This window comes from Chromobacterium fluminis (assembly GCF_011602385.1).
GTDB classification, from domain to species: Bacteria; Pseudomonadota; Gammaproteobacteria; order Burkholderiales; family Chromobacteriaceae; genus Chromobacterium; species Chromobacterium fluminis.
Window position 1 is genome coordinate 56,940 of the sequence record NZ_JAAOMA010000006.1, and the last position, 56,585, is coordinate 113,524.

General features: G+C 61.3%; 55 protein-coding genes, 3 tRNA genes and 2 riboswitches (2 of these 60 cut by a window edge). Of the genes, 28 read left to right on the forward strand and 30 right to left on the reverse strand.

Annotated elements, in window-relative coordinates; all coding sequences use genetic code 11:
- The 4 genes from HA052_RS06210 to gcvT form a co-directional block, all read right to left on the reverse strand.
- Positions 1-1,740: the 5' portion of an EAL domain-containing protein gene (locus HA052_RS06210; RefSeq protein ID WP_166451249.1), read on the reverse strand. 1,686 nt of this gene lie to the left of the window's left edge; the window shows 1,740 of its 3,426 coding nt (coding positions 1-1,740); it begins with the start codon at positions 1,738-1,740; its stop codon lies off the left edge, out of view.
- 170 nt (positions 1,741-1,910) lie between these two features.
- Positions 1,911-4,763 (reverse strand): aminomethyl-transferring glycine dehydrogenase, encoded by a 2,853-nt coding sequence (gcvP, locus tag HA052_RS06215; RefSeq protein WP_166451250.1) that lies wholly within the window; start codon positions 4,761-4,763, stop codon positions 1,911-1,913.
- 123 nt (positions 4,764-4,886) lie between these two features.
- A complete protein-coding gene (gcvH, locus tag HA052_RS06220; RefSeq protein ID WP_166451251.1) occupies positions 4,887-5,273 on the reverse strand; it encodes a glycine cleavage system protein GcvH in 387 nt (128 codons plus the stop codon).
- A 73-nt stretch (positions 5,274-5,346) separates the two neighbouring features.
- Positions 5,347-6,435 carry a glycine cleavage system aminomethyltransferase GcvT gene (gcvT, locus tag HA052_RS06225; protein ID WP_081546118.1) on the reverse strand — a complete coding sequence of 363 codons (1,089 nt, stop codon included), beginning with the start codon at positions 6,433-6,435 and terminating at the stop codon, positions 5,347-5,349.
- Between the two features lie 41 nt (positions 6,436-6,476).
- A riboswitch (glycine riboswitch) is annotated at positions 6,477-6,573 on the reverse strand.
- Positions 6,574-6,587: 14 nt separating this feature from the next.
- Positions 6,588-6,679, reverse strand: a riboswitch (glycine riboswitch).
- A gap of 245 nt (positions 6,680-6,924) precedes the next feature.
- Here gcvT and HA052_RS06230 point away from each other — a divergent pair.
- Entirely contained in the window at positions 6,925-8,607 is a 1,683-nt protein-coding gene (locus HA052_RS06230) for a dihydroxyacetone kinase family protein (protein WP_166451252.1), read from the forward strand.
- A gap of 45 nt (positions 8,608-8,652) precedes the next feature.
- Here the strand turns inward: HA052_RS06230 and HA052_RS06235 are convergent, their stop codons facing one another.
- From HA052_RS06235 to gluQRS, 3 genes are all read right to left on the reverse strand, one after another.
- Complete coding sequence (locus tag HA052_RS06235) at positions 8,653-9,396, reverse strand: M15 family metallopeptidase (RefSeq protein ID WP_166451253.1); 744 nt, start codon at positions 9,394-9,396, stop codon at positions 8,653-8,655.
- Positions 9,397-9,537: 141 nt separating this feature from the next.
- Positions 9,538-10,878 carry an amino acid permease gene (locus tag HA052_RS06240; RefSeq protein ID WP_240937285.1) on the reverse strand — a complete coding sequence of 447 codons (1,341 nt, stop codon included), beginning with the start codon at positions 10,876-10,878 and terminating at the stop codon, positions 9,538-9,540.
- A 425-nt stretch (positions 10,879-11,303) separates the two neighbouring features.
- A complete protein-coding gene (gluQRS, locus tag HA052_RS06245; RefSeq protein WP_166451254.1) occupies positions 11,304-12,191 on the reverse strand; it encodes a tRNA glutamyl-Q(34) synthetase GluQRS in 888 nt (295 codons plus the stop codon).
- Positions 12,192-12,327: 136 nt separating this feature from the next.
- On the opposite strand from gluQRS, the gene fdxA reads away from it, so the two are divergent.
- Entirely contained in the window at positions 12,328-12,651 is a 324-nt protein-coding gene (fdxA, locus tag HA052_RS06250; RefSeq protein WP_081546107.1) for a ferredoxin FdxA, read from the forward strand.
- Positions 12,652-12,802: 151 nt separating this feature from the next.
- Here the strand turns inward: fdxA and cheD are convergent, their stop codons facing one another.
- The 10 genes from cheD to HA052_RS06300 form a co-directional block, all read right to left on the reverse strand.
- On the reverse strand, positions 12,803-13,411 hold the full coding sequence (gene cheD / locus HA052_RS06255; RefSeq protein WP_166451255.1) for a chemoreceptor glutamine deamidase CheD: 609 nt from the start codon (positions 13,409-13,411) through the stop codon (positions 12,803-12,805).
- Positions 13,408-14,484, reverse strand: coding sequence for a protein-glutamate methylesterase/protein-glutamine glutaminase (locus tag HA052_RS06260; protein ID WP_081546100.1), 1,077 nt, complete (start codon positions 14,482-14,484; stop codon positions 13,408-13,410). Before HA052_RS06260 ends, cheD begins: the two co-directional genes overlap by 4 nt.
- 37 nt (positions 14,485-14,521) lie before the next feature.
- Complete coding sequence (locus tag HA052_RS06265) at positions 14,522-15,349, reverse strand: CheR family methyltransferase (RefSeq protein ID WP_081546096.1); 828 nt, start codon at positions 15,347-15,349, stop codon at positions 14,522-14,524.
- A 40-nt stretch (positions 15,350-15,389) separates the two neighbouring features.
- On the reverse strand, positions 15,390-17,741 hold the full coding sequence (locus tag HA052_RS28135) for a methyl-accepting chemotaxis protein (RefSeq protein WP_206118786.1): 2,352 nt from the start codon (positions 17,739-17,741) through the stop codon (positions 15,390-15,392).
- A 34-nt stretch (positions 17,742-17,775) separates the two neighbouring features.
- On the reverse strand, positions 17,776-18,273 hold the full coding sequence (locus HA052_RS06275) for a chemotaxis protein CheW (RefSeq protein WP_166451256.1): 498 nt from the start codon (positions 18,271-18,273) through the stop codon (positions 17,776-17,778).
- Positions 18,274-18,291: 18 nt separating this feature from the next.
- On the reverse strand, positions 18,292-20,301 hold the full coding sequence (locus HA052_RS06280) for a chemotaxis protein CheW (protein WP_240937286.1): 2,010 nt from the start codon (positions 20,299-20,301) through the stop codon (positions 18,292-18,294).
- 38 nt (positions 20,302-20,339) lie between these two features.
- Positions 20,340-20,705 (reverse strand): response regulator, encoded by a 366-nt coding sequence (locus tag HA052_RS06285; protein WP_081546086.1) that lies wholly within the window; start codon positions 20,703-20,705, stop codon positions 20,340-20,342.
- Positions 20,706-20,964: 259 nt separating this feature from the next.
- Positions 20,965-22,023: a SpoIIE family protein phosphatase gene (locus HA052_RS28140; protein ID WP_166451257.1), complete on the reverse strand. Its 1,059-nt coding sequence runs from the start codon at positions 22,021-22,023 to the stop codon at positions 20,965-20,967.
- Positions 22,024-22,043: 20 nt separating this feature from the next.
- Positions 22,044-22,349: an STAS domain-containing protein gene (locus tag HA052_RS06295; RefSeq protein WP_039754785.1), complete on the reverse strand. Its 306-nt coding sequence runs from the start codon at positions 22,347-22,349 to the stop codon at positions 22,044-22,046.
- 40 nt (positions 22,350-22,389) lie between these two features.
- Entirely contained in the window at positions 22,390-23,442 is a 1,053-nt protein-coding gene (locus tag HA052_RS06300) for a sensor histidine kinase (protein ID WP_254894530.1), read from the reverse strand.
- Between the two features lie 284 nt (positions 23,443-23,726).
- Here HA052_RS06300 and HA052_RS06305 point away from each other — a divergent pair, with 284 nt between their 5' ends.
- The 9 genes from HA052_RS06305 to HA052_RS06345 all read left to right on the forward strand — a co-directional run bounded on the left by HA052_RS06305 (position 23,727) and on the right by HA052_RS06345 (position 32,056).
- Positions 23,727-24,680: a chemotaxis protein gene (locus tag HA052_RS06305; protein WP_081546080.1), complete on the forward strand. Its 954-nt coding sequence runs from the start codon at positions 23,727-23,729 to the stop codon at positions 24,678-24,680.
- A 38-nt stretch (positions 24,681-24,718) separates the two neighbouring features.
- Entirely contained in the window at positions 24,719-25,657 is a 939-nt protein-coding gene (locus tag HA052_RS06310) for a chemotaxis protein (RefSeq protein ID WP_019103158.1), read from the forward strand.
- Between the two features lie 51 nt (positions 25,658-25,708).
- Positions 25,709-26,104: a chemotaxis response regulator CheY gene (gene cheY / locus HA052_RS06315; RefSeq protein WP_019103157.1), complete on the forward strand. Its 396-nt coding sequence runs from the start codon at positions 25,709-25,711 to the stop codon at positions 26,102-26,104.
- 45 nt (positions 26,105-26,149) lie between these two features.
- On the forward strand, positions 26,150-26,914 hold the full coding sequence (gene cheZ / locus HA052_RS06320) for a protein phosphatase CheZ (RefSeq protein WP_166451258.1): 765 nt from the start codon (positions 26,150-26,152) through the stop codon (positions 26,912-26,914).
- A gap of 51 nt (positions 26,915-26,965) precedes the next feature.
- Positions 26,966-28,825: a chemotaxis protein CheA gene (locus HA052_RS06325; RefSeq protein WP_206118787.1), complete on the forward strand. Its 1,860-nt coding sequence runs from the start codon at positions 26,966-26,968 to the stop codon at positions 28,823-28,825.
- Positions 28,826-28,844: 19 nt separating this feature from the next.
- Positions 28,845-30,068, forward strand: coding sequence for an EAL and HDOD domain-containing protein (locus HA052_RS06330; protein ID WP_081546074.1), 1,224 nt, complete (start codon positions 28,845-28,847; stop codon positions 30,066-30,068).
- A 46-nt stretch (positions 30,069-30,114) separates the two neighbouring features.
- On the forward strand, positions 30,115-30,789 hold the full coding sequence (tsaB, locus tag HA052_RS06335; RefSeq protein ID WP_166451259.1) for a tRNA (adenosine(37)-N6)-threonylcarbamoyltransferase complex dimerization subunit type 1 TsaB: 675 nt from the start codon (positions 30,115-30,117) through the stop codon (positions 30,787-30,789).
- A complete protein-coding gene (gene rimI / locus HA052_RS06340) occupies positions 30,786-31,229 on the forward strand; it encodes a ribosomal protein S18-alanine N-acetyltransferase (RefSeq protein ID WP_166451260.1) in 444 nt (147 codons plus the stop codon). The genes tsaB and rimI overlap by 4 nt, the downstream gene beginning before the upstream one ends.
- A gap of 110 nt (positions 31,230-31,339) precedes the next feature.
- Positions 31,340-32,056: a uracil-DNA glycosylase gene (locus HA052_RS06345; protein ID WP_346774542.1), complete on the forward strand. Its 717-nt coding sequence runs from the start codon at positions 31,340-31,342 to the stop codon at positions 32,054-32,056.
- Positions 32,057-32,176: 120 nt separating this feature from the next.
- On the opposite strand, the gene rpmG is transcribed toward HA052_RS06345, so the two are convergent.
- Together rpmG and rpmB are read right to left on the reverse strand one after the other, a co-directional pair.
- Positions 32,177-32,332, reverse strand: coding sequence for a 50S ribosomal protein L33 (gene rpmG, locus HA052_RS06350; protein WP_017506994.1), 156 nt, complete (start codon positions 32,330-32,332; stop codon positions 32,177-32,179).
- A 36-nt stretch (positions 32,333-32,368) separates the two neighbouring features.
- Complete coding sequence (rpmB, locus tag HA052_RS06355) at positions 32,369-32,602, reverse strand: 50S ribosomal protein L28 (RefSeq protein WP_011137003.1); 234 nt, start codon at positions 32,600-32,602, stop codon at positions 32,369-32,371.
- Between the two features lie 292 nt (positions 32,603-32,894).
- Between rpmB and pyrG the strand changes: the two genes are divergently transcribed.
- The 5 genes from pyrG (at position 32,895) to HA052_RS06380 (ending at position 38,937) form a co-directional block, all read left to right on the forward strand.
- Positions 32,895-34,541 (forward strand): CTP synthase, encoded by a 1,647-nt coding sequence (gene pyrG / locus HA052_RS06360; RefSeq protein ID WP_166451262.1) that lies wholly within the window; start codon positions 32,895-32,897, stop codon positions 34,539-34,541.
- Positions 34,538-35,389, forward strand: a complete 852-nt coding sequence (kdsA, locus tag HA052_RS06365; protein WP_081546064.1) for a 3-deoxy-8-phosphooctulonate synthase — start codon at positions 34,538-34,540, stop codon at positions 35,387-35,389. Before pyrG ends, kdsA begins: the two co-directional genes overlap by 4 nt.
- Positions 35,390-35,470: 81 nt before the next feature.
- Positions 35,471-36,754, forward strand: coding sequence for a phosphopyruvate hydratase (eno, locus tag HA052_RS06370; RefSeq protein ID WP_081546062.1), 1,284 nt, complete (start codon positions 35,471-35,473; stop codon positions 36,752-36,754).
- 4 nt (positions 36,755-36,758) lie between these two features.
- Positions 36,759-37,049, forward strand: coding sequence for a cell division protein FtsB (gene ftsB / locus HA052_RS06375; RefSeq protein WP_019103546.1), 291 nt, complete (start codon positions 36,759-36,761; stop codon positions 37,047-37,049).
- 79 nt (positions 37,050-37,128) lie between these two features.
- Complete coding sequence (locus tag HA052_RS06380) at positions 37,129-38,937, forward strand: GGDEF domain-containing protein (protein ID WP_166451263.1); 1,809 nt, start codon at positions 37,129-37,131, stop codon at positions 38,935-38,937.
- A gap of 29 nt (positions 38,938-38,966) precedes the next feature.
- Here HA052_RS06380 and HA052_RS06385 read toward each other — a convergent pair whose 3' ends face one another.
- Both HA052_RS06385 and HA052_RS06390 read right to left on the reverse strand, forming a co-directional pair.
- Complete coding sequence (locus HA052_RS06385) at positions 38,967-39,275, reverse strand: RnfH family protein (protein WP_166451264.1); 309 nt, start codon at positions 39,273-39,275, stop codon at positions 38,967-38,969.
- Positions 39,268-39,705, reverse strand: coding sequence for a type II toxin-antitoxin system RatA family toxin (locus tag HA052_RS06390; RefSeq protein WP_081546056.1), 438 nt, complete (start codon positions 39,703-39,705; stop codon positions 39,268-39,270). Before HA052_RS06390 ends, HA052_RS06385 begins: the two co-directional genes overlap by 8 nt.
- Positions 39,706-39,910: 205 nt before the next feature.
- Between HA052_RS06390 and smpB the strand changes: the two genes are divergently transcribed.
- The 7 genes from smpB (at position 39,911) to HA052_RS06425 (ending at position 45,065) form a co-directional block, all read left to right on the forward strand.
- Complete coding sequence (gene smpB / locus HA052_RS06395) at positions 39,911-40,366, forward strand: SsrA-binding protein SmpB (RefSeq protein WP_081546054.1); 456 nt, start codon at positions 39,911-39,913, stop codon at positions 40,364-40,366.
- Positions 40,366-40,719 (forward strand): hypothetical protein, encoded by a 354-nt coding sequence (locus HA052_RS06400; protein WP_081546052.1) that lies wholly within the window; start codon positions 40,366-40,368, stop codon positions 40,717-40,719. The genes smpB and HA052_RS06400 overlap by 1 nt, the downstream gene beginning before the upstream one ends.
- Positions 40,720-40,805: 86 nt before the next feature.
- Positions 40,806-42,389, forward strand: coding sequence for a glutamine-hydrolyzing GMP synthase (gene guaA, locus HA052_RS06405; RefSeq protein WP_141111161.1), 1,584 nt, complete (start codon positions 40,806-40,808; stop codon positions 42,387-42,389).
- 242 nt (positions 42,390-42,631) lie between these two features.
- A complete protein-coding gene (locus HA052_RS06410; protein ID WP_166451265.1) occupies positions 42,632-43,939 on the forward strand; it encodes an MFS transporter in 1,308 nt (435 codons plus the stop codon).
- Positions 43,940-44,076: 137 nt separating this feature from the next.
- Positions 44,077-44,394 carry an ElaB/YgaM/YqjD family protein gene (locus HA052_RS06415; RefSeq protein WP_019103538.1) on the forward strand — a complete coding sequence of 106 codons (318 nt, stop codon included), beginning with the start codon at positions 44,077-44,079 and terminating at the stop codon, positions 44,392-44,394.
- A 3-nt stretch (positions 44,395-44,397) separates the two neighbouring features.
- The gene (locus HA052_RS06420; RefSeq protein WP_166451266.1) at positions 44,398-44,787 is read left to right on the forward strand and encodes a phage holin family protein; all 390 of its coding nucleotides are present in this window, start codon (positions 44,398-44,400) and stop codon (positions 44,785-44,787) included.
- Complete coding sequence (locus HA052_RS06425) at positions 44,784-45,065, forward strand: hypothetical protein (RefSeq protein ID WP_081546044.1); 282 nt, start codon at positions 44,784-44,786, stop codon at positions 45,063-45,065. The genes HA052_RS06420 and HA052_RS06425 overlap by 4 nt, the downstream gene beginning before the upstream one ends.
- On the opposite strand, the gene HA052_RS06430 is transcribed toward HA052_RS06425, so the two are convergent.
- A complete protein-coding gene (locus HA052_RS06430; protein WP_166451267.1) occupies positions 45,066-45,827 on the reverse strand; it encodes a hypothetical protein in 762 nt (253 codons plus the stop codon).
- A gap of 272 nt (positions 45,828-46,099) precedes the next feature.
- Here HA052_RS06430 and tadA point away from each other — a divergent pair, with 272 nt between their 5' ends.
- Genes tadA through HA052_RS06445 form a run of 3 tightly spaced genes read left to right on the forward strand, consistent with a single transcriptional unit; the run spans position 46,100 to position 47,941 of the window.
- A complete protein-coding gene (tadA, locus tag HA052_RS06435; protein ID WP_081546040.1) occupies positions 46,100-46,867 on the forward strand; it encodes a tRNA adenosine(34) deaminase TadA in 768 nt (255 codons plus the stop codon).
- A 4-nt stretch (positions 46,868-46,871) separates the two neighbouring features.
- Positions 46,872-47,528, forward strand: a complete 657-nt coding sequence (locus HA052_RS06440) for a L,D-transpeptidase (RefSeq protein WP_206118788.1) — start codon at positions 46,872-46,874, stop codon at positions 47,526-47,528.
- Positions 47,528-47,941 (forward strand): DUF2721 domain-containing protein, encoded by a 414-nt coding sequence (locus tag HA052_RS06445; protein WP_019104308.1) that lies wholly within the window; start codon positions 47,528-47,530, stop codon positions 47,939-47,941. Before HA052_RS06440 ends, HA052_RS06445 begins: the two co-directional genes overlap by 1 nt.
- A gap of 145 nt (positions 47,942-48,086) precedes the next feature.
- Here the strand turns inward: HA052_RS06445 and HA052_RS06450 are convergent, their stop codons facing one another.
- The 4 genes from HA052_RS06450 to HA052_RS06465 all read right to left on the reverse strand — a co-directional run bounded on the left by HA052_RS06450 (position 48,087) and on the right by HA052_RS06465 (position 49,640).
- Positions 48,087-48,839 (reverse strand): class I SAM-dependent methyltransferase, encoded by a 753-nt coding sequence (locus HA052_RS06450; protein WP_081546035.1) that lies wholly within the window; start codon positions 48,837-48,839, stop codon positions 48,087-48,089.
- Positions 48,840-49,177: 338 nt separating this feature from the next.
- A tRNA-Thr gene (locus HA052_RS06455) sits at positions 49,178-49,253 on the reverse strand.
- Positions 49,254-49,406: 153 nt separating this feature from the next.
- A tRNA-Pro gene (locus HA052_RS06460) sits at positions 49,407-49,483 on the reverse strand.
- Between the two features lie 80 nt (positions 49,484-49,563).
- Positions 49,564-49,640, reverse strand: a tRNA-Pro gene (locus tag HA052_RS06465).
- Between the two features lie 94 nt (positions 49,641-49,734).
- Between HA052_RS06465 and HA052_RS06470 the strand changes: the two genes are divergently transcribed.
- Positions 49,735-50,715: a recombination-associated protein RdgC gene (locus HA052_RS06470; RefSeq protein ID WP_166451268.1), complete on the forward strand. Its 981-nt coding sequence runs from the start codon at positions 49,735-49,737 to the stop codon at positions 50,713-50,715.
- A gap of 806 nt (positions 50,716-51,521) precedes the next feature.
- Entirely contained in the window at positions 51,522-52,301 is a 780-nt protein-coding gene (locus HA052_RS06475) for a DODA-type extradiol aromatic ring-opening family dioxygenase (protein ID WP_081551083.1), read from the forward strand.
- On the opposite strand, the gene HA052_RS06480 is transcribed toward HA052_RS06475, so the two are convergent.
- The 4 genes from HA052_RS06480 to dnaJ all read right to left on the reverse strand — a co-directional run.
- Positions 52,298-52,480, reverse strand: a complete 183-nt coding sequence (locus HA052_RS06480) for a hypothetical protein (protein WP_166451269.1) — start codon at positions 52,478-52,480, stop codon at positions 52,298-52,300. The two genes, HA052_RS06475 and HA052_RS06480, sit on opposite strands and share 4 nt — an antisense overlap.
- 61 nt (positions 52,481-52,541) lie before the next feature.
- Positions 52,542-53,546 carry a porphobilinogen synthase gene (gene hemB, locus HA052_RS06485; RefSeq protein WP_166451270.1) on the reverse strand — a complete coding sequence of 335 codons (1,005 nt, stop codon included), beginning with the start codon at positions 53,544-53,546 and terminating at the stop codon, positions 52,542-52,544.
- 147 nt (positions 53,547-53,693) lie between these two features.
- Positions 53,694-55,205 carry an alanine/glycine:cation symporter family protein gene (locus HA052_RS06490; protein WP_166451271.1) on the reverse strand — a complete coding sequence of 504 codons (1,512 nt, stop codon included), beginning with the start codon at positions 55,203-55,205 and terminating at the stop codon, positions 53,694-53,696.
- 274 nt (positions 55,206-55,479) lie between these two features.
- Positions 55,480-56,585, reverse strand: partial view of a molecular chaperone DnaJ gene (gene dnaJ, locus HA052_RS06495; RefSeq protein WP_081551089.1) — the 3' portion only. The gene runs 22 nt beyond the window's last position; 1,106 of the gene's 1,128 nt are visible here — the last part of the coding sequence; its start codon lies off the right edge, out of view; its stop codon occupies positions 55,480-55,482.

Sequence of the window (56,585 nt, forward strand, 5' to 3'; positions counted from 1 at the left end):
GATCAATCTCCCCACCCGCGCCAGCAGCTCCGCCACTGAAAACGGCTTGAACAAGAACTCCTGTACGCTGTTCTGCAGCATTCGCAGCCGCAACGAATCGTCGGCCCGCGCCGACAGCATCACCACCGGAATGTCCTCGGTCTGCCGGTTGCCGCGCAGCGCCGACACCAGCTCTTCGCCACCCATGCCCGGCATCATGAGGTCGCTAATGATCAAGTCCGGCTGCTCGCTCAAGGCCAATTGCAAACCGCGGCCGCCCTCCGGCGCCGTCATGACTCGATAGTGTTTGCCCAGCGCGCCGGCGATGAAGGCGCTCATATCGCTGTTGTCTTCCACCAACAGCACCAACGCCTGGCCGCCCTTGTCCGGCAAGGCCGTGGTCTTGCCCACTTGCGGCGCCGGTAAGGGCACCGCGCCGCCGGCCAGCAGATCATCCAGCCGCAAATATTCCGACACCACCGGCGTTCCCGCCGGCGCCTCCAAGGGCAGGGTCAGTCGGAACAAGGCGCCGCCGCCCTCCGCCGCGGACAAACGCACGTCGCCATGGTGCAGTTCGATGAACTCCTTGACGATGGCCAGGCCCAGCCCAGTGCCGCCATGGCGGCCGTAATCGCCGTCCTCCACTTGCACGAAGCGCTCAAAAACCTTGTCGCGCATCTCGGCCGGCACCCCCGGCCCATTGTCCCGCACCCGAATGTCGGCCTGCCGCCCTCGCAGTTCCAACGCGATCTGAATATGACCGCCGTCCGGCGTAAATTTGAAGGCATTGGACAATAGGTTCAATAAAACCCGTTGCAGCTTGATCGCATCCACCTGAGCCGGCGCCGTTGTCGGCGCGGCCACTTGGTAATCGATGTGTCGGTCGCTGGCCAGAGAACCGAAATAAGAAGCCACGTGGCGCACTAACTCGGCCAGATCCAGCTGCACATAACGCAGCTTCAACTCCCCCGCGTCCAGCTTGGCCACGTCCAACAAATCGTTCACCTGCTGCAACAACATGCGAGCCTGCCTCTGGATCAGCGATAGATTGGGAGCCTCGCCCGGCTCGGCTTGCCCGGACAAAAAACGTTCGACCTGCCCCAGAATCAGCGTCAGCGGCGTGCGCAGCTCATGACTGACGTTGGCGAAAAATCGCGTCTTCATCTGGTCCAGCTCCCGCATCTGCTGATTCAAGCGGGCCAATTCGCTATTCGACTCCTTCAAATCGGTGTTGGCACGAGCGATCTGCGCGTGCTGATTCACCATTTCGGCTTCTAGCGCCGCCGCGTCCATTGCCCGCCATTCCGCCGGCTGACTCTGCTGCGGCTGGCTCCGTTTCAGGCGCACGAACTCGCTGACGTCCTGCGCGCTGTGAATGATGCAGGCCACGCTGCCGTCTGCGCGCTTCACCGGCCAATTGGTCGGACTCCAATAGCGCTCTTCGAAACTGCCATCCGGCCGCGGGATATCGTATTTCTGCATCGCCATGCTGTCCTCGACGCCGGTGGCCAGCACGCGCTGCAAAGAAATGCGCAGATTACGCGAGCCCTCGCCTTCCGGCTCGGCGGGATTGACCGGAAAGATGTCGAACAGATTGCGCCCCAGGATGGACTCGCGCCGGGTCAAGGTCGTCTGCAGGTAAATATCGCTGGCGGCGATAACGTTGAAATCGGTATCCAGCACTAAATACAGGCCGGGCGCCCGTTCGAACAGCAGCTGAAAATCCGGTGCGGCAATCGCAACCTGCGCGTTCAACGCCAACGCAGCCTCCTATCGGTGGGGTTTGCGGATCAAGGGTGGCAAGCCTGCCGTCATATTCCTCATTAAATATGATAGTCGTATATCCATTCAACTCCAGTGCCGTATCGACGCGTCGACGCGTAAAAAAACCCCGGCCTGGGCCGGGGTGGTTTGGCGTCCGCCTGCGCGGATCAGGCGTAGCTGTCGGTGGACGGGCAGCTGCACACCAGATTGCGGTCGCCGTACACATCGTCGATGCGGTTGACGCTGGGCCAGAACTTGTTTTCCAGCACATAGGGCAGCGGGAACAAACCGGTTTCGCGGCTGTACGGACGTTGCCAGTCGCTGGCGATGTCGGCCTTGCTGTGCGGCGCGTTGCACAAGGGATTGTCGTCCGCCGGCCACACGCCGTTCTGCACCTGGTCGATTTCCCGACGGATAGCCGCCATCGCCGCGATGAATCGATCCAACTCCGCCTTGGGCTCGGACTCGGTCGGCTCAATCATCAGCGTGCCCGGCACCGGGAAGCTCATGGTCGGCGCGTGGAAGCCGTAATCCATCAGCCGCTTGGCCACGTCCACTTCGGTCACGCCGCTGGAGGCCTTGAGCGGACGCAGATCGATGATGCACTCATGAGCTACCCGGCCGTTGGCGCCGGTGTACAGCACCGGGAAATGCTCGGCCAGCCGCGTCGCCACGTAGTTGGCGGACAGCAAGGCGTTCTCCGTGGCCTGCTTCATGCCTTCCGCGCCCATCATCGCGATATACATATAGGAGATGGGCAGGATGGAGGCGGAGCCGAAAGGCGCCGCCGACACCGCGGTCTGGCCCGGCTGGGCGGTGGGCACCGAGGCCACCACGTGGTTGGCGATGAAGGGCGCCAGATGCGCTTTCAGGCCAATGGGGCCCATGCCCGGGCCGCCGCCGCCATGCGGGATGCAGAAGGTCTTGTGCAAGTTCATGTGCGACACGTCGGCGCCGATGTCCGCCGGACGGCACAAACCCACTTGGGCGTTGAGGTTGGCGCCGTCCATATACACTTGGCCGCCGTGCTGATGGATGATCGCGCAGATTTCGCGGATAGGCTGCTCGAACACGCCATGGGTGGACGGATAGGTGATCATCAGCGCCGCCAGCTGAGCCGAATGCTGCTCAGCCTTGGCTTTCAGATCCGCGACGTCGACGTTGCCGGCCTCGTCGCAATCCACCACCACCACCTGCATATTCATCATCTGCGCGGTGGCCGGGTTGGTGCCGTGGGCGGAGCGCGGAATCAGGCAGATATTGCGCTGGCCGTCGCCGCGCGACTCATGGTAACGGCTGATCGCCAGCAGGCCGGCGTACTCGCCCTGGGCGCCGGAATTGGGCTGCATAGAGATGATGTCGAAACCGGTGATCGCGCGCAGCTGCGTTTCCAGGCCGGCGATCATTTCCAGATAGCCCACCGTCTGTTCGCGCGGGGCGAACGGATGCATATTGGCGAACTCCGGCCAGGTGATCGGGATCATTTCACTGGTGGCGTTGAGCTTCATTGTGCAGCTGCCCAGCGAGATCATCGAATGATTCATCGCCAGGTCGCGGCTTTCCAGCTTCTTCATATAGCGCAGCATCTCGTGCTCGCTATGATGGGTGTTGAACACCGGGTGGCTCATGAAAGCGGATTCGCGCTTCAGCCCGGCCGGAATCGCGTCGGCTGCCGCGGCGTCCAAGGCCGCGATGTCGGCGCTCTTGCCAGTGAAGATTTCGATCAGGCGCGCCAGATCGGCCTCGCTGGCCGCTTCGTGGAAGGCCACGCCCAGCACATTGCCGCCTGCGCGGCGCAAATTGTAGCCGGCGGCCAAGGCCGCCTGATACACCGCGTCGGCCTTGGGCGCGTCAACTTGCACCGTGTCGAAGAAACGATCGAACACCAGCTTGCCGCCGGCGGCCTTGACCGCGTGCGCGAAGATGGCGGCCAGACGGTGGATGCGGGCTGCGATGCGCTTGACGCCCTCCGGACCGTGGTACACCGCATACATGCCGGCGATATTGGCCAGCAGCACCTGGCTGGTGCAGATATTGGAGTTGGCTTTTTCGCGGCGGATGTGCTGCTCACGGGTCTGCAGCGCCATACGCAGCGCGGTCTTGCCCTTGGCGTCCACCGACACGCCGATGATGCGGCCCGGCGCCGAGCGCTTCATCTCGTCCTTGAACGCGAAATAGGCGGCGTGCGGGCCGCCGAAGCCCATCGGCACGCCAAAGCGCTGAGTGTTGCCGATGGCGACGTCCGCGCCCATCTCGCCCGGCGATTTCAACGCCACCAAGGCCATGATATCGGCGGCCACCACCGCCACCGCGCCCTTGGCCTTGACCGCGGCGATGTGCGGGGTCAGGTCGATCAGGTCGCCGGCTTCGCCCGGATATTGGAACAAGGCGCCGAAGTATTCGCCCTTGCCCGCTTCTTCCGGGTGGCCCAGCACCAGTTCGAAGCCAAAGTACTTGGCGCGGGTCCGCATCACGTCCAGGGTTTGCGGCAGCACGCGGCTGTCCACGAAGAATTGGCCGGACTTGGCCTTGGACACCCGGCGCGTCATCGCCATCGCCTCGGCGGCGGCGGTAGCCTCGTCCAGCAAGGATGCGTTAGCCAGTTCCAGACCGGTCAGGTCGATCACCATTTGCTGGAAATTCAGCAAGGCTTCGAGACGGCCTTGAGCGATCTCGGCCTGATACGGCGTATAAGCCGTGTACCAGCCCGGGTTTTCCAGCAGATTGCGCAGAATCACCGTTGGCGTCAGCACCGGGTAATAACCCTGGCCGATGAAGGATTTGTTGACCACGTTCTTGGCGGCAACGGCCTTTAGCGCGGCCAGCGCCTCGGCTTCCGGCATGGGATCCGGCAGCTCCAGCTTGCGGTTCAGGCGGATGTCGGCCGGCAGCGTCTGCGCCACCAGCTCGTCGATGGAGGCCAGGCCGATGGCGGCCAGCATTTGCTCGCGCTCTGCGTCGGACGGGCCGATGTGGCGGGAGATGAATTCTTTGCGGTTGAAAAGTTCGGAGAGAGACATGAGTACGAGACCTTCTGTGCTTGCCGTCCGCGCCGCGACTTTCGCGGCCAATCGGGTGTTGCTGGATATCCGGGCGAAAAAAACGCCTCGCGACCGATTAGGACTGCGAGGCGGTTTTCACCATCAGGCGCCAATTTCCTTGGCGTAGGCGGCGGCGTCCATCAGGGCGTCCAAGTCCGCCGGATCCGCCGGCTTGATCTTGAAGAACCAACCCGCCCCGTAGGGTTCGCTATTGGCCAGTTCCGGTTCGGCTTCCAGTTCCTCGTTGATGGCCAGCACTTCGCCGGCAACCGGACAGTAGATGTCGGAAGCGGCCTTCACCGATTCCACCACGCCGGCCTGCTCTTCCTTGGCCAGCTTGGCGCCCACTTTCGGCAGCTCGACGAAAACGATGTCGCCCAGCAGTTCCTGCGCGTGCTCGGTAATGCCCACGGTCACGGAGCCGTCGGCTTCCAGGCGCAGCCATTCGTGGCTTTCAACGTATTTGAGTTCGGCGGGGATGTTGCTCATGAGTGTCTCCAGTCAAATCCAGGTCTTAAACGATATTCCCGGCCGCGTCTCGCGGCCTGCCCAAGCACGCCGCTCAGGCGAAAACTTTTTTGCCGTTGCGCACGAACGGCATCTTGACCACGCGCACCTCGGTCAAAGTGCCGCGCAGGTCCACCAGCGCCTTGTCTCCGGTGGCGGCCGGCACGCGCGCGATTGCGATGGAATGCTTGAGGGTGGGCGAGAAGGTGCCGCTGGTGATCACGCCTTCGCCAACCCCTTCCACCACCACTTTCAGGCCTTCGCGCAACACGCCGCGGCCTTCCAGCACCAGGCCCACCTGCTTGGTCTTCACGCCGGCGGCTTTCAGCGCTTCCAGCGCCTTGCGGCCGATGAAGTCGCGCTCAGCCGGTTCCCAGGCGATGGTCCAGCCCATGCCGGCTTCCAGCGGGGAAACGGTTTCGTCCATATCGTGGCCGTACAGATTCATGCCGGCCTCCAGGCGCAGGGTGTCGCGCGCGCCCAAGCCTATCGGCGCCACGCCGGCGGCCTGCAGTTGCTGGAAAAAGGCCGCGGCCTCGACGCCGGGCAGCATCACTTCCAGGCCGTCTTCCCCGGTGTAGCCGGTGCGGGCGTAGAACCAATCGCCGGCGGGCTGGCCTTGGAAGGGCTTCAAGGCCTGGATGACGTCGGCAAGCTCGGGCTTGACCGCGCAGACCTTGGCGATGGCCTGCGGGCCCTGCACCGCCAGGATGGACAGATCGCGGCGCACCTTGATGTCCACGTCGAAATCCGCCTTGCGCCCTTCCATCCAGGCCAGGTCTTTGTCAGTGGTGCCGGCGTTGATCACCATGCGGTAACCGTAGGAAGTCAGGTAGACGATCAGATCGTCCACCACGGTGCCGTCGGGGGTAAGCATGCCGGAATACAGCGCCTTGCCTTCGAAGCCGAGCTTGGCCACGTCGTTGGCGATCAAGCGCTGCAGCCAGGCCTTGGCGTCCGGCCCGCTGATGTCCAGCACCGTCATATGAGAAACGTCGAACATGCCGGCGTCGCTACGCACGATTTCATGTTCTTTTAGTTGGGAGCCGTAATGGATGGGCATTTCCCAGCCGGCGAAATCGACCATCTTGGCGCCGGCGGCGATATGGGATTCAAACAGGGGCGTGCGTTTCGGGGCCGTCATGGGTGCGTCCTTAGCAAAAGCGTGTAGTGTTGCTCTGTTCCCTACACCCCTCTGTCCCTGCACCTGAGATTTTCCGGCCTTGCGGCCGTTAGCCCCTTCGGTGGGCATCCGTGGATGCCGCTCTCCAGATTCGGCGAACTGGCTGCGGCCAGTCCGATGATGCAGTCCTTTTGCCTGAGCGATTGCGGGTGCGCTTGCGCCTTCGGCGGTGGCGCGGACGGCCACTCTCTCCTGCATGACGTGCCAGATTATGGTTGCTGAGCCGGGCCTTGGCAAGCCGCGTTTATCTTCAACTTAAACAATGGCTTAAAATATTCGAAACCGCAAAACATTGAACCAGCATTGCTTCGTTTAAGATTGATTGCGAACATATTTCACTTCGTTATCGATCACGTAATCGACAAACTCCCCCTCCAAGCAAAGCTGATCGTAAGATGACATCCATCTTTACCCAGCACGATCTCTATCCAATTTGGAAAGGAAACCGCGATGCGAAAACTAATCAACGATCCGCGCCATGTGGCGCGGGAGATGCTGGAAGGCCTGGCCGACACCCTGCCCGGGCTGGCGCTGCTCGAAGAGGAAAACGTCTTGCTGCGCGCGGACCTTCCCGCCCCCGGCCTGCTCGACAAAGTGGCGCTGATCTCCGGCGGCGGCAGCGGTCACGAACCCGCCCACGCCGGCTACATCGGCCACGGCATGCTGGACGCCGCCGCGGTGGGCGACGTCTTCACCTCCCCCAGCGTTGACACCGTGCTGGCGGCGATCCATGCCGTCGCCGGCCCCAAAGGCGTGCTGCTGATCATCAAGAACTACACCGGCGATCGGCTGAACTTTGGCCTGGCTGCGGAGCTTGCCCGCGCCGAGGGTATTGCCGTCGACAGCGTGGTGGTGGCCGACGATGTAGCGCTGCGCGACACCGTGGAGCCGGCGCGTCGACGCGGCATCGCCGGTACCGTTCTGGTGCACAAGATCGCCGGCGCGGCCGCCGCCAACGGCGCCAGCCTGGCCGAGGTCGCCGCCGCGGCGCGACAGGCGGCGGAACAAGTGGCCACCATGGGCGTGGCGCTGGGCGCCTGCACCGTGCCGGCCACCGGCCGCCCCTGCTTTCACCTAGGCGACGACGAAGTGGAACTGGGCCTGGGCATCCACGGCGAAGCCGGCGTGCGCCGCGTGCCGCGCCAATCCGCCGACGCCTTATGCGCGACGCTGCTCGACGCCATTGTCCGCGACAAGGATTGGCAAGCCGGCCAGCGGGTGGCGATGTTGGTCAACGGCCTGGGCGGCACTCCGCCGATGGAGCTCGCCATCGTGGCGCGCAGCGCGCTGGCCTCGGCGCGACAGCGCGGCTTGCGAGTGGAACGGCTGTGGAGCGGCAACTTCATGACCGCGCTGGAAATGCCGGGCTGCTCGCTGTCGCTGCTGGCGCTGGACGAACAGCGCCTCAACTGGCTGGATCAAACCGCCCTGGCCCCGGCCTGGCCCGGCTCCGGCCTTCTGCCGGCGCGACGCCAGCTGCGTCCGGCGCCCCCGCGCTCGACAACGCCGCTCTCCGTCGCCGAAGCCGACCCCAAATTGCGCGCCGCGGTCTGGGCCGCGGCCAACGCGCTGGACGCCGCCGAACCGCTGTTGACCGAACTGGACGGCGCGGCCGGCGACGGCGATCTGGGCGTCAGCATGCAGCGCGGCGCGGCGGCGATCCGTGCCTTGCCGGACAGCGCCTGGAGCGATCCGGCCACGGCGCTGCGCACAGTCGGCCAGGCCTTGCGCCAAGCCATCGCCGGCAGCTCCGGCCCGTTCTACTCCACCGCTCTGCTGCGTGCGGCGCGGCGGCTGGACACGGCGAACGCGCCCGGCCCGCTCGACTGGGCCGCCGCGTTCAAGGACGGCGTCGCCGCTATCGCGGAACTGGGCGGCGCGCAGCTAGGCGATCGCACCATGCTGGATGCCTTAACGCCGGCCGCAAACGCTTTCGAGACCGCTCTGAACACTGGCCAGGGTCCAAACGAGGCCTGGCGTTCCGCGCTGGAGGCGGCGGAACGCGGCTGCGCGGCCACCGCCGCCATGCGGCCGCGCTTGGGACGGGCCAGCTATCTGGGCGAGCGAGCGCTAGGCGTGCCCGACGCGGGCGCCAGCGCCGCGCTGGTCTGGTTGAAAGCGCTGGCCGGCTAGCGCTTGACGATGTGGCCGCCTCGACCCCGCGGCGGCCGCGTCGAATCAGGCCGATGCCGGCTCCATGGACGGGTAAACCCAGTCCACGCCCAGAGCCTGTCCCCACAGACAGTCGCCCAAGTCGTAATGCCACCATTCCTCGGCATAGTTGCTGAAGCCGGACTGCTTCATCAGGTTGAACAAGACGCGGCGATTGTCACGCACCGCCAGCCAGCGTTCGGACGAAAAGCCCTGTGCCGGATCATGCGGCGCTTCGAAGAAATCGGTGCGCGACGCCGGCTCCGCCGCGTCGAAGGCCGTGCCGAAATCGCAGATCTCGCCGGTGTCCCGCCGGCAGATCGCCAGATCGATCGCTCCGCCTGAATTGTGCGGCAGCACCGCAAAACGGGCGGTATCGTCGGGATGGGCGGCAAACAAGCGCGCCTGCCGCTCCACCGCCGCCGCGTCCCAATCCGGATGCGCGGCGCGCACATCGTCCAACACCATCTGAAACAGATCGGCCTGGGTCTCGCGGCTGCGGTAAGCGTCGAACAATAACAGGCCGTACTCCGGAGCCAGCCGCGCCGCTGCCTCGCGCAAGCGGCGCGCCACGAAGGTCCGCGCCGACATCCGCTCGGCGCAGCCTTTGCGGCCGGCGTGGTAATAGCTGTTTTCCGGAAACAAACCATCCGCGCGCTCCAGCGCGCAAGGCTCGTTTTCCTCCCGCATCCGTGCCAGCGTTAACGCGTCCGGCGTCGGGTAAGCGAAATCGATGGCGACAAGCAGGCTATCGACGGCGGCTATCCTCATTGCAACTCCCAGTCTGAAACCAAAGCGCCCTAGTAGGCCACCGGCCAGCGGCATAGGCAAGCCCATTCCGCCATGACGATAGCCTTTCGCCCAAAGAAAACGCGGCCAAGGCCGCGTGTTGGATCCAGCGTCGCCGCTCACTCACGAAGGGTCGGCGTAACGTTCCTTCACCTGCCAGACATAGACCGGCAGGCCCAAGAGCAGCAGGATCATGCCCCACATCACGATGTCGGCGCCGGAACCGTACAAAGCCCACACCGAATAGGCGAAGCCCACCCCGGCGAAGCACAGCGGCGCCAGGTAGTCCTTGCGCTGGAACTGCTGAGGACGCATCAACATGATGGCCAGCAAGGCCATCGAGCAAAAGGCGTAAGGCAGTAAGGTCGTGGCGGTGGCCAGCAGAATGATGAACTCGAAAATTTTGACGCCGCCGTCGCCGCCGGCGTATTTCATCGCCATCAGCACCGTCACCAAGCCGCTGGACAGCACCAGGCCGAAAATAGGCACGCCTTGGCGGTTCATCTGAGCGAAGCGACGGGGAAACAGGCCGTCGTGCGCGGCAGCTGCCGGCACGTGCGCTTGCATCAAGCTCCAGCCGTTAAGCGCGCCGAAGCAGGAAACAATGGCGCCGAACCCCACCAGATAATAGCCCCAATCGCCCCACATCAGCTTGGCTGCGTCGGCGAACGGCGCCTGCGAGGCGGCCAGCATCGCCGGCGGCATCAAGCCCATCAAGACCACCGTGGACAAGATGTAGAGCACCGTGGCGATCAGGGTGCCCAGCACCGTGGCGCGCGGAATGGTTTTTTCCGGCGCTATCACGTCGCCGGCCGGCACCGACGCCGACTCCAACCCCAGAAAAGCCCACAGGGTCAGCGCCATGGTGGCGGACACCGAACTGAGCAGGGGCTTGTCGTGGGGGTTGAACACGATGTTGTCCGGCTGCATATGGAAAAACCCGATGAAGGTGACAGCGGCCAAGGGCAACAGCTTCAGCAAGGTGGTCGTCACCGCCACCAAGCCGGAACTGCGCGCACCGCGGCTGTTGATCCAGGTGACGATCCAGATCAGGCTGATGGCGAACACGCCGGCCAGCAGATTATCGTGCCCCAACACCGGAAAGAACACCTGCATATAGCTGGTGGCGGCCACCGCCAGCGCCGCGTTGCCGGCCCACAGCGCAATCCAGTAACCCCAGGCTATCCAGAAGCCGGCAAAACCGCCGAAGGCTTCATGAATGTAGGCGTACGGCCCGCCTTCCTTGGGCAAGATGGCCGCCAGCCGCGCGAACACCAAAGCCAGGCAGATCGCGCCGGCGGCGGTGAGCAGCCAGCCTATCATCGACACGCCGCCGAACGGCGCGAGCGACGCCGGCAACAGGAACACGCCGGAACCGATCATATTGCCCACCACCAGGGCGGTGCACATCCACACGCCCAGCGCCCGGGTCTTGGTCTTGCTGTCTAAATTGGTATTGCTCAAGGCTTGGTCTCCATCGGGCCTGCCGATTGACGGGCGCGCCGCGCGCGCGTGTTTCTACGATCATGCGATGGCGCCGGCGGAACGGGTTTTGCCAGTTCCGTTCGCATTCAGACTGATACGGTTAAAAAAGCGCCCATGATAGAGGGCCGCGCCCGCAAGCTGGGCATGCTTTCTTTAAGCCGCTTGACCGGAGTCAACTGAAGCGGGACTTTGCGCCAGCGCGCGCGCATGAAAAAAAGGCGGCATTAGAACACAAATTCGACATAAAAACATGTCGCATTTTCCGTATATCAAGGAGAAGGCGATGGCGACCCGCTTGCCGCGGCCGATGATGCGCAACAAGCGCGTGCGCAGATGCCAATATAGGCCAGCCGGGATGGAAAAAAAGACGTCAAACGCATAATTTTGGCATAAAACGGCGCAATTCAGTCGGCAAGCACCGGTCCGACCGACACGTTCGCCAGCGACCAGTGGGCGCGCGCCCACTGCCACAACTCAGCCAGGCCGCCGCACTCCTCCGGCGGAACATGCCCCAGGCGGCTTAAGGCCAGGCGTAAGGTCGCGGCGGCGTCCTCCGCCGCCACCGCCGGCGCCAGCGTCTGCTTGGACAGTTTCTCCCCCGCAGCGTTGACCAGCACCGGCAGATGACAATAACCCGGCGTCGCCACGCCCAGCGCCTGCTGCACCGCCACCTGGCGCGGCGTGGACACCAGCAGATCGGCGCCGCGAACCACATCGTTCACCCCTTGCTCCGCGTCGTCCACCACCACCGCCAATTGATAAGCCCAATAGCCGTCAGCGCGCAGCAAGACGAAATCGCCGATATCGGCCGCCAAGTTCTGCCGGTACGGCCCCTGCAGGCGATCATCCACCACGGTCTCGCCGGGTTCCACCCGCAGGCGCCAGGCTCGCCCCCCCTCTTCCGGACGCCTCAGTCGGCAATGGCCGGGATAAACGTAACCGTCCAGGCCGCGCCGCGCGGTCTCGGCGATCTTCTTGCGCGTGCAATTGCACGGATAGGCGTGGCCGGAAGCGATCAATTGCTCCAACGCATGCCGGTACAACTCATGGCGGCGGCTTTGGTAAACCACTTCGCCGTCCCACTCGAAGCCATAGGCTTCCAAGGTGCGCAGGATGGCGTCGGCGGCGCCGGCCACCTCGCGCGGCGGATCCAGGTCCTCCATCCGCAGCAACCACTCACCTCCGCGCGCGCGCGCCTCCAGATAACTGCCGATGGCGGTGCACAGGGAGCCGGCGTGCAACAAACCGGTGGGGCTGGGGGCAAACCGCCCGCGATAGGGAGAAGCGTTCATGACGGATAGGAAATTTACGGCGGCAATGCGTTGTGAAGGGAATTTCTGGCTAATAATGTTGACTGATACGCTCAAATCATCGCCCCGCGGCCGCGCCAAACGGCGCCGCCGGCTTTCGACGACCAAGGAGCCGAACATGGCCTACGTTGTAACCGATGCCTGCATCAAATGCAAATACACCGATTGCGTCGATGTCTGCCCGGTGGACTGCTTTCACGAAGGCCCCAACTTCCTGGCGATCGACCCGGAGGAATGCATAGACTGCACGCTGTGCGTGGCGGAATGCCCAGTGAACGCGATCTACGCGGAAGACGACGTGCCGTCCGGACAAGAAGGCTTCGTCGCGCTCAACGCCGAGCTTTCCAAGCTCTGGCCCACGATCACCGAGAAGAAGGATCCGCTGCCGGACCACGAGGACTGGGCGGCGGTCGAAGGCAAGCTGCAACACCTGGAGCGCTAAGAACGTGTTTACGATCTCGCTAGCTAAAGCGAGACAAGGCGAAAACCGCTGAGAAAGCGGAGTGTACATAGGGTACATGAGCATTTCGAAACGGTTTTCAACGCCGTATCGCCGACGCGCAGCAGATCGTAAACAGGTTCTAAGAACCGGTTCAAATGAACAGTTCTATATCCCCGGACTTGCCGGCCACCTCCGGCTTCAACACCTGCTGACGATAGCGGTTTTCCTCGCTGATCAAGCTGCGGCTGCGCTTGAGCTTCTTGACCAACACCTTGCCGCTGTCAGTGAAGAAGTACACTTTGCGGGCGCAGTCGCCCAGCAGGTCTTCGGCCAGGATGGGAATCCTTTCCGCATCCAGATAAGCGTGGATGAAGCGGCGGTTGCGCTCGCCCACGTTCATCACCGACATGCCTTCCAGCACGCTGCCTCCGCCGAACACCTTGGCCTCCATCCGGTGTCGCATCGCGCCCAGCTTCTGCATCTCGGTGATCATCAACTCCATCGCGTGAACGCCGAAGCGCGCGGCGGACGCGCCTTCTCCCACCTCGATGCTGCCTTCGGGAAGCAGAAAATGGTTCATGCCAGCTACATTGGCCGCCCGGTCCAACATGCACACGGCCACGCACGAACCCAGCAGCGTCACCAACAACTGCGGCTGGCTGGTAACGTAGAAGCCGCCGGGAAATACTTTCACCGCCTGGCTTTGAAAATGCTTGTCGAAATAGGAATGGCTGCTGAAATGCACTGCGCCGTTCTTCATAACATCGCCTTTTCCGACCTGCCGTACAGGCAGGCCATGATTTTGGAGGCCAGCGCTTCCAGCGGCCACTCCTGTTGCACGCCGCCGGCCTTCATCGCCTCGCGCGGCATGCCGTACACCACGCAACTGGCCTCGTTCTGGCCGAAGGTGACCGCGCCGGCGTCGCGCATCTTGCGCAGGCCGTCCGCTCCGTCTCTCCCCATTCCTGTCAGGATCACGCCGATGGCGCGCTTGCCCAGGCCGCGCGCGGCGGAGTCGAACAGCACATCCACCGACGGCCGGTGCCGGTTCACCTTCTCGCTCTGATCCAATTCAATGCGGAAACCGCCCGCGGCGGCCTGTGCCCGCATATGCCAATTACCTGGCGCGATATAGGCGACGCCGGTTTTGATCTGCTCGCCGGCCTCCGCCTCCTTTACCCGCATCGGGCAGTAACTGTTCAGCCTTGCGGCGAAGCTGGCGGTGAAATACTCGGGCATGTGCTGAGCAATCAGAATCGGCGGACCATCGGCCGGCAAGCCGCTCAACAGGGTTCGGATCGCTTCCGTGCCGCCGGTGGAGGCTCCCACGAAAATCATCGCTTGCTGGATGCTGGCGCCCAAGAGAGGTGCCTGCGGCCCACAGGCCTCGACCCTGCGATGAAAGCGGTGCGGCGCACGCACCTTGGCGGCCGCCACCGCCCGGATTTTGTCTCGTATCTCATCGGCGTAATCGTTCATCCGCCTGGCGATATCGTGCGCCGGCTTGGACATAAAGTCGATGGCGCCCAATTCCAACGCCGTCAGCGTCGCCTCCGAACCTTGCTGCGTCAGCGAGGAGATCATTAGTACCGGCGTCGGCCGCAAGCGCATCAAGCGCCGCAGAAATTCCAAACCGTCCATGCGCGGCATTTCGACATCCAGCGTGATTACGTCGGGATCCAGTTCTCGAATGCGCTCGCGGGCGATCAACGGGTCGGAGGCAGTGGCCACCACCTCCATGTCCTGCGCCTCGTTGATGATGGAGGTCAGCAGATTGCGGATCAAGGCGGAGTCGTCCACCACCACCACGCGAATTTTCTTGTCGAACCCCATCCACGCTCCCGAATCGATAAAAGGGCGGACACGCCGGCTAGGCCAGCCGGTAGCTGGTTTTGCCGCAAGGCAGGAAGGCGTCGCTCAGGTGCAGGATATTTTCCGAATGCCCCAGCAACAGCAAACCGTCCGGGGCCAGATGCCGCGCCATATGATTGAGTATGGCCGCCTGTGTCGGCTTATCAAAATAGATCAACACATTGCGGCAAAAAATGACGTCGAACTCTCCCAGCGGCGGCCACTCTTCCGCCACCAGATTCATCTGGAAAAAAGTCACCGCCTCGCGCAAACGTTTCTTCAGGCGCACCTTGCCGTCGTTGGCGCCTACGCCCTTGTCGAAAAAACGGCGCAACTGCGGCTCCGGCAACTGGCTGACGCGCTCGCGCAGATAGACGCCGTGCATCGCCTGCTGCAATACATGGGTGTCAATATCGGACGCCAGCAATTCGCAGGGGAAAGGCCGTAAAGACTCAGCCAGTTCAGCCATGGTCATGGCGATGGAGTAAGGCTCCTCGCCCGTCGAAGACGCCGAGCTCCAGACCCGGTACGGCCGGCCGCGCTTCCGCCAGCGCTCGGCGTGCGCGCGCAGCATGCTGAAATGATGCGGCTCCCGAAAAAACGAAGTCAGATTAGTGGTCAGCGCATTGACGAAGTTCTGCCACTCCTCCGACAAGGCGTCCTGGTCCAATCGGTCCAAGTACTCGGCGAAGCTTTTCAAACCCAAACTCCGCACTCGCTTGGCCAGCCGCGCGTACGCCATATGGGTCTTGCTGTCGTTAAGAGCGATGCCGACTCGCCGGTACACCATGCCGCGGATGCGGCGAAAATCTTCTGGCGTGAACTTGATGTCCAGTTCCAGGCCCATCAACTCGGCCCTCGCGGCTCCGCGCTCAGCCTAGCCAGCGTCAAAACTCCTCCCACTCGCCGTCCGTCAGGTCCACTTGCGGGCGCAGTCGTTCCGGCACCACGATCTTGCCGGCGTGTTTGAGCGGCACAGTCTTGGCTCCGGCGACATGAGCGACGACATGCTCCGCCGTCTGCCCAACATGCGCCGCCATTGGCCGCAAACGCTGTCCCTGCTCCCCCAGCTTGAATACCTGGACCGCGTCGTCCAAATAGCGCGCTTGCTCTTCCAGCGACTCCGCGGCAGCCGCTGCCTGCTCCACCAGCGCGGCGTTCTTCTGAGTGTTTTCGTCCATCTGCGTCACCGCCAGATTGACCTGCTCTATGCCCGAGCTCTGCTCAATCGACGCGGCGGAGATATCGCTCATGATGTCGGCGACGCGGCGGATGGAAATCACAATCTCGTCCATGGTGCTGCCCGCCTCGTCCACCAGCTTGGAGCCGGACTCGACCTTGGCCACCGAGTTGCCTATCAAGCCCTTGATTTCCTTGGCGGCGGCGGCGGAGCGCTGCGCCAGGTTGCGCACCTCGCTGGCCACCACCGCGAAGCCCCTTCCCTGCTCGCCGGCCCGCGCAGCCTCCACCGCGGCGTTGAGCGCCAGGATATTGGTCTGGAAGGCAATGCCGTCGATCACGCTGATGATGTCGACGATCTTGCGCGCGCTGTCGTTGATCTCGTTCATGGTGGCCACCACGTCCCCCACCACTTTGCCGCCGCGCGCGGCAATGTCGGAAGCGCCGGTGGCCAGCGTGTTCGCCTTTTTGGCGTTCTCCGCGTTCTGCCGCACTGTGCTGGTGATTTCCTCCATGCTGGAAGCGGTTTCCTCCAGACTGGCCGCTTGTTGCTCGGTGCGGCTGGACAGATTAGCGTTGCCGGAGGCGATCTCGCGCGCGGCGGTGTTGATCGCGTCGGTGGACTCCTTGATGTTGGAGACGATTTCCTTCAAGCGCTCCACCGTGGTGTTGGTATCATTCTGCAACTGGCTGAACAGGCCCTGGTAGTCGCCCTTGATCGCATGGGTGAGATCGCCCTTGGCCAAAGCCGCCAGCACGGTGGCGATATCGCCCAGGCCCTGGCTGGTCACTGCCAGCAGTTGATTGACACTTTCGCCCAACTGTCGGAAAAAGCCGTCCTTGCCTTCCAGATTGATGCGCCGGTCGAAATCGCCTGCCGCGGCCGCGGAGATGATGCTGGCCACCTCTTTCTCGATCTCCACCTCCCCGGTGCGATCCTTCCACTCCACCACCGTGCCCAGCCGCAAACCGTCGGTGCCGAACACCGGATTGGCCACCAAGCCGAAAATACGCTCGCCAATATTGATCTGCGCGCGATAAGTGGAACGCAGGTTGGCCAGCAGGTCGCGCTGATGCGCCGGATTGCTGTGGAACACATCCATATTGGTGCCCAGCAAGGCGCGCGCGTCGAAATTGGGCAAGGCTTTGCGCATATCGGCCTCGGCGCGGCGCATCATCTCCAGCACACTGTGATTGGTGTAGATGATGTTGCGATCGTTGTCGGCAATCATCACATTGGTGGAGGCATTGTCCAGAGCGTTGCGTACTCTGATGTTTTCAACCGCCTTCTCGGCCAGCAAACTCATCGACGCGAACAGGCTATGCTTATCGCCCGACCTGACCTTGATCTCGGAGCGCACCTGGCCCTCGGTCAACTCCCGCATCACCTTGACCAGCTCCGCAGGCTCGCCGCCCAACTGTCGCATCAGCGAGCGGATAATGAAGATCCCAAAGCCGATGCCGATCGCCAACGCCAACAAAGTGAAGCCGAACAGCAACTTGTAAGCCTGTTGGGAATTGTCGCTGGCGTCCTGCCCCGCCTTGCGCATCAGTCCCTCCTCAAACGCGATGTAGCGGTCGATCGAGGTCATGTATTTGAGCTGGGTGTCGCGCAAGGTGACGAACAAGTAATCGCGTGCCTGCACATCCCGCCCCTGCGCCTGCATGCGTCGGAACACATTCAGTTCGGACCGGAAACTGGCTTCATCGGAACGCATCGCTTCAAACAGCGGCCGCCCGGCGCTGCCGACATTCGGTTCCAAGGCAGCCATGCGCTGCGTCAGATTGACCAGACTGTCGTCAATCTGCTGGTTGAGTTCCTTGATCAGTTGGGCATCCTTGGTCAACAGCAGATTGCGCACGTCCCGCGACGCCAGGTCGACATTGGCTGCAATCTTGTGCGCGGCGCTGACCTGCGGAATATGCACGCCGGAGATATTGACCAGATCGCCGGCCAGTCCCTGCAGCTGTCTGACCGCCAGCGTCATCGCCACCGCCAACAGCAGAATCAAGAGGCCAAAGCCCAACACCAGCCGATGGATCACTTTCATATTATTCATGCTTCGCCCCCTCAAAACAGGCTTGCGGCCGCGCTTATACGCGGCCCGCGGCGTCAGTCAACGCCATTTCCTCGCTGCCCATCAAACGCTCGATATCGACCACGATGATCATGCGCTCATCCAGCGTGCCCAGTCCTTCGATATAGGCGGTGTCCACCGCCGCGCCAAACTCCGGCGCGGCTCGCAGCGCTTCCCGCTCCAGTTGAATCACATCCGACACCCCGTCCACCACCGCGCCGATGACACGCCCGCACACATTCAGCACGACCACTACGGTGAACTCGTTGTACACCGGCTCTCCAATGCCGAACTTCAGACGCAAATCCACGATAGGCACGATATGGCCGCGCAGATTGACCACGCCCTTGATGAAGTCCGGCGCGTTGGCGATGCGGGTCACCGCGTCGTAGCCGCGGATTTCCTGCACCTTCAGAATATCAATGCCGTACTCTTCCGCCCCCAGCGTGAACACCAGCAGCTCATTGCCCGAGCGCCTCTGCGCCAACCCCGGGTCGTTCCATTCCGCCACCATTTTTTTTTCCTTCTTGTTTCATGTGTCCAGCACCATCCGCTGGTTGTGCCTCGCAATTGCGGCAATGTCCAGGATCATGGCCACCTGGCCGTCGCCCAGAATTGTGGCGCCGGAAATACCCTCCACCTTGCGGTAGTTCGTTTCAAGGTTTTTCACCACGAACTGCTGCTGGCCGATCAAATCGTCCACTAATAGCGCCAGCCTGCTGTTGCCGGCTTCCACAATCACCAGAATCGCCTCGCTCGGCGTATGTTTCGCTTCCGGAATGGAAAAAAATCGTCCCAACGGCACAATCGGCAGGTATTCGCCGCGAATTCCCACCACCTGTCCTCGCGCGGCCACCGTTTTGATTTCATTCGGCGCCGGCTGCAGCGACTCCAACACCGCTCCCAAGGGCATCACATAGGTTTCCGCGCCGATGCGCACCGACATGCCGTCCATGATCGCCAGGGTCAGCGGCAAATGAATGCTGATGGTGGTGCCGATGTCGGCCATGGAGTCAATCTCTACGCGGCCGCCCATGCTCTGGATATTGCGCTTGACCACATCCATGCCCACGCCGCGGCCGGACACCTCGGTCACCTCCGCTGCGGTGGAAAAGCCGGCCTCGAAAATCAGGTTCCACACTTCAACGTCGCTTAGCGAATCCGGCGCAGCCAAACCGCTTTGTCGCGCCTTGGCCAATATCCGCTCCCGGTTCAGCCCGGCGCCATCATCGCTGACTTCGATGACGATATTACTGCCCTGGTGGAAAGCCCGCAGCGTAAGGCGCCCGACCGGATCCTTGCCGCCCGCCTGCCGAGCTTCCGGGGATTCGATGCCATGATCCAGGCTGTTGCGCACCAGATGGGTCAGCGGGTCGGACAGTTTCTCGATGAAGCCTTTATCCAGCTCGGTGCTTTCGCCCATCATCGTGAGCTCCACCTTTTTACCCAATCGGCCGGCCAGGTCCCTCACCACGCGCGGAAAGCGGTTGAACACAAAGGCGATGGGCGTCATCCGGATCGACATCACCGCCTCCTGCAACTCCCTCGCGTTGCGTTGCAAAGCGCCGATACCGCTAAGCAGGCGCTCATGCGCCACCGGATCCAGGCCCGCTCCGGACTGCGTCAGCATGGACTGGGTGATCACCAGCTCGCCCACGAGGTTGAGCAGCAAATCCACCTTGTCGATGTTGACCCGGATCGAACTCTCGCTCGTCGCCCCGCCGCGCGCCGCCGGCTTGGCCGCGTCGAACTCCGACGCCAGCGGAACTTCGTCCCGCTTCGCCGCCTCGGCAAGCGGCGGCTCGAACAGACCGAATCCGTCTCCTTCCAGCCAGACCGAGGCGTCCGGCACTGGAGCCGCCTCAAGGAACAAGCCGAAACTGCCCTCCTCCTCCACGCCATGATCGACATTGATGCGGAAATGCTCCTGCGGCACGGCAAATGCCAGCGACTCCGCCACCTCCGCGGCGTCCAACGGCGAGGTGAACACGGCAACCCAGGGCAGCTTGTCAAGCTCCTCGCCGTGCTGCACCACACTCAAGTCGCCGTGCTCAGCCAGCGACTCCAGCAAGGCGTCGATGTCAACGCCGTCCACCACGTCGATTTCCAAGTACAGCGTCCAGTGTCGCGTTTCCTCCGGCGCCCGCCGCGCCGCGGTCTCCATTGGCGCGGCCGCCAACGCCTCCAACTGCGCCTTTAGCTCATTAGCTTGCGCTGCATCGACGTCGCCTTTGCCCTTGTGCGCCGCCAGCATCCCGTACAACACGTCTTTGGCTCTCAGCACCAAGTCCACCAGATCCGAACTCAAGACGCGCGCGCCGCGCCTCACCTCGTCCAGCAAGCCTTCCAGCACATGCGTCAAGTCCGCCATATCGGCGAAACCGAACGTGGCCGCGCCGCCCTTGATCGAATGCGCAGCGCGGAATACCGCATGCAAATCCTCTTGCTCCGGACAGGATTTATCCATGCCCAGCAGCAGGCTCTCCATGCTGGACAAATGCTCATCCGCTTCATCAAAAAACACCTGATGAAACTGCGACATGTCGATTGCCAAAAACTCGCTCCTCGTCGTGCCCGAAATCAGCCGATCACGCGCTTGACCACATCCAACAGCTTCTGCGGATCAAAAGGCTTGACCAACCAACCCGTGGCCCCAGCCGCGCGGCCAAGCGCCTTCATTTGATCGCTGGACTCCGTGGTCAGCATCAGGATGGGCGTCGTCGTATACTCCGGCAGTTTGCGCAAGGAGCGGATCAGGGTCAGGCCGTCCATGCCCGGCATGTTTTGGTCGGTCAGCACCAGATTGAACTGGCCTCCCTGCGCCTTGGCCAGGCCCGTGTTGCCGTCACCGGCCTCCACTACCTCGTAACCGGCGCTTTTCAAGGTGAACGACACCATCTGTCGAATCGAAGCGGAATCATCAACCGTCAGTATTTTTTTGTGCATAACATCCCCGTTTCAGAAAACCTTCCTGCGCCCGCTCGCCTGACTCGGCTCTTCGCTCATCGTCAGCTCGACACAAGCCGCGTCGGATCCGGTTTCCATTCTTTACCTTGCTCGCTCGTCGTCTCGTTCCCCAACGGCGAGACGACCGATTCGCCCAAGCGCGGAAATTCGCGCAGACATTAATGATTGATCAACTAAAAAGCCCGCCGATTCAAGCCTGAATCCGCGCTGCGCCTACGCATGCGACCAAGAAACGTCGTTAAGCCGGTCGCGGAGACGCCGCCGACGGCACGGCGAAAGCCAGCGACGACATGTCGTCATTGTATGGGCTGCTGAAGCCTAGCGGAATTGACGGCAAGGGGCCATAGCCGTACGCATCGGCCGAGGAAACACTGGACAAGCGCAGCAGACGCGACAATAGGTACGGCAGATCCGACTCCTCCATGCCATCGCTGTGCGCCAGGAAATGCTGGCCCTCCGCCCAGGGCAGCGCCAGCGGCTGCCGCAGCTCGACGTCGGCTCGCAACCCCAGCGGGCTACACATGGAGGAAAAACGCCGCTCAAGCCTGGTGGACAGAAACAGTAAGATATCCGGCATGCCGGCATTGACCAGTCGCACCTCGCAAGCGTCCCAGTCAATCTCCAGCAAAGCACTGCCAACGTAGCGCCCATCGGCCACATGGCGATACATGAAAGCATTGAGTTCGCTCAGAGCCGACAAGGATAAAGGCTGCCCCAACAGCACCCGCGACGCCCCCAACGCCAGCAGCGCGGCGTCCAACGCCGATCCCTGCCCATGACCGGACGCGTCCCCCAGGATCAGCAAGGTCCGTTCCGGCAAATCCGCGCGCAGCACCACGTCGCCGCCCACCGCCTCTACCGGCTTGACGGACACCTCCAAGGGAAACATACGGACCGTCGCCTGTTTCGACGGACGATATAGAGACATGGCGCCGTTGATGATGTCGAACGCCGCCGCGCCGAATAGACACGGGCAAAGCGCATGTTGCTGCCAATGCCAGGCCAGCAGCCGGTTGCGCAGCAAGTCCGCGTCGAAGTCCCCGCGCAGAAAGTGAATATTGGGCGTGGCCAACCAGGGCGCAGGACGCCCTGAGGAAAACACCCACAAGGGCTTGTCGCCCTCCCATTGCTCGAACAGCTCGGCGGGAGCGTCCGCCAGATTCGTCAGCCAAAGATCCTGCTTGCCGCCCACCGCAAAGTCGGCGCCACCGCAAAACCACCAATCCAGCGCCGACAACCAAGGATCGCCACGAACCCGTGCCTCGGCATCAGCGGACAACCAGGCCCGGATGCGCACAGACGCTCCAATGCTTGAACTTACTTAATGGTGAACATCTTGTTGAAGCAGGCGATTTCAAACACCTGCATCACCGCCTCGCGACAATTGATCAAGGTCATGCTCTTCTTCTGTCCAGCCGCGCGCTCCTTCAGCAACAGCAACATTCCCAGCGCGGAACTATCCAGAAACGGCACCTGATCGAAATCAATCTCAATCTCCTGTACTTCCGGATTGTCCAGCAGTTCCTGGCTGGCCTGACGGAATTCCCGGTGCAAGTTGAAATCGAACTGTCCGATCAGGATCATCTTCCCAACTCTGCCCTCTACTTTGACAATGGGTCTCATGCGGCGTCCTCGGCTTTCTTCTGAATAAACGGCACATCCATCACGATTGCATCATCGGAAGGCTGAGCTCGAAACAGGCCCCGCCCTCCCCCTTGTTGAAACAACGCACTTGCCCGCCCAGCTCGTCCACCACTTTCTTGACAATGGCCAAGCCCAAGCCGGTACCCCCGGGACGGGTTGTGAAGAACGGTTCGAACATCTTCTCCAACTCCTCCGGATTGAACCCGGGCCCCGAGTCCTCCACCCGAAACAGCAAAGCGGTCTCCCCCTCCTCCACCGATAAGCGCACCACATCGCCGCTTGCGGAGAAGTGCCAGGCATTCTCCAACAGATTCACCAAGGCTCCCTGCAAGGCTTTGCGGTCCACCAAGACCTTTATGGCAGATGACACCACCACATTGCAATCAAAAAGCACGCCTTTTTCATGACATTGTGGTTGCATGACCGCGCGCAAATCCTCCAGCAACCCCTCCAGATCCAAAGGCTCCAGCGTTGTCACCTGACCGCGGACAAAACTCAGCATGTTCTGGATCAGACTCTCCAACGCCCGCATCCGCGCCAAGCTCTTGTCGACGAAACGGGCGCGGTCCTCCGCCCGCGGGATATCCTGCTTCAGATTCGCCGTGTACAACATCGCCGTGGCCAACGGCGTGCGCAGCTGATGCGCCAATGCCGCCGCCATGCCTCCCATGGACGCCAACTTCTGCTGACGGGCCAATTCTCCGGTCAATTGATGCAAACGAGATACATCGTGAATAAGCACAATCTGCCCTCCGACAGATGGCAGGTCCTGGCATTGCATCGTCAACACCAAACCCGCCGCCCCATGCCGATGGCAATAGGTATCGTCCAGTTCCGAACGCGCCAGCCCCGTCAGCATGTCCCGCCATAAAGCGCCTACAGAACAACCGTTTAGCATCCGGCTGGCCGCAGGATTCACCGCCGTGACCACGCCTTCGGCCGAGACTTGCACCACGCCCGCGGGCAGCGCCTCCAGCAGCAAGCCCAAGCGCTCGGCCAGCATCGCATTCTCATCGCGCTGTTTGCGCAGCTGATTGTTGGCTTCGTCCAGTTGCGCATTGAGAACTGTCACTTGGCTCTCAAGTTGTCTATATGCATCAATAAGTTGGCCGGATACCGCATTGAATTGCTCGAACGCGGCTTCCAGTTGCTGCTGATCTTTGAGGCTTGAAACCATATGCCGAATCGCTTGCGAGTTATTTGTAAAAACCACTTAAACAGTATGATAATGAATGGGTATCGCTGAGCCAAGCTGTTATCTGGCATGAGGCTCAGCAAAAAAAACCGGGCAAAACCGATATCTGGCGTATAACGGGTAGTAGTACGCCACTTCAAAAGAATGCAGCGGAGGTTTCTGTGTCAGAGCTTCTCAAAAAAATCGACGCCAGGACGAAACTGGCCGGCACCAACAAGCTGGAAATCCTGCTGTTCTCGTTGGGCCAGGATCAGCGCACGGGGCGCAAGGAAATCTTCGGGATCAACGTATTCAAAGTGCGCGAGGTCATGCGCACGCCGGAAATCACCTCCGCGCCTGAAATGCCCTCCTCCGTGGAAGGCATGGTCAGCCTGCGCGGCGCGCTGGTGCCGGTCATCGACTTGGCCAAATACACCGGCGTCGTGACCAGCAACAAGCCGGAAATCATGATCGTCACCGAGTACAACGCCCACACCCAGGGCTTCCTGGTGGAAGCGGTGGACACCATCTTGCGTCTGGACTGGTCCGCAATGCGCGTGCCGCCGGAAATGATCACCAACCGCATGGCCGGCTTGGTGACCGCCGTCACCGAGCTGGACAACGGCACGCTGGTGATGATGATGGACGTGGAAAAAGTGCTGGCGGAAACCACCATCGTCGACGACGGCCATACCTTCCTCGGCATCGAGCCGGTCAAGGAACCGCGCCGGATCTTCTTCGCCGACGACTCCGCCGTAGCGCGCAAACAGATCGAACGCACGCTGGAAGTGATGAACATCCAGTACACCTCCGCCATCAACGGCATGCGCGGATGGGAAGAATTGCAGAAAATGGCCAATCAGGCCGATCTGGCCGGCAAGAAGCTGTCGGATTCGCTGCACTTGGTGCTGACCGACGTGGAAATGCCGGAAATGGACGGCTATATGCTGACCAAGATGATCAAGAGCGATCCACGTTTCAACGGTATTCCGGTGTTGATGCACTCCTCCCTTTCCGGTTCCTCGAATCAGAAACTGGGCGAATCCGTCGGCGTTGATTCCTACGTCGCCAAATTCGAACCGCAGAAGCTGTCGATGAAACTGCGCCAGATGCTGAATCTGGAACCCAAAGACTAAGATCAAGTAAGCAAAAGCATTAAGGGAGAGGGACAGATATGGCAGCCACAGACGCCTCCTTGCTTGCAACCGTTGACGCCAGGACCAAACTGGCGGGTTCCAACAAAATGGAGATTCTGCTGTTTTCGCTTGGAACGCGGGAAACCTTCGGCATCAACGTTTTCAAAGTGCGCGAGGTGTCGCAGACCCCCGCCATCACCAAAACGCCTAACATGCCGTTTGGCGTGGAAGGCGTGCTGTCGCTGCGCGGCAATATCATCCCGGTCATCTCGCTTGGCAAGTTCATCGGCGCTGATCAAACCCGCAGCTACGAAACCATGATCGTCACCGAGTTCAACAAGAGCACCCAGGCCTTCCTGGTCGACTCGGTGGACCGCATCATCCGCGTGGACTGGGACAAGGTGCGCGCGCCGGAAAACATGATGGCGGCCAGCGGCACTAACCAGAACCTGATCACCGCGATTACCGAACTGGAAAACGGCAAACTGGTGTCCATTCTGGATGTGGAACAGATCCTGGCCAGCGTGGTCGGCGAGCCGCGCTTGCCGGACGTGCCCACCGCCCAGTTGGAAAACGACCAGTACATCTTCTTCGTCGACGACTCGGTCGTAGCCCGCAAGGAAATCACCGGCGTGCTGGAAAAAATGGGCATCAAATTCCAGCAGGCCACCAACGGCCGCGAGGCATGGGACCGGCTGCAAACGCTGGCCAATCGCAACTTCGGCGAGGACGAGTGCCTGCACGACCACCTGAAGATCATCCTCGTAGACGCCGAAATGCCGGAAATGGACGGCTATGTGCTGACCAAGCTGATCAAATCCGATCAGCGCTTCCGCGGCATCCCGGTCGTGATGCACTCCTCGCTGTCCTCCAACGCCAACCGCGCGATGGGCTCCAGCGTGGGCGTGGACGCCTATGTCGCCAAGTTCGACCCCGGCGTGCTGGCCGAAACTTTGATTCCATTCCTGCAGAGGTAGTCGCTACAATATGCGGCTCGATGAATTTCAGATAAATCAGGACACACCTCAATGGCAGACAAGAATATTCGCTTCCTAGTCGTAGACGACTTCTCCACCATGCGGAGAATCGTGCGCAACCTTTTGAAAGAGCTAGGGTTCACCAATGTCGACGAAGCCGAAGACGGCATGGTTGCGCTGCACAAGTTGAAGACTCAGCATTTCGACTTCATCGTTTCCGACTGGAACATGCCCAATATGACCGGCATCGAGCTGCTCAAGGCAGTCCGCGCCGACGCCCAGCTCAAACACCTGCCCTTCATGATGATCACCGCGGAAGCCAAACGCGAGAACATCATCGAAGCGGCCATGGCCGGAGCCAGCGGTTACATCGTGAAGCCTTTCACTGCCGCCACCATGGAAGAGAAAATGAGCAAGATCTTCCAGAACATGAATAAACCAGCCTGAGTGCCGAAAAAAAACGGTCTGCGTCAGTATTGAGGAGGATTTACCGTGTCCAATCACATCATGGAAAGCGGGGACAACCCGGAGCTTGAGGCTCTGTTCGACAGCATCTCGATGCAGCAGAGCGAAGCCCCTCCGGTGTCAGAACCCGCCGCGCCCGAAGCCGCGGCAGCCGCTCCGCAGCCAGCCGGGACTGCCGGCAGTCCTACCTCGATGTACGAACAAATTGGTCAGTTAACCCGCAAAATGCATGATGCGCTACGCGATCTAGGCTACGACAAATCTCTGGAAAAAATGGCGGACGCGATTCCGGACGCCAAGGACAGGCTGACTTACATCGCCACCTTGACGGAAAATTCGGCCGAACGCGTACTCAACGCCACTGATCTGGCCAAACCGTATCAGGACCAGTTGGAAAGCAAGGCGCTGGAATTGTCCTCACGCTGGGAACGGCTGTACGCCAACCTGTTGACCGTGGAAGAGTTCCAGCAACTTGCGACCGACACGCGCAGCTACTTAAATGAAGTGCCGGCCCAGACTCAGGCCACCAGCACCCAGTTGCTGGAAATCGTCATGGCCCAGGACTTCCAGGATCTAACCGGCCAAGTCATCAAAAAGATGATGGGCATGGTCAAGCTGCTGGAAAGCGAGCTGGTCAATTTTCTGATCGAGTTCTCGCCCGAGGCGAAAAAAGAAGAACTGGGCATGGGCACCAATCTGCTGAACGGCCCCGTGATCAATCCGGAAGGGCGCACCGATGTGGTCAGCAGCCAGCAACAGGTCGACGACCTGCTGGAAAGCCTGGGCTTCTAACGAACAACACGCAGAACAGAGCACGCGAGCAAGGCGTGGCGGGAGTGGAAAATGAGCGAATTCGCCGGCATGGAAGAGCTGCTGCAAGACTTCTTGATGGAGTCTACGGATCTCCTTTCCGATGTAGACAATAAACTGGTCGAACTGGAAAAACGTCCGGAAGATAAAGCACTGCTGAACGACATTTTCAGAGGCTTCCACACCATCAAGGGCGGCGCGGGCTTTCTCAACGTCGGCCCGATGATCAATCTATGCCATCGCACCGAAAACCTGTTCGACAAACTCCGCAACGGCCAACTGCACATCACCGCCGGCATCATGGACGTGATTCTTGACGCCACAGGCATCGTGCGCGACATGTTCGGCACCATGGGCCAGGGCCTAATGCCCAGCGAAGCCGACCCGCGCATCCTGGCGGCTTTGGACGCCGCACTGGCTGGCGAGGCGCTGGCCGAAGATACCGCGGCAGCCGAACCGGCCCCGGCGGCAACTCCTGCTCCGGTTGCAACGCCGGCGCCCGCCGCTGCGCCTGCACCGCAGCCCGCAAGCAACGGTCAAGGTCCGGACTGGAACCAGCTCTATCAGGCCGTCACCCCTGGCGGCGCGCCCCCCGCCCCGGTTGCCGCTGCGCCCGCTCCCAAACCCGCGGCCAAGCCGGCTCCGAGCAAACCGGCCACCAATGCGCCCAACAGCAGCGGCCCCCAGGAAAACACCATCCGCATCGATACCGTGCGTCTCGATATGGTGCTCAACCTGTCCGGCGAAATCGGCCTGACCAAGAACCGCCTGACCACGCTGCGTACCGAAATCCTGCAAGGCAACCGCGACACCAATACACTGCGCTCGCTGGACGAAGCGATCAGCCAACTGGACTTGCTGGTAGGAGATCTGCAGAACGCGGTGATGAAAACCCGCATGCAGCCGATTGGCCGCCTGTTCCAGAAATACCCGCGCTTGGCGCGCGACCTCGCCCGTCAGTTGGGCAAGGAAGTCGAACTGGTGCTGTCCGGCGAAGAGACCGAGCTGGACAAAACCATGATCGAGGATTTGAACGATCCTCTGGTCCACTTGGTGCGCAACGCCGTTGACCACGGCATCGAACAGCCGGAAGAGCGCATCGCCGCCGGCAAGAAACCGCAAGCGCTGGTGCAGCTGACCGCCGAGCAGGTGGGCGATCACATCCTGATCGAGATCACCGACGACGGCAAAGGCATGAACGCCGACGCGCTGCGCCGCAAGGCGATCGAAAAAGGCCTGATCGACCAGGAAAGCGCCAACTCCCTGGATGAGAAACAGTGCCTGCAGCTGATCTTCCTGCCCGGATTCTCCACCAAGGATCAAATTTCCAGCGTATCCGGTCGCGGCGTGGGCATGGACGTGGTGCGCACCAACATCCAGAAACTGAACGGCCGCATCGACATCAATTCGGTGCCGGGCGAAGGCACCCGCATCAGCATCTCGCTGCCGCTGACGCTAGCCATCCTGCCGGTGCTGGTGGTGCGCGCCTGCAACCAGCCGTTCGCCGTGCCTCTGGCGATGGTGCGCGAAATCATCACCATCGACCCGAACGCGATCCAGGAAGTGTCGGGCAAACCCACCATCGTGGTGCGCGACGAAATCCTGCCGCTGAAAACCCTGGCCGGCCTGCTGGGCTGGGAGCCGACGCAAAAGCCCTACTTCGGCGTATTGATGCAGTCCGCGGAAAAGTCCTTCATCCTGGCGATCGACTCCTTCGTCGGCCGCGACGACGTAGTGATCAAGCCGCTGCAGAACATTCGTCCGAAAGGCGTGGCCGGCGCCACCCTGTCCGGCGACGGCTCCGTCGTACTGGTGCTCGACATGGAAGATCTGCTCACCTCCAGCGAGGCCAGCAACACCGTTACCCGATCCGCGGACCTGATCGCCACCTGAGCAAAGGCATACCGGGACAATGACCTCGACAAGCGCCTTCATAGGCAGGCAGGCCGTTCTCAACCGCAACCAGCAGCTCATTGGCTATGAGCTGCTTTTTCGTCCCAGCGGCGAGGCCTCCGGCGTCGGCAAGCACACAGAACTGCAAGCCGACACCCAAGTGCTGGTCAATACCCTCAACAATATGGGCACCAGTTGGCTGATCGGCAGCAAGCTGGCCTTCATCAACATCGGCGAAGCCATGCTCAGCAGCGATTTTCTTGAGCTGCTTCCGCCCCGCCGCGTCATTCTCGACATCTCGCCGCGCATCGTGCCCTCCAACGAACTGCTGTCGCGCGCGCGGCATCTTCGCTCGCTGGGTTTCGGCATCTCTCTGGACGACTTCAGCTTCGAATCGCCTGCAGCGGCCTTTCTGGAGCTGGCCAACTACGTCAAGCTGGACATCCAGCACCAAGACACCAACCGCTTCCAGATGCTGGCGTCGCGCTTGCGCAGCTATCCGGTGATCCGCATCGCCGAACGCGTGGAAACCCACGCTCAGTTCCATCTATGCAAGGAGCTGGGCATGGACGGCTTCCAGGGCTTTTACTTTGCCAAGCCGGAAACCCTGTCCGCCAAGGTCATCCACCCATCCTTTCGCAACACACTGGAACTGCTCAACCTGCTGCGCCTGGACGCCGACATCCGCGATGTCGAGCAGGTTCTCAAACGCGATCTGGCCTTGTCTTACAAGCTGCTGCGCTACGTCAACTCCGCCGCCGCCGGCTTGAATACCAGCATCAGCTCCTTCTCCCACGCCGTCACCGTGCTGGGATACCAAAAGCTCTACCGCTGGCTGACCCTGCTGCTGGTCACCGCCTCCGATGAAGGCCATGCGCCCCCGGCGCTGCAAAAAACCGCGGTCACACGCGGCCGTTTCATGGAATTGCTGGGCAAAGCTCACGGCGAGCGCCACGACACCTGCGACAATCTGTTCATCATCGGCATGTTCAGCCTGCTGGACGTATTGTTCGACATGCCGATGGCCAACATCATCGAACACCTGCAACTGCCGGAAAGCATCACCGAAGCCCTGCTGCACGAAAAAGGCACGATGAGCCGCTTCCTCAAGCTGGTCAAAGCCTGCGAGGACGGCCAACTGGCCGGCGTGCCTGAACTCTGCGCCCAACTAAACCTCAGCAGCGAACAATTCAACCAGGCGCATGTCTCCGCGCTCGCCTGGGTGGAAGAACTCGGCTTATAATTCGCAATCTTGCAGTACGCGCTTAAGCTTGAGACCGAATTCCCCGATGAAATTGCTTGCCATTGATTGCTCCACCTCGTTTCTATCCCTAGCCATTGACAACGGCTCGCGTATTTTCTCCTTCCACGAGAAAGTCGAGCAAAAGCATGCCGAACGCGCGCTGCCGGAATTGGCCCGCCTGCTGGAACAGGCGGAACTGCGCCTGGAGCAACTCGACGCCATCGCCTTCGGACAGGGCCCCGGCTCCTTCACCGGCCTGCGCATCGCCTGCGGCCTGGCCCAGGGACTGGCCTTCTCCGCCGGCCTTCCGGTCATCGGCATCCCTACGCTGGACAACATCGCCCTACAGGCTGGCGCTGGCACGGTGCTGGTTTGTCTCGACGCCAGGATGCAGCAAGTCTATAGCGCCAGCTATCGCGTCACAGACAAGGACGCGCCGGAACGGCTGTGTCCGATCGGCGTCGGCGCGCCGGAAGCCGTGCCTTGGCCGGAGCGAGCCGACATTGCCGCAGGCGACGGCTTCGAACGCTATCCCGATCTGCAAAACAATGCCGGCAGCGCCATCCTCCGCGCGGATCTGCTGCCCAACGCCGTCGCCTACTTCGCGCTGGCGCGCAGCGGCCGCTATCCGCAAACCCACCCGCGCGAAGCGGAGCTGCTGTACGTGCGCAATAAAGTCGCCCTGACCGCGCAGGAACAGCAGCAGGCGCGCCAGAAATGACCACGGACTACCGAACCTTCCTGCCCGACGACGCCACGCAGTTGGCCGAACTAGAGAGCCGCGCCTGCGCACACGGCTGGTCTGCCGCCCAATACCGGGACTCCGTGCGCTGCGGCCACCAGTTTCATGGCCTGTTCGCCTCGGACCAACTACAGGGCTTCGCCGTTACCCAAAGCGTGCTGGACGAAGCCGAACTGCTCAACATCGTGATAGATCCACGATGGCAAGGCCAGGGCTTGGGCAAACAGCTGCTGCGGGAACTGCGCGCCGCGCTGGCCGCAAGCGGTGCACGGCGCCTATTCCTGGAAGTGCGGGCCGGCAACGCCGTTGCCCGCAGCCTCTACTCAAGCCAAGGTTTCGTTGAAAACGGCCGACGCAAGAACTACTACCCCTGCGCCGACGGCCGCGAAGACGCCATCCTGATGGAGACCACGCCATGAACCGCGCCGCGCTAATTCAAAGCGTGATAGGACTGGGCCCCTCCTGGGAAGCCCGCCCCGGTTGGTTCGAGCAACATCCTGCGGCACTGAACCGCCCTCCAGAAACACTGGTGGCAATCGACATTGAACCGGAAGCATCTCTGGCGCCGCCGCGCCAGGACGCCGTCACGTCGCCCCAGCCGGACGTACCGCTTGTCCCCCCGCCCGGCGTCGACATCGCTCCGCCCGTCTTGCCCCCCCTGCCTCAAGTCCAAGCCTCTCCCCTGCTAGAGTGGGACGCCCTCGAACGCGCGGTACGCGACTGCCGCGACTGCCGCCTCTGTCAAACGCGCACCCAAACCGTTTTCGGCCGCGGCAACAAACAGGCTCGCTGGCTGTTGATCGGCGAAGCGCCGGGCGAGCAGGAGGACAAGCAAGGCCAGCCCTTCGTCGGCCGCGCCGGCCAGTTGCTGGACAATATGCTGAGCGCTACCGGGCTGGACCGCGACCGCGACGTGTATATCGCCAATGTGCTCAAATGCCGCCCGCCCGGCAATCGCAATCCTAGCGGCGATGAAATTGCCACCTGTCAAAACTATCTGATCCAGCAAATTCGTCACATCCAGCCCACATTGATCCTGGCGCTTGGCCGTTTTGCCGCCCAAACTCTGCTGCAAACGGAAAAAGGCATTGGCCAATTGCGCGGCAAGCTTCACAGCTACCAGGACATCCCCTTGATCGTCAGCTATCACCCCGCTTATCTATTGCGCAATCAGCCGGACAAACACAAAGCCTGGCAAGACTTGATCTTCGCCAAAAAGACTTTCGGGCGCCTGAGCGCCGATTAAACGCAAAAACCCCGCCAAGCATGCTTGGCGGGGTTTGTTTGATGCCGAACCATAAAGAAAAAACCCTTCTCCGTGCACCAGAGAAGGGCTCTTTGCTTTCGCGTTCTCGCGGAAACCGGCTTATTTCAGCTTGGTTTCTTTGTACAGAACGTGTTTGCGAGCAACGGGATCAAATTTTTTGATCTCCATTTTTTCCGGCATCGTACGCTTGTTCTTCGTAGTCGTGTAGAAGTGGCCGGTGCCAGCAGTGGACTCAAGCTTGATTTTATCGCGCATGTGTTATTACCTCAGTAGCTTTCTGGTTGACCGCAATCAGATCTCGCCGCGAGCGCGCAGATCAGCCAGCACTACATCGATGCCAACTTTGTCGATGGTACGCAGTGCCGCGTTGGATACGCGCAGACGCACCCAGCGGTTTTCGCTTTCAACCCAGAACTTGCGATATTGCAGGTTAGGCAGAAAACGACGTTTAGTCTTATTGTTGGCGTGGGAAACATTGTTCCCGGTCATCGGACGCTTGCCGGTGACTTTGCAAACACGCGCCATGTTGAACACTCCCAAAACCGGTAAAAGCTGGCTTTATATCATAGACAAAGCCAGACACTCAAGCAGAAAACGCACCCTTTAAACAGCATGGGCGCGATCGTGTATGAAACAGTCGGCGGCAATTGTACCGTATTCGCCACAGAGATGCGAGCACTTATTTGCCAAACAGGCCGACGCAGCCGGCGGCCGACGCGAGCGGACGGCACAGCCGCTTGCAACAACATGGTTCGAAGCGATTCAAATCGCAACGATTTCAGGGTAGAATCCCGGATTCCCATAGAGCCGTAATCTCATGACCAAGTACATCTTCGTAACCGGCGGTGTGGTGTCCTCCCTGGGTAAGGGCATTGCCGCTGCGTCCATCGCCGCCATCCTCGAGTCTCGCGGGCTGAAAGTCACCATGCTGAAGCTCGATCCCTACATCAACGTTGATCCGGGCACCATGAGCCCGTTCCAGCACGGCGAGGTGTTCGTCACCGAAGACGGCGCGGAAACCGACCTCGATCTGGGCCACTACGAGCGCTTCATCCACGCGAAGATGAAGAAAAGCAACAACTTCACCACCGGCCAGGTGTACGAATCCGTGATCACCAAGGAGCGCCGCGGCGACTACCTGGGCGGCACCGTGCAGGTGATTCCGCACATCACCGACGAGATCAAGCTGAAGATGAACGAAGGCGCGGCCGACGCCGATGTCGCCATCGTCGAGATCGGCGGCACCGTGGGTGATATCGAATCGCTGCCCTTCCTGGAAGCCATCCGCCAGATGCGCTCCAACCTGGGCCGCAAGAACACTCTGTACGTGCACCTGTCCTACGTGCCCTACATCGCCACCGCCGGCGAGATCAAGACCAAGCCGACCCAGCACTCGGTGAAGGAGTTGCGCGAGATTGGCATCCAGCCGGACATTTTGCTGTGCCGGATGGACCGCGAGCTGCCGGAAGATGAAAAGCGCAAGATCGCGCTGTTCTGCAATGTGGAGGAAAACGCCGTGATCGGCTGTTACGACTCCGACTCCATCTACAAGGTGCCGGCCATGCTGCATGGACAAGGCATCGACAACATCATCGCCGAACACCTGCAACTGGATCTGCCCAAGGCGGACCTGGCGGTATGGACTCGCATCATCGACGCGATCGAACACCCGGACCACAGCATCAACATCGCCATGGTCGGCAAATACGTTGACTTGACCGAGTCCTACAAGTCGCTGACCGAAGCGCTGAAGCACGCAGGCATCCACACCCGCACCAATGTCAACATCATCTACGTGGACTCCGAGGAAATCGAACGCGACGGCGCCGATTCGCTGAAGGACATGGACGCGATCCTGGTGCCGGGCGGCTTTGGCAAGCGCGGCGTGGAAGGCAAGATCAAAGCGGTCAAATTCGCCCGTGAAAACGATATCCCCTACATGGGCATCTGCCTGGGCATGCAGATCGCGCTGATCGAGTATGCCCGCGATGTGGCCGGCATGGCCGGCGCCAACTCCACTGAATTCGACCTCGACACCGATTTCCCCGTAGTGGCGCTGATCGACGAATGGGTCAACCACGACGGCAAGGTGGAAAAGCGCGACGAAAACTCCAATCTGGGCGGCACCATGCGCCTGGGGGGCCAGCAGTGCGACCTGGTTCCGGAGTCCCTGGCGGCCAAGATCTACGGCGGCGGCGAGATCGTAGAGCGTCATCGCCACCGCTACGAAGTCAACAACTACTATATTCCGCGCCTGGAACAGGCCGGCCTGACCATCAGCGGCCGCTCCGCCGGCCATGAGAAGCTGGTCGAAACCATAGAGCTGGCCAAGCACCGCTGGTTCTTCGCCTGCCAGTTCCACCCGGAATTCACCTCGACTCCGCGCGACGGCCACCCGCTGTTCATCTCCTACGTGAAAGCGGCGCTGCAATACCAAGCGGACAAGCAAGGACCCAAGGCATGAAACTGTGCGGATTCGAAGTCGGCCTCAACCAGCCGCTGTTCCTGATCGCAGGCCCCTGCGTGATCGAGAGCGAACAGATGGCGCTGGACACCGCCGGTCAGCTCAAGGAAATCACCACAGAGCTGGGCATCAACTTCATCTACAAATCGAGCTACGACAAGGCCAACCGTTCCTCCGGTTCCTCCTTCCGCGGTTTCGGCATCGATGAAGGCCTGCGCATCCTCTCGGAAGTGAAACGCCAGATCGGCGTGCCCGTGCTGACCGACGTGCACAGCGAAAATGAAATCGTGCAAGTCGCCAGCGTAGTCGACGTGTTGCAAACGCCCGCCTTCCTGTGCCGCCAAACCGACTTCATCCGCGCCGTCGCCCAGTGCGGCAAGCCGGTAAACATCAAGAAGGGCCAGTTCCTGGCTCCTGGCGACATGAAGAACGTGATCGACAAGGCCCGCGCCGCCGCGCAAGAGGCCAACCTCGAACCGGACAGCTTCATGGCCTGCGAACGCGGCGTGTCCTTCGGCTACAACAACCTCGTATCCGACATGCGTTCGCTGATGATCATGCGCGACACCCAGTGCCCGGTGGTTTACGACGCCACCCACTCGGTGCAGCTGCCCGGCGGCCAAGGCACCTCTTCCGGCGGCCAGCGCGAATTCGTGCCGGTGCTGGCGCGCGCCGCGGTGGCGTCCGGCATCGCCGGCATCTTCATGGAAACCCATCCGGACCCGGCCTGCGCAATGTCCGACGGCCCCAACGCCTGGCCCTTGCCGCGCATGAAGGAACTGCTGACCACGCTCAAGGCGCTGGACGAGTTGGTCAAGCATAATCCTTTGCCGGAACACACCCTGTAACCGGCAGGCGCAGATCGCAACCGGCTCCGGCCGGTTGCTTGCCCTCCGCCCGAACACAACCAGCCTTTGAAGGAAATGTAAATGAGTTCGATCATCGATGTGGTAGCTCGTGAGATTCTGGATTCGCGCGGCAATCCGACCGTGGAAGCAGACGTATTGCTGGAGTCCGGCGTCATGGGCCGCGCGGCGGTGCCCAGCGGCGCCTCCACCGGCGAAAAAGAAGCACTGGAACTGCGCGACGGCGATAAAAGCCGCTATCTGGGCAAGGGCGTGTTGAAGGCGGTGGAAAACATCAACACCGAAATCTGCGAAGCCATCATCGGCCTCGACGCCAGCGACCAGGCCTTCATCGACAAGACCCTGATCGAACTGGACGGCACCGAAACCAAATCCCGCCTCGGCGCCAACGCGCTCTTGGCCGTGTCCATGGCGGTGGCCCGCGCCGCAGCCGAAGACGCAGGCCTGCCGCTGTACCGCTATCTGGGCGGCGCAGGCCCGATGGCCCTGCCGGTTCCGATGATGAACGTGATCAACGGCGGCGCCCACGCCAACAACACCCTGGACATCCAGGAATTCATGATCATGCCGGTGGGCGCGCAAACCTTCCGCGAAGCGCTGCGCTGCGGCGCGGAAATCTTCCACAGCCTGAAGAAGATTTGCGATCAAAAAGGCTACGCCACCACCGTGGGCGACGAAGGCGGCTTCGCGCCCAACCTGAATAGCCATGAAGACGCGATCAAACTGATCCTGGAAGCCATCGACGCCGCCGGCTACGTGGCCGGCCAGGACGTGATGCTGGCGCTGGACTGCGCCTCCTCCGAATTCTACAAGGACGGCAAGTACCACCTGACCGCCGAAGGCTTGCAGCTCACTTCCGAGCAGTTCACCGACTACCTGGAAACCCTGGTCAACAACTACCCGATCCTGTCGATCGAAGACGGCATGAGCGAGCACGACTGGGACGGCTGGAAGCTGCTGACCGAGCGCCTGGGCTCCCGCGTGCAGATCGTCGGCGACGACCTGTTCGTCACCAACCCCAAGATCCTGGCCAAGGGCATCGAAGGCGGCCTCGCCAACTCGCTGCTGGTCAAGGTCAACCAGATCGGCACGCTGTCGGAAACGCTGAAAGCGGTTGATCTCGCCAAGCGTTCCCGCTATACCAGCGTTATGAGCCATCGCTCTGGCGAAACCGAAGACAGCACCATCGCGGATCTGGCCGTTGCCACCAACTGCATGCAGATCAAGACCGGCTCGCTGTCTCGCTCCGACCGCATGGCAAAATACAATCAGTTGCTGCGCATCGAAGAAGAACTGGGCGACGCCGCCTACTACCCGGGCAAAGCTGCCTTTTACCACCTGAAGTAATCGTATGCGCTGGCTGACCCTGACTCTGGTGACAGTAATACTGGCCTTGCAATGGCCGTTGTGGTTTGGAAAAGGTAGCTGGCTCAGAGTCTGGCAGCTGGACAAGCAACTACAGGAACAGCGGGCGACCACCCAAAAGCTGGTGGCCCGCAACGCCGCGCTGGACGCGGAAGTGCGTGATTTGAAACAGGGGACGGACGCCATTGAGGAGAGAGCCCGCAATGAACTTGGCATGATTCGGAATGGTGAAGTATTTTTCCAATTGCTGGATCCGGTGAAGCCAACGCCTCGCTAAATATCCGCCCGGACCGCACTGTAGAGCTGAACAGACAACAAGAATGACGTCCGGTCTAAAAAAGTCCAAGGTTTGGGCAATGACAACACAAAACCCCATCGAAGTCGCACGAGAAACGCTCAAACAGCTGACGGTGCGCAAGCTGTTGCCGACGCCGGAAAACTTTGAGCGGGTCTATCACGAGCTGACGCAAACGCCGGTCGATCGCGACAACAAGCTTGCCGTGTTGTTGCTGCGCGCACTGGAAACCCTGCCCCAGGAAAGCGTGCAGGCCAAAGTCACTCTTACCCGCCTCAAGCAAGTCTGCGACGAAAATCGCTGGGAACAAGCTCCGCAACTGATCATCGACTTTCTGCGCGCCTCTCTCAGCGCCAGTCAGCAGCAGCATAGTTGGGGCACGCTGATCCAAAATCTGATCCGAAACTGGGATCTGCGGCTGCCCAATATGCCGCAGCACCACAAGCAGTCCACGCTGGAACGGGTGCTGATCAATTACGGCAACCAGCCGGACGAATTGAACCAGAAACTGGCCACGCTGATCCAGAACTGGACTCAGTCCGCGCCGCCGTCCAACAGCAACGGCGCGGCAAGCTCCGACTCTCCCGTTCCGGCAGCCGGCCTCGACGAAGACGGCGCCGACGCGCCCAGCGACAGCTGGCTGGCCTGGCAACGCACGCTGAGCTTCGCGCTTAAGCACGGCCTGGAGCCGCGCCTGATCAACTATCCGGAATTGGTGGACGCGCTGGAAGCGTTGCTGGGCGAACTGAATCAGGTGGCCGATGACGCCACGCTCAACGCCTACATGCCCAAGCTGCGGGCCTTCATGATCAAGCTGGAGCTGCAATCGCAGCAAGACGACCGCTTGGTGTCGGCGATGACCAACCTGCTGCGTCTGCTGCTGGAAAACATCGCCGAGCTCAACCACACGGACATCTACCTGGTGGGCCAGGTTCATTCGCTGCAGGACATCCTCAGCCATGAGCCGCTGTCCATGCAGCAAGTCTACCAAATGGAGTCCAGTCTCAAGGACGTAATCCGCAAGCAAGGCCAACTGAAAACCTCGCTGGACGAGGCGGCCAGCTCGCTGCGCTCCTTGCTGGACCGCTTCATCTCGCGCTTGGCGATGATGACGGACAGCACCGACGACTTCCAGAACAAGATCAAGGACCACAGCACCCGCATCAAACAGTCGCAGAACGTCGAGGAGCTTGGCAGCATCATCGGCTCCCTAATGGAAGACACCTCGCTGATGCAACTGGACCTGACCCGCTCCCGCGACGAACTGTTGTCCGCCAAGGAGCAGGTGGAAGCCGCCGAACAAAGAATCGCCGAACTGGAGACCGCGCTGGAGGCCGCCAGCGCCAAGGTACGCGAAGATCAGTTGACCGGCGCCTTCAACCGTCGCGGCCTGGCGGAGCATTTCCAGCGCGAAATCAGCCGCGCGGAGCGCACTGGCGCGCCGCTATCGGTCGCCCTGCTCGACGTGGACAACTTCAAGCAGCTGAACGACAAATACGGCCACCTGGCCGGCGACGACGCCTTGAAATACCTGGTGGACACCATCAAGCACAGCCTGCGCCCGGCCGACATCGTCGCCCGCTTCGGCGGTGAGGAATTCGTGATCCTGATGCCGGACACGCCGGAGGAAGAAGCCGTCGCCACCGTGCAGCGGCTGCAGCGTGAACTCACCAAGACCTTTTTCTTGGCCAACAACGACCGCCTGCTGATCACCTTCAGCGCCGGCGTGGCCAAATGGCATTTGGGCGAGCAAGAGGCCGACGTGCTGGAACGCGCCGACCAAGCCATGTATCAAGCCAAACTCAACGGCAAGAACCGCGTGCACTCGGCGGAGGAGCAGCCGCCGTCTCTGATGGCGCCGCAGCTATAAACCGCGTTTAGACATCCTCTCGGCGGCGGCTAGCTTCCGCCGCCTTTTTTCGTCTGTTTTCCGGCCTCGGCGCGTTGACGCCGCACCGTCTTGGGGTCGGCGATCAAGGGGCGGTAAATCTCCACCCTGTCGTGCTCGCGCAGCGGCGCATCGTCTTTGACCGCCTTGCCGAAAACACCCAGTTTCAAACTCTCCGCCGCCGATTCTGGGAGGCGCGCCAGCAAGCCGGACTGCTCCACCGCCTGACGCGCCGTTGTGCCCGGCGCCACCCGCAAAACCACCAGTTCCTGACGCTCTGATAGCGCCAACGCCACTTCCACCTGCAAAGCTTCAGTCATCGCCGTACACCTTGTCCGCTTCCTTGATGAAGGCGTCCACCAGCGTGCCTGAAATATGTCCGAACACAGGGCCGATGATCATTTCCAGTATCTTGCTGGAAAACTGATAGCTGAGCCGGAACTCCACCTTGCAGCCGATCTCGCCCAGAGGCATGAAACGCCAGCGCCCCTCCAAATGCTCGAACGGACCATCCACCAACTCCATCAGAATGGCCTCGCCCGCTTGATTGGTGTTGCGAGTGGTGAAGTGCTGCTTCACCTTCAGGTAATCGATGTGCAAGCTGGCCACCACCTGATCGCCCTCGCGCGACAACACCTCGGCCTTGCCGCACCAGGGCAGGAACCGGCTGTAATGCTCGATATCATCCACCAGCGCAAACATCTGCGCCGGCGTATGCGCCACCAACACGCTTTTTTCAACCACCTGCATCCATCGCTCGCTTATCGTCTCCGCTGCCCCGTCCCTGGCCGGGAAATCGTCGGCATCGGTAAAAACCGCAAGTTTAACAAAATCCGGCGCACCCTACCCGGCCGCATCCCGGCTTCACGCCAAAGCGCTGTGTTTTCATGGCTTTGGCAAGCAGCCCGCTTCTGATACAATAGAGGATTCATTCAAAAAATATCCCGTAGGCGACATGAGCATCATCCAGAACCGCAAGGCCTTCCACGACTACTTCATCGAGGAAAAGCTCGAAGCCGGGCTCGTGCTGGAAGGTTGGGAGGTCAAGGCCATCCGCGCCGGCCGCGTCCAACTGAAGGAAAGCTACGTGGATTGGAAAAACGGCGCGTTCTGGCTGATCGGCTGCCACATCACGCCGCTGCAATCCGCGTCCACCCACGTCAAAGCCGATCCGGTGCGTCCGCGCAAACTGTTGCTGTCCCAAGAGCAGATCAACCGCTTCATCGGCAAGGTGGAACGCGCCGGCTACACCATGATGGCGCTGGACCTGCACTACACTCGCGGCAACATCAAGGTGGAAGTGGGTCTGGCCAAAGGCAAGAAGCTGCACGACAAGCGCGACACTGAAAAAGACCGCGAATGGCAGCGCGAGAAGCAGCGCTTCATGAAAAACCAGCGTGGAGCCGCCTGATGAACCGCAGCGCGGCTTTGCCCATCGTGCTGATTTGCCTGGGATCGGTCTGGTTCCTGAAAAGTACCTCGCTGCTGCCCAACACATCCACCCTGCTCGCCTTGCTTCTGGCCGCCGCCGGAGTCTTGCTGTTCGTCGTGGACGGTTTCAACAAATCCACCCTGGTCACCAGCCCGCTGCTGGTCTACGCCGGCGGCGCGATCTACCTCTACGACAATCTGGGCCTACGCCCCAGCCATCTGCTGTCCTTCGGCATGATCGTCGCCGGCCTGCTGATGCTGCTGGCCCGCAGCGAGCACGTGCCGGAACGCAGCCGCCGGTTCCGGCTGCCGTCGAGGGACGGCGAACAATGAAATCAGGCCTGGGCCGCCGCGCGCTCAGTCTCCTGCGACACAATCTCAATCATCATGGCCGCACGGCCCACAACATTTCCTGAAGGATAGGCATGGACAAAGTCCTCATTCTCGATTTCGGCTCTCAGGTCACCCAACTGATTGCCCGCCGCGTACGCGAAGCTCACGTTTACTGTGAGCTTCATTCGTTTGACATGCCGCTGGAAGAAATCCGCGCCTTCGCGCCCAAAGCCATCATCCTCTCCGGCGGCCCGAACTCGGTGTACGAATCCGACTACCAGGCCGATCCGGCGCTGTTCGAACTTGGCGTTCCCGTGCTGGGCATCTGCTACGGCATGCAGTTCATGGCCCAGACCTTCGGCGGCAAAGTGGAAGCCGGCGACAAGCGCGAGTTCGGCTACGCCCAGATCAAGGCTCGCCACCACTCCAAGCTGCTGGAAGGCCTGCAAGATCAGGTGGACGACGCCGGCAACGGCTACCTCGACGTCTGGATGAGCCATGGCGACAAGGTCACCGGCCTGCCGCCGGGCTTCAACCTCATCGCCGAAACCCCGTCCTGCCCGATCGCAGCCATGGCTGACGAAAGCCGCGGCCTCTACGGCGTGCAGTTCCATCCGGAAGTGACCCACACCAAACGCGGCACCGAAATGATTCATCGTTTCGTGCTGCACGTAGCCGGCTGCAAGCCCAGCTGGACCATGCCCAACTACATCGACGAAGCGGTGAAGAAGATCCGCGAACAAGTGGGCGATGAAGAAGTCATCCTCGGACTGTCCGGCGGCGTGGACTCCTCGGTAGCCGCTGCGCTGATCCATCGCGCCATCGGTCCGCAACTGACCTGCGTCTTCGTCGACCACGGCCTGCTGCGCCTGAATGAAGGCAAGATGGTGATGGAAATGTTCGCGCAGAACCTGGGCGTGAAAGTGGTTCACGTGCAGGCGGAAGCCGACTTCATGAGCAAGCTCGCCGGCGAGAGCGATCCGGAGAAGAAGCGCAAGATCATAGGCGCGGAATTCATCGAAGTGTTCGACCGCGAATCCGGCAAACTCAGCAACGCCAAATGGCTGGCTCAAGGCACCATCTACCCGGATGTGATCGAATCCGCCGGCGCCAAGACCAAGAAAGCCCACACCATCAAGAGCCACCACAATGTGGGCGGCCTGCCGGAAGACATGAACCTCAAGCTGCTGGAGCCGCTGCGCGAGCTGTTCAAGGACGAAGTGCGCCAGTTGGGCGTCGCGCTCGGTCTACCGCACGACATGGTCTACCGCCACCCCTTCCCGGGCCCGGGCCTGGGCGTGCGCATCCTTGGAGAAGTGAAGAAAGAATACGCCGACCTGCTGCGCCAGGCCGACGCCATCTTCATCGAAGAACTGCGCAATACCGTGGACGAGAAGACCGGCAAGAACTGGTACGAGCTGACCAGCCAGGCCTTCGCCGTGTTCCTGCCGGTGAAATCGGTGGGCGTGATGGGCGACGGCCGCACTTACGATTACGTCGTCGCGCTGCGCGCCGTGGTCACCAGCGACTTCATGACCGCCCACTGGGCGGAGCTGCCATACAGCCTGCTGGGCCGCGCGTCCAACCGCATCATCAACGAGGTAAAGGGCATCAACCGCGTGGTCTACGACGTGTCGGGCAAGCCGCCGGCAACGATTGAGTGGGAATAAACGCCCTTCTATCAACCCCGGCCCGGCGCCGGGGTTTTTTCTTGCCCGCGCCCGCCATAATTTATGCCGTTAAAATGCAATTGACTATCGCCACATTTCCCGACACGCGCTAAACTGGCGGCATGTTTGCCATACCGCCATATTCGCATTGCCTTAAGCAGATCCGAGCCCCCCGACTAGCCGCCGTCGGCGCGCATTGAATCCGACTCCAGCCTCTCCTCCGCCGCCATCCCAAAACCCTCATGAACGCCATCTCCACGCCTGCCTCCGCACTTTCACGCACCGACTACCGCACCCTGGGACTGGCCGCATTGGGCGGCGCGCTAGAAATCTACGACTTCATCGTCTTCGCCTTCTTCGCGGCCACGCTCAGCCACCTGTTCTTCCCGCCGCAGATGCCGGAATGGCTGCGCTTGCTGCAAACCTTCGGTATTTTCGCCACTGGCTATCTGGCTCGCCCGCTGGGCGGCATGCTGATGGCTCACTTTGCAGACCGCCTGGGTCGCAAGCGCATGTTCAGTCTCAGCATGCTGATGATGGCCGGCCCTTGTCTGCTGATCGGCCTGCTGCCCACCTACGCCCAAATCGGCTATCTGGCGCCGCTGATGCTCTTATGCCTACGGCTGCTGCAAGGCGCGGCGGTGGGTGGCGAGGTGCCCAGCGCCTGGACCTTTGTCGCCGAACACGCGCCGGCGCGCCATCGCGGCTACGCGCTGGGCCTGTTGCAAGCCGGCCTGACCATGGGCTATCTGCTGGGCGCGCTGACCGCCACCCTGCTGGCCGAAGTTTTCAGCCCGCAGCAAATGCAGGACTACGCCTGGCGCATTCCGTTTTTGCTCGGCGGCCCGCTGGGCCTGTTCGGCGTCTGGCTTCGCCGCTGGCTGAATGAAACGCCGGTGTTCCTGTCCCTGCGCTCTCAGCGGCAGGAGCGCGCCTACCCGTTGTTGGAAGTGCTGCGCTCGCACCGGAGCACTCTACTGCCGGCCGCGCTGCTGACCTGCGTGCTGACCTCGGCCGTCGTGATCCCGGTCGTGGTCACGCCCACTTTGCTGCAACAACACTTCGCCTGGCCGGCCAAGGACGCCTTCGCGCTAGGCAGCCTCGGCATCGTGTTTCTGAACATCGGCTGCGTGATCGCCGGTCGCATCACAGACCGCGTCGGTCCATTGCGCAGCCTGATCCTCTACAGCCTGCTGCTGCCCGTGGGCGTCGGCCTGCTCTACGCCAGCCTGATCGGCGGCTGGCGCTGGCCCGGCGTCGCCTACGCTGTCGCAGGCCTGTGCTGCGGCATCGTCGGCGTGGTGCCCTCGGCGATGATCAGTCTGTTTCCCGCGGATATCCGCGTCTCCGGCATCGCCGTCACCTACAACATCGCCTATTCGCTATGGGCCAGCGCCGCACCGCTGCTGCTGATCGCCGCCGCCCCTTGGAGCCCTTGGGTCTCAGCCTGGTTCAGCCTGGCCATGGGCGGCGTGGGCCTGTTCGCGGCCAGCCGCTTCCGCGCGCCTCGCGTTCCACATTGGGAAAACGTAGCCTACAGCCGGATTTGACGCAGGCGAAACCGGTGAAATCCAGTGTTTGACGTCATTGGCCCAGCCTGATAGGTTCATGGTAGCCAGCTTGATTGCTGCACCGCGAGAGTCGTGCCCTCGCGGAGTTCCCATTTCACTTTCACCAGGAGATCTTTATGTCCAATGCCGCTGCAATCGCCAAGGAAAAAGAACAATTACTGGATGACGTGCGCCAGGTTCTGGTCAGCACCGAAGAGCTGATCGACGCCTCGCTGGACGACGGCAGCCAGAAAAGCAAGGAAATCCGCCAGCGCGTCAGCGAGAAACTAAAAGTGGCCAAGGCCAAGTTGCTGGACGCCGAACAAGTGGTGGTCGGCAAGGCCAAGGTCGCCGCCAAGGCGACAGACCAATACGTGCATGAAAACCCGTGGAAATCGATCGGCATCGCCGCCGGCGTCGCCTTCCTGCTGGGCATGCTGGTTTCCCGCCGCTAAGGCATGCCGCAACGCCAACCCCCGCCCCGTCCCGGCAGCCTGCGCTCCTTCGCCGGCGGGGTGGTTTCCCTACTGCTGACCCGAGCGGAGTTGCTGTCGCTTGAAGCCCAGGAGCTGAAAGACGACATCATCGGCAGCCTGTTCACCGGCATGCTGGCGCTGATCCTCATCGCCGTAGGCCTGACGGCCGGGCTGCTGTTGGTCTGGACGCTGACTCCGCCGGCTCAGCGTGCCTGGGTCCTCGCCGCTTGCGCGCTGTTGTTCTGCGGCGCCGGCGTCTGGTTGGGCTTCAGCTTACGCAGACGCCTTCGCGACCAAGGACCCGCCTTCGCCACCACCTTGGAAGAAGTGCGCAAGGACTGGGCGGCTCTGGGTGGAGGAGACGCTCCGTGAACCCAAGGGACCGCGCCATCAAGAAACAGTTGCTGGTGATGAAGGGCGAAGCGCTCAGAGTGAAACTGCGCCTGGAATTGGGCACTCTGCGGCGCCATCCTCTAGGCGTAGCCGGGGAAGGTCTGAAAGCCTGGAGCCGGCAGCGCGGCCTCGGCAAAATTCTGGCCACGCTTGGCAGCCTGCTGCCGCCCGGCGGACGACTGCAATCCTGGCTTGGCAACGGCGCGCGGCTATGGGCGCTGTGGCAACTGGGACGCCGGCTCTGGCGCAACCGCTGATCAAGCCTGGACGTTCACGCCCCCGCCGGCCTCTGCCTCAACGTGGACCTGGACGTCCATTTCTCCGTTCTCCGCGATTTCCCCTGTCGCCAGCATCTTCTCGATACCGGCCATATCCTTGTCCATCTCCTTGATCATCTTCCGGAGTTCCTGATCCGCTTGCAGCTGGCGCGTCTGCTGCTTGAGCCAGTTTTGCAGCTGCTTCAGCTTCATCATGATGTCCTGAATCACAGGGTCTCCCGCCACCGGATTGCCGCCCCTCGTCCGCGGCGCGGCGCCATCGTCGCGAGCCACGCCTCCCGCGTTCTTGTCGCCGTTGGCGACAGCCGCGTCGCCGTGCGCGTCGGCGGCCGAGGACGCTTCCCCCTCCCCGTCCTTAGCCTGCCGCGTCTCGTCCTCCGCCGCGGCGGCTTGAGCCTGAACCTGGGCCGCGGCGCCGGACGCGTCTCCGCCGGCGTCCGGCGGCTCGGGCACGGCCGCATCCGAGGCGGCCGCGCTTGCCGCCGCCGCATCGCCGCCCACGCTCACCGACATCATGGAATCGGCTGCGTTTTGCGTCATGCTGGCCACTAACTGTTTCAACTCCTTGACCGCGCGGGCCAGTTCCGCCGCCAACGCTTTCAAGCTTGCCTTGTCTCGGCCCGCCATCTGCGCCATCTTCAGCAGCATGTCCACCTTCTTCTTCAGCATCTCCTTTTGCATGCCATCCACTTCGGGCGAACGCTTGGGCAATGGCCGCAAAGTCACTTTCAATTGCTGCATGAATTTACCCAAGCTTTGCTGCAAAGAGGATTGCAACTGCTGACGCGCCTGTTGCGCCGGACTAGTCGGCCAGGGAGAGGGATTTTCGACGGCAGCCCGGACCTGCGCGGACTCGGCGGCAGAAGCTTGCGTCGCGCCGCCGGCAGGCCGCTTGGCCTGAGAGAGCGCATAAGAGGCTGAGTAGGGCTTTATCACGGACATATAAGAAAAAACCTATGGTTATGACATTCTATCGACCGTGTAAGGGATTTCTTTACGCTAAAATCGACATCATGCAAGACAAACCCGTCCCGCCCGCAGAAACCATCGCGAGCAGCTCGCCGCTGGCCTCGCCTCCTCTGCCGCCCGCGGCCATCGCCTGGCTCGCCGAAATCGGCATTATCGACACAGACGCCCTGCGACAACGCGGCTCCGTCCTGGCTTTCTTGCAATTGAAAAGCCTCGGACGCACCGCCACCCGCAAACTGCTGTTCGCGCTGGAAGCCGCCTGCCGCGGCATTCATTGGAACCAGCTTGAGGACGAGGCTAAAGACGCCTTGCTGCGACAGCTCGCCGCGCACCCGCCCGTGGCCGCCCCGCCGTCCGACTCCGAAATCGCCCGCCATCTGACCCAAGCCCTGGAACTGGCCGCCCAAGCCGGCCTGGAAGGCGAGATTCCGGTGGGCGCAGTGGTTGTCCGACAAGGCGAAGTGATTGGACGCGGCTACAATCAACCTATAGGCCGACACGACCCCAGCGCCCACGCCGAAATCATGGCCATGCGCGACGCGGCCGGCCTGTTGGGCAATTACCGCCTGGACGGCTGCGATCTATACGTGACGCTGGAACCTTGCCTGATGTGCAGCGGTGCCATCATGCACGCTCGCATCGCTCGCGTGATTTACGGCGCGCCCGACGCCAAGACCGGCACCGCCGGCAGCGTGCTGGACGTTTTCGCCGACAGCCGTCTCAATCATCACGCCGCGGTGTTCGGCAAACAGCAAGCGGACGCCTGCGCGCAACCGTTGACGGCGTTTTTCCAAACCCGTCGGAAAGGCTGATGCCATGCTGCGACTGATGCTCGCCCTATCCCTGAGCGCGTCCGCTTTCGCCGTGGACATGGAAGATGACGCCTCGCTAATAATGGATCCGCTGGCGGCGGCTGCCTTCGCCGCTAGCCAGCAAACCGCCGCGCCCTTGCTGGACACCCACCCCAATCCTCGCCATTACGGCACGCCATGGATTCTGGTTGGCGTGCGCAGCCAGACCCTGCGCCGTTACGACGGCTGGGGGCTGCTGCAGCGCGAATACCAAGTATCCACCGCGCGCAACGGCGTGGGAGAAGTTAGCGGCAGCTACCAGACGCCGCGCGGCTGGCACCGGGTCTGCGAGCGCATCGGCGCCGGCGTAGAGGCCAACACCATTATTTTTCGCCGTAAAGTGACGCCCTGGAAGTACACGTCGGAACTGCACGCTCAGTACCCGAACAAGGACTGGATCCTCACCCGCATCCTGTGGCTGTGCGGCGAAGAGCCGGGAAAGAACCAAGGCGGCGAGGTAGACAGCTATAATCGAGCCATTTACATTCACGGTGCCGGGGATCATGTGCCCTGGGGCACCCCCAGCTCCCTCGGCTGCGTCCGCATGAAAAACCCGGACGTAATCGAACTGTTCGACGCCACCGACAACGGCATTGATGTCCTGATTGATGAGAACGCCTGATGCATTCCGCGCTGACCCTGACCACGCCCGCCCTGCTGTTTCCCGCCATCTCCCTGCTGCTGCTGGCTTATACCAACCGCTTTCTCGGCCTGGCCGGCATCATTCGCAACCTGTATGAGGAGTACCGCGACAGCCAGGATCCAAAAATCCTGCGCCAGATCGGCAATTTGCGCACTCGCATCACCTTGATCAAATGGATGCAATGCCTGGGCATCGCCAGCCTGTTTCTATGCACCGTGGCGATGTTTCAGGTCTATACCGGCTGGCAAGCCTGGGGGGAGCTGACTTTCGGCATCAGCTTGCTGTGCATGATCTGCTCGCTGGCGGTGTCCTTGATCGAGCTGCTGCGCTCGTCGGACGCGCTCAACATCCTGCTGTCCGATCTACAAGCGGAATACGACAAGCGGCGCTAAGAACCTGTTCAAAGCCTGCCACGCTGCGGCGGAATAGTTAGACAAGGGGTTGAAAACAACTTCGAAATGCTCATGCGCCGCTTGAACATTCCGCTTTCAGCTGTTTTCGCCTTGCCCCCTCTTGCTCGCGAAACCGTGAACGGCTTTACACTGGACGCCGTGCCACCAGCAGACTTAACGGCATACTGACTTGGCGTGCTTGCCCGCCATCGCCCCAAGCGCGGGCGATGCGGCCGGAGGCATCGTCCAGCACATGCTCGCCCAAAGTCTGCTTGCACAGCTTGCTGGCGGAAAGCGTGTTGAGAAACCCCAGATATTGCTCCAGCGTCCAATCGCACCCAATCGCCAACTCCGGCGTTTCAAGCGTAGGCAGCGGGCAGCCCGCCGTGCTGTAGCCGTCCCACAGAATCTGGCAGCGGCTGGACCAGAACGGCTCGATGATGGAAGTCAAAATCGCCGCGGCGCGGTCCACCTCAGGGGAAACCCGGCATAGATGATAGCCCCAGGCGGCGAATACTCCGCCCGGCTTGAGCACTCTTCCCACCTCCGGCCAGAACGACGGGAAATGAAACCAGTGCAACGCCTGCGACACCGTGATCAGATCGAAAGCGGCGTCGTCAAAGGGCGTGACCTCGGCCGGACACTCCCGGTAATACACCTGATTATGCGCCTCGGCCTGGCCCAGTTGCGCGGAGCTGATATCGGTGGCGTCTACCCGCGCGAAGCTCTCCCCCAGCCTCACCGCGGTCTGGCCGTTGCCGGTCGCGCAGTCCCAGGCCCGTTCACGCTCGGGACACTGCGGCAACAACCACTGATACAAGGCCTCCGGATAAGCCGGACGAAACCGGGCATATAAATCCGAATACAGGCTGAAAGTAGCAACGGAATTGGATAGCATGTTTGCTCTCTACAATTGCTGTAGCTTTCCATTAGATGACAGCCTAGACCGTCATGTCCATTCGTCATAACAGACGTTCACAATATATTTCAGCCCAGCCGCATTCTCAAGCCGTCCGCGGCGCGGGTAAGGGAGCGAATTCAACGCGCCCACCGATAAAATGCTTATATCATAATTGACATGCAATCACCAGCCGTCGCGACGGCATCCGCAGCCAGGTTTTCAAAACGCACCGACAGAAATGAAACAGGCAGGAATGAAGAAACCAACAACTTGTGGCCGTCGGAAATGCAAAAAGCCCGCGTCAGCGGGCTAGTTGCAGTTCAGAAGCGGGATTGTGGTGCCGGTAAGAGGAGTCGAACCCCCGACCTTCGCATTACGAATGCGCTGCTCTACCAACTGAGCTATACCGGCACATCACTCCGCCCTGAAGCAGAGCGCGTAATAATAAACAGTTTCCGTCGATTTGAAAAGAGGTGGCGGTCATTTCCAAATATCCGATTTAACTTATCCGCGCTCCAATGCAAAAACCCTGAATTCAATGATTTGAATTCAGGGTTTTGAATCTGGTCGGAGTGAGAGGATTCGAACCTCCGGCCTCTACGTCCCGAACGTAGCGCTCTACCAGGCTAAGCTACACTCCGTTTACTGCCTCCGGCGCAGAGCGCCGAGGAGCAGAAATTTACTACATCCGATGTTTTCTGACAAGCTTTTTCTATTTGACTGGTCGGAGTGAGAGGATTCGAACCTCCGGCCTCTACGTCCCGAACGTAGCGCTCTACCAGGCTAAGCTACACTCCGACGACCATCTAAAAGCTTGTCTGAAAACCGCCCCGCTGCCGTCTTGGCTGCGGTACAATCTGTGGCATCAGAGGACGCGCATTATGGAACAAATATGTGGTTTAGGCAACTATCTTTTTACCGTTTGAATCAAGACGACGCCCCCAACAACGAGCAGCTTTCCGCCGCGCTGGAAAAGCGTCCATTCCAACACTGCATGGGTCTGGACTGGTTCAGCGAGGGCTGGGTGCCCGCCGCCGGCCATCTGGACGCGCCGGTTTACGCAGTGCGCGGCTGCCAGATGGTGTCGCTGCGCCGCGAGGACAAAGTGCTGCCCTCATCGGTGATCCGCGATTTCGTCGAGCTGAAAGTCGCCGAGATCGAAGACAAAGAACTGCGCAAGGTGGGCCGCAAGGAAAAGCTGGCGCTGAAAGAGCAGATCACCGACGACCTGCTGCCGCGCGCCTTTGTGCGCAGCAGCCGGATGAGTGCCTATCTGGACACTCGCCGCGGCTGGCTGATGGTGGATTCGGCCGCCGCCAGCAAGGCGGAGGCGCTGGTCTCCAAGCTGCGCGAAGCCTTGCCCCCCTTCCCCGCCGCGCTACCGCGCACCAAGATCGCGCCACATACCGCGATGACGGACTGGCTGGCGGCCGGTGAAGCGCCGGCCGGCTTTGAGCTGGATTCCGACTGCGAGCTCAAGGACAGCGGCGAAAACGGCGCGGTGGTGCGTTGCGCGCGCATCGATCTGACCGCAGACGAGATTCGCCAACACATCGCCACCGGCAAGCAAGTGACCCGGGTTGGCCTGATCTGGCAGGAAAAGATCCGCTTCCAGCTGACCGATATGCTACAGCTGAAGCGGCTGCAGTTCCTGGACCTGCTGCAGGATGAAGCCAGCCAGGCGGGCGATGATAGAGAAAGCCTGTTCGAAGCCACCTTCACCCTGATGAGCGAAGAATTGGGCGAGCTGGTGGACGCTTTGGTCGCCGCGCTGGGCGGATTGGAAGAAGCATCCAGCCCGACAGCCGCTCCTGTGACGAACAACACCCCCGCCGCCGTAGATGAAAACACGGCGGAAGTGCCCTGGGATTGATCCTCATTCCGCCCCGCAAGCAATGCTCTTACGGGGCGGTATTTTCCTCTCCCAGCCTCCCTCCTCCATTCTTGAGCGCCGCACCCATAGCAATTGGCTAAGCAAAAACGAAAAACAATCAATTTCACAAATAAAAATCGCTGAGCGATACTGTGGACAATCAAGTAACGGAGATCCCGATGAAACCCGTTAACTGGCAAGCGCTCTGGCTGGAATTGTGCGCCAACTTCGCCTGGCTGCAATAAGCACAGAACCCCTGACAGATACACAGCTTTTCGTGGCTCGCCTCTCAGAACCTGTTCAAAGTCTGCTGCGCTTCTTGAAGCCTTGCACGGGGAGTACAAGCTTCAAATGCTCATGTACCACTTGTACACTCCGCTTTTTCGCTCGTTTTCGCCTTGTCTCGCCCTAGCTCGCGAGACTTTGAACAGGCTCTCAATTGCAGGCCGTCCTTTGCTCCGACCGCTCCACAATGGAGCGTTTATTTTGACATTTAATTAATAATGATTATCATTCAAATACAGGAGCGTCAAATGACCATGTACCGACACCAGCTGAGAAGGTTAAAGCGGCAGCCGCTAGCCAGCAGGCAAGACAAGCGCAATTGGCGACGCATCGCGGGCTTCCTCATCTTCATTGCAGGCTGTGCCATTCTGCTTGCCGGATTAAGTTAGTCCCGCCCCTCCCCCCAGGCACCTCATCGCTAAATTGTTTCCAAATAGTAAACAATAAAACCAATAAACTGCGGTTTATCAGAGAATCGGCGTAGCTTAAGCTGAAGCATCTCTTGAATGAAAGCTTCAGCCATGACCGCTCGCCTACCCGCGCTGTTCATCTCGCACGGCGCCCCCACCTTGGTGCTTGAAGACAGCCCAAGCCGTCACTTCATCTCCCGACTGGGAACGGAATTGCCCCGCCCGCGCGCCATCGTCATCGTTTCCGCGCACTGGGAAACTCGCGGCCTGGTGGTCAATCACAACCCCAATCCGGAAACCATTCACGACTTCTACGGCTTCCCCGAGGCCTTGTACCGCCTGAGCTACCCCGCGCGCACCGATGCGCCGCTCTGCGCGCGCCTGCATGAATTGTTCGCCGCAGCCGGTCTTCCGGCGCAGAGCACCGAACAGAGAGGATTGGATCACGGCGCCTGGACGCCTCTGATGCTGATGTATCCACAGGCGGATATTCCCATCGTCAATCTGTCGCTGCCGCATCAAGCGCCGGCATCCGAGTTGATGCGCATAGGCGAAGCGCTGCGCCCGCTGCGCGACGAGGGCGTTCTGATCGTCGCCTCCGGCAGCTATACTCACAATCTGCGCGCGCTGGCGCCGGAAGGCTCGGAACCGGCGCCGTGGGCGCTGGCCTTCCGCGATTGGCTGGACTTGCAGTTGGAGACCGGAGCGCATGAAGCCTTGGCGGACTGGCTGCGGCTGGCGCCCGACGCGCGCCGCAACCACCCCAGCGACGAACATATCGCCCCCCTGTGGATTGCTCTGGGAGCCGGCGGCCGCGGCGCCAAGGCCGTCAAGCTGCACGACGACTGGCGCATGGGCAATCTGTCCATGGCTAGCTGGCGCTTCGACTAGCCGCCCGGCGGCGCGGCATCGTCGTCTTGATCCTTATCGTCCCAAGCCAGCGGCTTGACGCCGGCCGGCAGCTCCGGCGGCGGCTCGCGCCTGGCCAACCGGATCAGAATACCCAGCGCCGTCACCGCAGGCGCGGCGGCGATGATCACCCAGAACAGGGTGGAATGCATCAAATCCATATCCGCTCCCATGCAAAACGCCCCGGCCGGAGCCGGGGCGCGAGGGCTGGCCTGCCTGCGCTCAGCGTTGACGCAGCAAGCGCGCAGCGTCCAGCGCGAAATAGGTCAGGATGCCGTCCGCGCCGGCTCGCTTGAACGCGATCAGGCTTTCCAGCATGCACTTTTCCTCGTTCAACCAGCCGTTCTGGAACGCGGCCTTCAACATCGCGTATTCGCCGGACACCTGATAGGCGAAGGTCGGCACCCGGAAAGTGTCTTTCACCCGGCGGATCACGTCCAGATAAGGCATGCCCGGCTTGATCATCACCGCGTCAGCGCCTTCTTCCAGATCCTGCGCCACTTCCTGAATCGCTTCGTCCAGATTGGCCGGGTCCATCTGGTAGTTGTTCTTGTCGGCCTTGCCCAGATTGCCGGACGAGCCCAGCGCGTCGCGGAATGGGCCGTAGAAACCGGATGCGTACTTGGCCGAATACGCCAGGATTTTGGTATGGATGAAGCCTTCCTCTTCGAAAGCCTCGCGGATCGCGCCGATGCGGCCGTCCATCATGTCGGACGGGCCGAACATGTCCACGCCGGCCTCGGCGTGACAGAGGCCTTGCTTGATCAGGATTTCAGTGGTTTCGTCGTTGAGCACGTAGCCGCTATCGTCCATCACCCCATCCTGGCCGTGAATGGTGTAGGGATCCAACGCGCCGTCCGTCATCACGCCCAGCTCGGGAAAGCGTTTCTTCAATTCGCGCACCACGGTCGGCACCAGGCCTTCGGGGTTGTAAGCCTCTTGCGCGCTATTGTCCTTGCCCGACTCGATCACCGGGAACAGCGACAGCATCGGGATGCCCAATTCCAGCGCCTGTTCGGCGGTGTGCAGCAATTTGTCCAGCGTCTGGCGCGGCGCGCCCGGCATCGACGGCACTTCCACCACCCGATACTGCCCTTCCATCACGAATACCGGATAGATCAGGTCATTGGCGGTCAGCACGTTTTCACGCATCAGGCGGCGGGAGAATTCATCTTTGCGCATGCGGCGCATGCGGGTGGCGGGAAAATAGCGGTTGGCGAAAATCATGACAATTCCATTAGAAGGATCAGCCAGGCCATTGTACGCCTGTTGCCGCCGCCCCGCAGCGGATGCCGGCCGGTAAAACAGAGTGTTCTGAATTTTGCACGCTCGGCCTGCGGACAGCGCCGGACACCGGCGCCGTCCGCGTCCTCGTCAGCTCTTGCGTGGAGCAAGTTTGCCCTCATCCGCCTCGTGAGCAGCCTGCGCCGCCAATTCCGCTGCCAGATTGTCCTCCGCGCGCCGTCCTTCCCAGTAGGCGGCGTTGACGATGCCCAGTTTCTCCGGATGGAATACCGGGTCCAGCCCCTGCGCCTTCTGCGCTTCGTAATCGCGCAGACAGGCCAGCGCCGGTTTTTGCATGAGAATGATGGCGATGATGTTGAGCCAGGCCATCAGGCCCACGCCGATATCGCCCAACCCCCAGGCCAGATCCGCGGTTTTGACCGTGCCGTACACCGTGGCCGCCATCAGCGCGATCTTCAACACGAAGCTCAGCCAAGGCAGCTGGATCTTGCGGTTGATGTAGGCGATATTGGTTTCGGCGATGTAGTAGTAGGCGACGATGGTGGTGAAGGCGAAGAAAAACAGCGCCAGCGCGACGAAGATGGAACCGAAGCCCGGCATGATGCTTTCCATCGCGATCTGCACATAGCCCGGCCCCGCCGCCACGCCGGCGATGCCGGTGAACATGGCCTGGCCTTCTGGGCCCTGCACATTGTATTGACCCGTGATCAGCAACATGAAAGCAGTGGCGGAACAGACGAACAGGGTGTCGATATAGACAGAGAAGGCTTGCACCAGACCCTGCTTGGCCGGATGCGATACCGCTGCGGCGCTGGAAGCGTGCGGGCCGGTGCCCTGACCGGCTTCGTTGGAATACACGCCGCGCTTCACCCCCCACTGAATGGCTAGGCCGAGGATGGCGCCGAAGCCGGCCTCAAAGCCAAACGCGCTTTTCAGCACCAAGGCCATCACGCCGGGCAATAGCTCTATGTTCAGCGCGATGATCACGCAGGCGACGATGATATAACCCAGGGCCATGAACGGCACCACCGCGCCGGCGAACAGCGCGATGCGCTTGACCCCGCCGAAGATGATGAAACCCAGGATGATGGCCAGTACCGCGGCGGTGACGGTGGGCGCGATGCCGAAGGCGGTTTCGAGCGAGGCGGCGATGGAATTGGCCTGCACCCCTGGCAACAGCATGCCGGTGGCGACAATAGTGGTGATCGCGAACAGCCAGGCATACCACTTCATGCCCAGCCCCTTCTCGATGTAGAAAGCCGGGCCGCCGCGGTACTGGCCGTCTATTTTCTCCTTGTAGACCTGGCCCAGCGTCGATTCCACAAAGGCCGAACTGGCGCCTAGAAAGGCCACCATCCACATCCAGAAGATGGCGCCCGGGCCGCCGAAAGTAATCGCGGTGGCCACGCCGGCGATATTGCCGGTGCCCACGCGGCCGGCCAAGGTCATCGCCAGCGCCTGAAACGAGGACACGCCGCTGGCGCTGCTCTCGGTATTGAACATCAGCCGCAGCATTTCCTTGAAGTGGCGCAACTGCAAGAAGCGCGTGCGCACAGATAGGTAAAGACCCACGCCCAGGCACAGGTAAATCAGCGCCGGGCTCCAGATGACGCCGTTGACGGCGTTGACGAATTCATCCATGAAACTCTCCTTTGAGCGAAGCCGGGTGCGCTTCGCCTAACGGCGGACACCCGGATATTTTTATGTTCTCGCCCCGGAGCGGGGATCCGGAGCCCCTCCAAGATAAGGCCCTAGACCGGAACCCTCCAGATAATTCATTTTAAAAAAACGCTCATTACAACAAGTTACCCAAAAACATTTGACCAATAGACAAAAAAATGAAACAAAAAAAACGGCAAGCGCGCTCGCTTGCCGTTTTTGCGCCGACGACCGCGAAGGCCGCTCGGATATCGCTTTAGCCGAAGAAATCCTTCAGCTTGTCCATGAAGGACTTGGAACGCGGATTGTGAGTCGCCACATCTCCCTGGCTGATGGCGTCGAATTCACGCAGCAGCTCTTTCTGACGATCGGTCAGCTTGACCGGGGTTTCCACCACCACATGGCAGTGCAGGTCGCCGTAATCGGTGCCGCGCACCGCCTTCACGCCTTTGCCGCGCAAGCGGTAGACTCGGCCGCTCTGGGTTTCCCCTGCGATCTTGACCTTGGCCATGCCGTCCAGCGTGGGGATTTCCACTTCGCCGCCCAACGCCGCGATGGAGAAGGAGATCGGCATCTCGCAATGCAGGTCCATCCCGTCTCGCTGGAACACCGCGTGCGGCTTGATGTGGGTAACCACGTAGAGATCACCGGACGGGCCCCCGTTCTGACCCGGCTCGCCTTCGCCGGATAAACGGATGCGGTCGCCCTCGTCCACGCCGGGCGGAATCTTCACGTTCAGCGTTTTGTTGGTTTTTTTCTGGCCCGCGCCGTGGCAGCTGGTGCAGGGATCGGTAATCTGCTTGCCGGTGCCGTGGCAGGTGGGGCAAGTCTGCTGAATGGAGAAGAAGCCCTGGCTCATCCTCACCTGGCCGTGACCGCCGCAGGTGGAGCAGGTCTTGGGCTGGGTGCCGGGCTTGGCGCCGCTGCCGTGGCAGACGTCGCATTCTTCGTGCGAAGGGATGCGGATCTGCTTCTCGCAGCCGCGAGCGGCTTCTTCCAGCGAGATTTCCATGTTGTAGCGCAGGTCCGCGCCGCGATAGACGTTGGAGCGTCCGCCGCCGCCGCCGCCGGAACGTCCGCCGCCGAAGATGTCGCTGAAGATATCAGCGAAATCGCCGAAGCCTCCGAAGCCCGCGCCGCCGCCCGCGCCGGCTTGCGGATCCACTCCGGCGTGGCCGAACTGATCGTAAGCGCCGCGCTTCTGGCTGTCGGACAAAATCTCGTAAGCTTCCTTGACCTCTTTGAACTTCTCTTCCGCTTCCTTGCTGTCCGGATTGCGATCCGGGTGATACTTCATCGCCAGCTTGCGGTAAGCCTTTTTGATGTCGTCGTCGGAGGCGTCGCGATTGACGCCCAACACAT

Coding starts and splice junctions, on each gene's coding strand:
- HA052_RS06310 (WP_019103158.1), top strand. CDS start 24,719: ATGGCAGCCACAGACGCCTCCTTGCTTGCAACCGTTGACGCCAGGACC.
- HA052_RS06400 (WP_081546052.1), top strand. CDS start 40,366: ATGAACCGCAGCGCGGCTTTGCCCATCGTGCTGATTTGCCTGGGATCG.
- HA052_RS06475 (WP_081551083.1), top strand. CDS start 51,522: ATGACCGCTCGCCTACCCGCGCTGTTCATCTCGCACGGCGCCCCCACC.
- hemB (WP_166451270.1), bottom strand. CDS start 53,546: ATGATTTTCGCCAACCGCTATTTTCCCGCCACCCGCATGCGCCGCATG.
- smpB (WP_081546054.1), top strand. CDS start 39,911: ATGAGCATCATCCAGAACCGCAAGGCCTTCCACGACTACTTCATCGAG.
- eno (WP_081546062.1), top strand. CDS start 35,471: ATGAGTTCGATCATCGATGTGGTAGCTCGTGAGATTCTGGATTCGCGC.
- HA052_RS06325 (WP_206118787.1), top strand. CDS start 26,966: ATGAGCGAATTCGCCGGCATGGAAGAGCTGCTGCAAGACTTCTTGATG.
- HA052_RS06285 (WP_081546086.1), bottom strand. CDS start 20,705: ATGCACAAAAAAATACTGACGGTTGATGATTCCGCTTCGATTCGACAG.
- gcvT (WP_081546118.1), bottom strand. CDS start 6,435: ATGACGGCCCCGAAACGCACGCCCCTGTTTGAATCCCATATCGCCGCC.
- HA052_RS06450 (WP_081546035.1), bottom strand. CDS start 48,839: ATGCTATCCAATTCCGTTGCTACTTTCAGCCTGTATTCGGATTTATAT.
- HA052_RS06275 (WP_166451256.1), bottom strand. CDS start 18,273: ATGGTGGCGGAATGGAACGACCCGGGGTTGGCGCAGAGGCGCTCGGGC.
- HA052_RS06420 (WP_166451266.1), top strand. CDS start 44,398: ATGCCGCAACGCCAACCCCCGCCCCGTCCCGGCAGCCTGCGCTCCTTC.
- HA052_RS06330 (WP_081546074.1), top strand. CDS start 28,845: ATGACCTCGACAAGCGCCTTCATAGGCAGGCAGGCCGTTCTCAACCGC.
- gluQRS (WP_166451254.1), bottom strand. CDS start 12,191: ATGAACGCTTCTCCCTATCGCGGGCGGTTTGCCCCCAGCCCCACCGGT.
- HA052_RS06490 (WP_166451271.1), bottom strand. CDS start 55,205: ATGGATGAATTCGTCAACGCCGTCAACGGCGTCATCTGGAGCCCGGCG.
- HA052_RS28135 (WP_206118786.1), bottom strand. CDS start 17,741: ATGAATAATATGAAAGTGATCCATCGGCTGGTGTTGGGCTTTGGCCTC.
- HA052_RS06470 (WP_166451268.1), top strand. CDS start 49,735: ATGTGGTTTAGGCAACTATCTTTTTACCGTTTGAATCAAGACGACGCC.
- ftsB (WP_019103546.1), top strand. CDS start 36,759: ATGCGCTGGCTGACCCTGACTCTGGTGACAGTAATACTGGCCTTGCAA.
- HA052_RS06230 (WP_166451252.1), top strand. CDS start 6,925: ATGCGAAAACTAATCAACGATCCGCGCCATGTGGCGCGGGAGATGCTG.
- HA052_RS06390 (WP_081546056.1), bottom strand. CDS start 39,705: ATGCAGGTGGTTGAAAAAAGCGTGTTGGTGGCGCATACGCCGGCGCAG.
- gcvP (WP_166451250.1), bottom strand. CDS start 4,763: ATGTCTCTCTCCGAACTTTTCAACCGCAAAGAATTCATCTCCCGCCAC.
- HA052_RS06440 (WP_206118788.1), top strand. CDS start 46,872: ATGCTGCGACTGATGCTCGCCCTATCCCTGAGCGCGTCCGCTTTCGCC.
- HA052_RS06265 (WP_081546096.1), bottom strand. CDS start 15,349: ATGGGCCTGGAACTGGACATCAAGTTCACGCCAGAAGATTTTCGCCGC.
- HA052_RS06280 (WP_240937286.1), bottom strand. CDS start 20,301: ATGTCGCAGTTTCATCAGGTGTTTTTTGATGAAGCGGATGAGCATTTG.
- kdsA (WP_081546064.1), top strand. CDS start 34,538: ATGAAACTGTGCGGATTCGAAGTCGGCCTCAACCAGCCGCTGTTCCTG.
- HA052_RS06415 (WP_019103538.1), top strand. CDS start 44,077: ATGTCCAATGCCGCTGCAATCGCCAAGGAAAAAGAACAATTACTGGAT.
- HA052_RS06260 (WP_081546100.1), bottom strand. CDS start 14,484: ATGGGGTTCGACAAGAAAATTCGCGTGGTGGTGGTGGACGACTCCGCC.
- gcvH (WP_166451251.1), bottom strand. CDS start 5,273: ATGAGCAACATCCCCGCCGAACTCAAATACGTTGAAAGCCACGAATGG.
- cheD (WP_166451255.1), bottom strand. CDS start 13,411: ATGAAGAACGGCGCAGTGCATTTCAGCAGCCATTCCTATTTCGACAAG.
- tadA (WP_081546040.1), top strand. CDS start 46,100: ATGCAAGACAAACCCGTCCCGCCCGCAGAAACCATCGCGAGCAGCTCG.
- HA052_RS06385 (WP_166451264.1), bottom strand. CDS start 39,275: ATGACTGAAGCTTTGCAGGTGGAAGTGGCGTTGGCGCTATCAGAGCGT.
- rpmB (WP_011137003.1), bottom strand. CDS start 32,602: ATGGCGCGTGTTTGCAAAGTCACCGGCAAGCGTCCGATGACCGGGAAC.
- HA052_RS06410 (WP_166451265.1), top strand. CDS start 42,632: ATGAACGCCATCTCCACGCCTGCCTCCGCACTTTCACGCACCGACTAC.
- tsaB (WP_166451259.1), top strand. CDS start 30,115: ATGAAATTGCTTGCCATTGATTGCTCCACCTCGTTTCTATCCCTAGCC.
- HA052_RS06430 (WP_166451267.1), bottom strand. CDS start 45,827: ATGCAGCAATTGAAAGTGACTTTGCGGCCATTGCCCAAGCGTTCGCCC.
- fdxA (WP_081546107.1), top strand. CDS start 12,328: ATGGCCTACGTTGTAACCGATGCCTGCATCAAATGCAAATACACCGAT.
- HA052_RS06445 (WP_019104308.1), top strand. CDS start 47,528: ATGCATTCCGCGCTGACCCTGACCACGCCCGCCCTGCTGTTTCCCGCC.
- cheY (WP_019103157.1), top strand. CDS start 25,709: ATGGCAGACAAGAATATTCGCTTCCTAGTCGTAGACGACTTCTCCACC.
- rimI (WP_166451260.1), top strand. CDS start 30,786: ATGACCACGGACTACCGAACCTTCCTGCCCGACGACGCCACGCAGTTG.
- HA052_RS06295 (WP_039754785.1), bottom strand. CDS start 22,349: ATGAGACCCATTGTCAAAGTAGAGGGCAGAGTTGGGAAGATGATCCTG.
- HA052_RS06380 (WP_166451263.1), top strand. CDS start 37,129: ATGACAACACAAAACCCCATCGAAGTCGCACGAGAAACGCTCAAACAG.
- pyrG (WP_166451262.1), top strand. CDS start 32,895: ATGACCAAGTACATCTTCGTAACCGGCGGTGTGGTGTCCTCCCTGGGT.
- HA052_RS06480 (WP_166451269.1), bottom strand. CDS start 52,480: ATGGATTTGATGCATTCCACCCTGTTCTGGGTGATCATCGCCGCCGCG.
- rpmG (WP_017506994.1), bottom strand. CDS start 32,332: ATGCGCGATAAAATCAAGCTTGAGTCCACTGCTGGCACCGGCCACTTC.
- HA052_RS06235 (WP_166451253.1), bottom strand. CDS start 9,396: ATGAGGATAGCCGCCGTCGATAGCCTGCTTGTCGCCATCGATTTCGCT.